Raw genomic sequence first — 57671 nt, 5'->3', positions numbered from 1 at the left:
CACGAACGGGCTGTACCACTGGAGATGCAGCGTGGTGAGCAACAGCGTGAACTGCTCGACCGTTCGAAACGAGCGGGCATCCACGACGTTCTGCCAGAAGACGATCTTGTGGCGCAGGAAGAAGTCCACCATGTAGGCCATCAGCGCCGGGTCGGAGGCCGCCGCGTTGCGTGCCGTAAAGGTCAGGCGAAAGTCCTCGACGGCCACGGCCCACCCGAAATGGAGGGTGAGCTGCGCGGCCAGCACCCCGACGCCGACCGCCGCGCCGAGCGCCTGGAGCGTCCAGCTCAGCAGCAGGAGTTTCGGCCGCCGCAGGTAGCGCCAGCCGGCGAACAGGCCGGCGAAGACCGCGACGAAACCGGCGAAGACCAGCTCGTAGTAGAAGACGGCCGCAAACAACGCCGCCAGCGCCAGGGCCGCCCGGCGCGCCCTCGCCTCGCCAAGCTCGCAGACGCAGGCCAGCACCCCGAACACGAAGACGAAGTGCCACACGCGGTACGTGACGGCGATCCATTGCGCCACGAACAGGTAGTCCGTTACCAGCACCAGGCACACGACCGTTGCGAAGAGCGGCCCAACCAGACGCCAGAAGAGGCGATACACCAACGCAAACGTCAGGCCGCCGACGAGCAGCGTCGTCAGGCCGATCTGGCTTTCGATGGTCCGCGCGCCGAGCACATAGAGCACGAACGCGAACAGCCGCGGCACGTTGCCCTGGTGGGTGTGCAGAAAGGCGTGCGCCTCCGGGTGCGGGCTGGACGCCTCGTCGGTCAGGCCGGCCGTTCCACGGATATCGAAGTGGTAGAGGTTGTAGGCGTGCCAGAGGCTGGAAAATGACTCGTTGTTGTCGGTGACATAGGGAAGGAAGTCGCTGGCGAGCAGCATCCACCCGAAGATGGCCAGGAAGGCGACGGCAACCGCCAGCGGCCCGATGGAGGCAAGCGATACGACTCGGGCTGGCGAGCGGGGGCCGCCTGGCATCAGCGGTGACCCGGCCCTGGACGCGACGACCTCAGGCACGGCCGGCGAGTATACGGGAAAGGCCAAACACCCACTGCGCGTTGCCGCCCCCGGCAGGCTACTCGGGCCGCACGGTCTTGCCCCGACAGGGATCGGCGTTCGAATCGCGTCCGAGGACGAATCGAGCGCTGTCGTAGCTCGGGCCAGCCACCGCCGCCGTGCTCGGCGTGACGACCACCCGCATGCGCCCGCGCATACTCGACGTCGGGAACAGCGTCTCTGTCGGGCCAGATTCGAGCAGCGTGCAGACGGCACCATCGCGCCGAAGACCTTCCAGCACGATCCGCGTGCCGGACTCAGGCACAGCCTCCTGGTGCATATACTGGTACCGGAGGCGCAACGTCATCTGGTCGCCGATCTCCACGCGCTCAACATCCACGAAGCGGCGGTTGGCGCCGTCACCGAGCGGAGAGAGGTACGGCGGCACGTCCCAGCGCGTTCGCACAATGGCCCAGGCGTCGCGCGGCGAGGGATCGCGGTCGATCAGCTCGAACTGGAACGGCGACGACCGCTCACCGGCGGCGATCTCCACGATCCCGGACGCACCGCAGGTGTAATTCTTCGCGACCGTGCCTTGTTCGCGCTGCAGCACGGCCGCAAGGCTCGGCAAACGCATACAGACGAACAGGTCCGGGGAGGCGTAGGCGGGGTTCGTCGCCGCGTCGCGCAGCCAGAGGTACGTCCCCGTTCCACGGGTGAACGTGTAGCCACGATCGGTCAGCTCGAAGCTGCTCGCGGCCAGCTCCTCGTCGATGTAGCCCCACTGGCCCGTATACCACGTCGCCGGCGCGATGTATGAATTGGATACCAGCGAGAGACCCTTCAGCGGCGGTTCACCGAGCTTCTTGAGGAAGAGGTAGCCCGTCGGGGGGACGAGCGCGATCTGTTCCACCTGGACGTGGATCCACGAGCCGACCAGGAAGGTCGCCCCGGCCGCCGCCATGCCTGCGCGAATCAGACGCATCTGCAGCTCGCCGTTCGGAACAAGCGCCGCCGAGCGCCTGGCAGTCTGCAAGGCCCGCACAGCCTGGATCGTCGCGCCTGCCACCAGATAGACGGCCACTGCCACCAGGACGTTCAGCACGAAGACGGGCAGCGGAGCAAGGCGGGTCAGATAGCCGCTCAACACGTACCCAGGAGAGATCACGTAGACGGCGGCATAGGCCAGCGACCCACACACCAGATACCCGACGATGCCCCGAAGCCGTGTCCCCTCGGCAAGGCCGAGCACACGCTTCGGTCCGCCGAGCGCCAGGGCGACGGCCAGTCCGATGACGAGCGCCGCGCCGGCGATATTCACCACGGCAGGCATCCTGTCCTGGAAGAAACCGTGCCAGAGCGGCTCATACTCGGCGTCGTACCAGCTCGGCTGGCCGCGGATGATCGGCAGCGCCCCGTACAGCAAGATCGCCCCCGCTACCAACCGCGTCGGGCGCACTGATCCGATGGCTGCCATCACTCCACGACGATGCCGTGCACCGGTCCAGCCGGCCAACGCCGCGCCCGCAAGTATCGGCAGCAAGAGCAGCCAGCCGAGGCCGCGCGTCCGCTCGACCAGCGACCAGCCGGTGCCGCGGAGTCCGAGGAACGCGCCGTCCCAGAACACAGCCACGCCCAGGGCCACGGCTCCGACGCCCATCACCATCGCCGTGAGCACGATCCATTCAAGTGAGCGCGCGCCGGCCCAGCGGTCTCCGTCGATGCGTGAAGCATCGGCATCAAGGTTTGGCGGGCGGTGTCCAAGCCACGATAGGAACAGGTCACCGCAGACGCCCAGTGTCCATCCGGCCATCAGCAGCACGGCCAGGAGTGTGATGAGGGGGCTGTACCACTGCAGATGCCAGGTGCTCAGCAGCGAGAAGAACTGCTCGACGGTCCGCATCCAGCGCACATCGACGATGTTCTGCCAGAAGACGATGTGGTGATCGCGGAAGAACGCCGTCATCGTGTCGCGCACGACGGGGTCCATCGCGGCGGCGTTCCGCGCGCCAAACGTCAGGCGGAAATCCTCCAGCGCCACGTCGGGCCCGAAGTGCAGCGACAGTTGAACGGCGAGCGTTCCCACGCCGAGCACCGCGCCCAGTACCTGGAGCGTCCAGGTCAGCATGAGCCGGACCGGCCGACGCCAGTGCTGCCAGAGGGCAAACAGCCCCGTGAAGACGGTCACGAAGCCCGCGAATACCAGCTCGTAGTAGAAGGTCAGGGCGCAGAGCGTGAGCAGTCCCAACGCCCATCGGAGGGGCCGGGGTCCGCCCAGCTCGTAGGCGCACAGCAGCGCGCCAAAGACGAAGACGAAATGCCAGATACGATAGGTGACGACAAGCCACTGACCGACAAAGAAGTAGTCGGTCAGCAGGACGAGGCAGGCAATCGTCGCGAAGAGCGGTCCCACCAGCCGCCAGAAGAGGCGAAAGGCCAGCGCGATCACCAGTGGCCCGATCAGCAGGGTGGTGAACGCGATCTGGGTCTCGATGCTGCGCGCGCCCAGGACGTAGAGCACGAAGGCGAACAGGCGCGGCATGTTGCCCTGGTGCGTGTGAACAAACGGGTGGGCGTCTGGATGCGGGCTGGACGCCTCGTCCGTCAGACCGGCGCTCTGGCGGACATCAAAGTGATAGAGGTTGTAGGCGTGCCAGAGGCTGGAGAACGACTCGTTGTTGTCGAAGACGTACGGGAGGAAGTCCGACGCGACGAGCATCCACCCGTACAGCACCAGGAACGCAACCAGGACAGTTGCGAACCCGGCGCGCGCGCCGCGCCACTGGCGAATTGCAGCGGATGGCGTCGGCGAGGCGGGTTCTGGCGCCGGTGCGAGACGTATCGACACGAGGCGCGAGTATACGGAGTAGCTCCTGCCATGCGCCCTGATTTCCGGCCAGATACGTGACACCGACATGACATTGAGAGCGCCACCCGACCCGACGGTCCGGCGGCGCGGGCGCCAGGCGAGGAAGCAGATGAAGGGAACACTACCGGCGGCGGAAGAACTCGCCGACCGACTCGACGATCCAGTTCTGCTGCTGCTCGGACAACTCGGGATAGAGTGGCAGCGACACGATCCGCTCGGCCTTGGCTTCGGCGATCGGGAACGCGCCGCGCTGCAAGTCCAGGTGGGCGTAGGCCGGCTGCAAGTGCAGCGGGATCGGGTAGTGAATGCCGGTGTCGATGCCGCGCCCGTCAAGCCAGGCTCGGAGGTCGTCCCGCGGCGCCGCGTCCACTTCCACCACGTACAGGTGGTACACCGCGTACACGTCGGCTCGTGGAAGAACGGGCTGCACGCCAGGAAGCGCGGCCAGCAGCCGGTCGTAGCGGGCGGCGAGCCGGCGGCGGGCTTCGGTCCAGGCCGGCAGATGGCGCAGCTTCACCGACAGGATCGCCGCCTGCAGGCCGTCCAGCCGGCTGCCGTACCCGACCACGGCATGCTCGTACTTGCCGACGCGCCCGTGGTCCGACACCAGCCGAATCCTCTGGGCCAGGACGGCATCATCGGTGGTCACAGCTCCGGCGTCGCCATAGGCCCCGAGGTTCTTACCAGGATAGAAGCTGTAGGTGGCCGCCGCGCTGCCCTCGCCGACGGGGCGGCCGTCCTCCGACGCACCGTGGGCCTGGGCAGCATCTTCGACCACGAACAGCCCGTGCCGCTGGGCGATTCGCTGGATCTGCCGCATGCGCGCAGGCTGGCCGAACAGGTGAACCGGCACGATCCCGACCGTGCGCGGACCGATGGCCGCCTCGACTGCCGAGGGATCGATCAGGTGATCGCGCGGATCGATCTCGACGAGCCGCGGGCGGGCGCCGGTCCACTCGATGGCTTCCGCCGTCGACGTGAACGTGTTCGCAACGGTGATCACCTCATCGCCGGGCCTGACTCCCAGCGCCTTGAGGGCCACGAAGATCGCCTCGGTGCCGTTGGCGGCCCCGATGGCGTGCGCGCGGCCGGTGAAGCTGGCGAACTCCCGCTCGAATGCGTCGACGTATGGCCCGTGGATGAACGCGCTCCGGCTCATCACGGCCTCGACGGCCGGCAGGACCTCATGGCGAATCGCTGCGAACTGGGCGCCAAGATCGACGAGTGGGATTCGGGTGCCAGTCGCCACGGCCATGGGCGAAGGTCTCCAAAGAGGCGTAGGGCAGAGCCCGAGGGCCGCCCTCGTTGGTGACAACGAGCAACAGCGGAACAACGGGCCGCGTGAAGGTGCATGCGTGACGCAGACGAGACACACTCACCGTGTGCCGGCACCTGCTCAGGACGGCGCGCACGAGCAGCGCGTCCCGGCCCACGGCGACGGCGCGACCAGCCGCGCAGTTGACAGGAGGAGAATACAGACCGTATCGTACTCGACCGACCGGGGCGGAGGCGAGATGGGTCGAGCGCGCTCGATTTCGGTAGTCGTGCCAGCGTACAACGAGATGGGAAACCTCGAAGGTGCTGTGCGCGATGTCGTGCACGCGTTGCGGTCGTTTGACGAATACGAAGTCATCATCGTCAACGATGGCAGCAACGACGGCACGAAAGAAGTCGCCGACCGGCTGGCTGCGAGTCTGCCGAACGTCCGCGTCATCCACCACGAGACCAACAAGGGCTTCTCGGAGTCGTATCGCGCCGGCCTGCGGAGCGCCAGCATGTCGTACGTCACGTTCGTGCCGGGCGATCACGAAGTCGCTGTTGAGTCGGTTGTCGAGATCTTCGACGCCGTTGGGAAGGCCGATATCGTCGTCCCCTACCACGGCACGCCCTGGAACCGCGCCTGGCACCGCCGCATCCTGACCTGGATCTGCACGACACAGCTCAACGTGGCGTTCGGACGGCGGCTCAAGTACTACCAGGGGCCGGCGGTCTACCCGACGAAGCTGGCGCGAGTGCTGCCGAATCAGACGAAGGGCTTCTTCTTCGCGACCGAGATGCTGGTCAATGCCCTGATGCTGGGATACTCGATCGTCGAGGTGCCGCTGATCCACCGCGAGCGGACCTACGGTCAGTCCAAGGCGGTAGGTGGGTCCAATATCGTGAACGCGCAGATGACGATCTTGCGGCTCTGGTGGAACCTGCGGGTGCGTGGCGACACGATGGCTCGGCCACAGCTTGAAGATGAGACGCCAGCGGCGCCGACGGCGAGAACGGTGCGCACTTAGAGCACCGGCAGGGCGCTCGCCCGCGGCCGAACCCGGCGGCGCACGCCTCGTGTCGGGCGGGTCGTCGGGCGCGCGCGGTCAGACACACATCATGCCCGTCTGGACTACGGACGAGACGACACGTCGGCGCTGGCGAGCCGTACCGCCGGTCGCTCATCCAGAAGCAAGCCAGCGCCAGCCTAGAGGAGTCGCTCACGCAATGCCGATCAAGTACAGCGCCAGACTCGGTGCGCTCGACACCTGGAAGAACGACCTCGCGATGAGCGTGCGGCGCAGGGTGTTTCGGCAGTTCTGGCGGATCATGCAGCCGACTCCGAACCTGCGCGTCGCCGATTTCGGCGTCTCCGGCCACCGCGACCACCCGGCTCACTACTTCTTCGAGAGCCTCTACCCCTGGAAAGACAGGCTGACGGCCATCGGGCAGGCCGCCGAAGATGCCAGCTGGTTTCCAGAGCAGTTCCCCGGCCTGACCTTCCTCGAAGCGGACCTGCGCTCGATCCCGGTGCCGGACAACCACTTTGATATCGGCATCTGCAACGCCGTGGTCGAGCACGCCGGCGTCTACGAGCAGCAGGTGGCGCTCGTGCGCGAAGTCTGCCGCGTCGCCAGGAAAGTGATGTTCACCACCCCGAACAAGGATTTCCCCGTCGAGGTGCACACGTTCGTGCCGCTGGCACACTGGCTGCCCGGCGAGCAGTTCTACGCGGTCCTCAAGGCCATCGGGCAGAACGAGCTTGCGAGCGTCGAACAGTTGAACCCGCTTGACGAGAAGACCTTCCTCAGCCTGTTCCCGAACAGTCGTGACACCACGATGGTGCAGGCCGGACTGCCCCTGCTGCGGACGAACCTCGTCTGCGTCTCGACCGCGCGCGACGCCTGACTGACGACGGCCGCGGCCGCCGGCCGCGCCGTCTCGGCGCTGCCAACCAGTTCAACGTTACGGATAGCGGCCCGCGTACACCTCAACGGATCCGATGTCGAGCCGGTCGCCCGGGCGGCCGCCGACCAGCTCGACCAGCGTTGCCACGCGCTCACCGTCGTACTGGTCGCCTTCGAGGTGGACAACCAGCCGCGCCCACTGCCCGGTGGCCGGGATCGCGGCAACGTCGTCGCCAGACGACGTGGTAACGGCGACCGAATTCCCGGATGCGGCCCCGCCGACGCGCAGTTCGATTCTGCCCAGCCCCGTCGCCCGAACCATCGCCACGACCGTTGCCGTGCCGCCGTCGTCAAGGTCGTCGCGATCGAAGCCGGCCCGCACGCCCAGTCGCCGGTCAGCCGCACGACCCGACAGTTGCAGCCAGCTTGTCACGCCACGGCCGTCGTCCGGTCCGGCGCCGCGCTCGACGACCGTCTCCGGCCGTGCGAGGACATCCCAGCCGCGAATCGAGCTGTCGTCCTGGAGACGCAGCGACGGGTTGCGGTTCATCGCTCGTGGTTGCTGGTCCAGCACCCAGCGACCATCCCGGCGGGTCAGGATCACGCCAGCCTCGCTGCGCCCGGCCGCCGACACCCGAACCGAGCGCCCATCCTCTGCGCGCAAGCGCACGAGCCGCCCGTCTGGGTCCATACGCCAGAGCTCATGGCTGTCGGCGGCGAAGGCGACCTCGCCGGCCTGCAGCGGTCGGCGTGGCTCGTTGCGCCAGTTGGCCGGCTGCCTCGCACGCAGACCGGCCGCCGAGGTGGCGAACGCGATCTGGGCAGGCGGCACGTCGAGCGGCTCGTCAGACACGCGATAGCAGGCGACCTGGACGACATCTGCAACTGGAAGCCGCAGCGGACAGTCGAAACCGGCCAGCGACACGCCGAACGTCTGCGTCAGCAACGGTTCGCCGCCCGTTGGCTGATCGGGCGGCGCAAGCAGTGTGTACAGCACCTTCTCGAATGGATCGAGATCGACGGGTAGCTGAATCGGCGTCCCACCCAGAAAGTACGCGCGGTCCGGCACGAGCGACGCCACGAACAGACTGGCGCCCCACACGCTCGACACCCCGATATCGGTGCCGCCCTTGAAGATGGCGCTGTCTCGGGTCAGCGGACGCTGCGAATTCGAGACGGTGAGAATCGCCGTGCGGCCAGGATGCGCCCGCTCGAAATCGTCCAGTGCCTGCTGCACCGCCGTCGAGCGCCGGAAGGATTCGAGCGTGACCTGCATCCCGGTGAACACCCAGAGGACGACCATCGCCAGCGCTCCCCCGCCGACGATGGCGGATGCAAGCGCAGGGCCGTGCGCGCCTGCCAGCCTTCGAGGGTCTGGTAGCCGCAGCGCGAGCCAGCGGTTGCGGCAGGCCGGCGCGCCAACACACACGGCCCAGAGCGCCAGTACCGTCCAGGCGTAGCTGAACACCTCGATAAAGGACGTCGGCCCGTCGCGTCGCCAGAGAAACAACAACGACGCCGCGCAACCGGGCAAGCAGACGAGCGCGATTGACCGAGGCCGCAGGAGCAGCGCGGAGACCGCCAGCACGACCGGCGCAACCGCGAGCCACTGTGACGTCCAGACGGCCTGCGGCCCACCCAAGCGTCCCAGGTACCAGGCCAGAAACGTCGTACGCTCTCCGCTCTCATTGGCGCCGGCAAAGCCGCGCAGCATCTCGAAGAAGCGCGGTATGGACGCGGCGTCACCGGCATTTCCTGCCCAGATCCATGCCACCATGAGCACCGGTGCGAGGAATGCGACCACGGTAACCGCCATGATGCGCTCAGGCCAGCCCCGTGCCCGCGCGAGCAGCAAGAGCAGCGGCGGTCCGATGAAGATCGCCAGCGTGACTTTGAGTCCGAGTGCTGCCCCGGCCAGCACCCCGACCAGGATGGCCCAGCCCAGCCCGCCTGGCTCGGGGCGGCGGGCGAGTCGAAGGGTCAGGCCGAGCACGACCAGCGCGAGGGCGTAGATCCACGGGTAGTAGTCCGGGAGGATCACCGAGTACCCAAACGCAAAGGAGCCATCGAAGATCGCGCAGAGCAGCGGTACGAGGATCAGCAGGCGGCCTGCCAGCGAGCGAATCGGGCGGAGCGCCCAGGCGGCGGCCAGGGCGGTCGCGAGGCCGCAGATGCCGGCCGCAAGATACGCCCAGATCTCCATCCGAGGCGTGATCTCGGTCACCGGGTGCCCGAGCGCCACAACCAGCAGCTGCACGCCCATGTGCAGCACGGTCATAACCTGACCTTGCGGCAGCCAGGGACGCTCGTCAGCGGTGAAGAGCAGCCGCAGACTGTGGAAGTAGCGGTAGCCGGTGCTCTCTTCGGTCATGCCGACCTGGGACAGTCCCAGGAGCCAGAGGGCGGTGATCGGCGTCAGGAGTACGCTGCCGGTGACGACGAAGACGCCAAGGTCTGCGAGCATGGACCTCCGACGCAGCGACCTTGCAGCGGCTCGCTCGTCTGGCGAACTCGGACGATCTTCGCGCGACGTTCCGTACAACATGTGCGTCTCGGCCAGCGCAAGTATGCACGCTCGCACGCGTCCGCCGCACCTCGATGTGCAAGCTCACCGGGGCTGCCGACCGCCGTAGCCCCCGGCGTCCTCGCCACCTGACTGGCGTGGAGACGGCCACAAACCTCGCTCCATCGCTACGTACGGAATTCGCTCAGGATCGTCGGTCAGGCGTATCGCCCCGCGCTAGCCGTGGTTGGTGGATGCCCGGAACCGGCGCAGGCGTCCATCGCGTGGCGCGCGGCGCTGGCCGGATGACGGGCGGGAGCAGGAGGTCCGCAACGGGAGGTCGACGGGCATGGTCGGGGCGGCGTCGAGCGGCACCTGATTGACACGGCGGGCCGACCAGAGGTCAGTCGCCATGACGCCGGGCACCGTGAACGGGGTCAGGTGCTCCCAATCGTCGTACTGGGCGGCAACCGTCTTGCCAGACAGACCACGGGCGGACGGCGAGAGCAGGTGGTGGACGCAGGCGACCACCTGCGCCAGCCGCGAGCCGTCGTCGTGGGCCACGTCGCGGATGACACGCTCGTACTCTGGGCCGGCGCGCTCGGGACCGGCCTCCAGTGTCTGGTCGTGGATCGGCGTCGGCACGAAGCCCGGCGCCACGCAGTTGATGGTGACCGTGGAGCCCGCCAGCTCCTCGGCCAGCGTTTCAGCCAGCCGTACCACGCCGGCCTTGGCGCAAGCGTACGCGCTGAAGCGGACGCGCGGACCGAACGCGCCGCCGCCGGCGAACAGGAGAATGCGGCCATCCGCTGACCGATGCACGAACGGCAGGAGCAGGCGAACGACGTGGTACGCGCCGACCAGCCCGATCTGAATCGCCTCGGCCCAGGCCAGGGGGTCAGTGTCTTCCAATGGGCCAATCGGGTTCTGGACGACAGCGCAGTGCACGATGCCGTCGAGGGCCGCGTCGCCAAGGGCGGCGCTGACCGTGTCGCTCAGGGCCTCGACGCTGGCGAGGTCGGCAACGTCCGTGGGAACGAAGGTGAAGCGCTCATGCGTCAGATCCGGCGCGGAGCGGGCCGCGCCAATCACGCGCGCCCCCTCTTCGAGCAGGGTCTGGGCGACGGCAAGGCCAATCCCACGCGAGCAGCCAGTGACCAGGACCGTCCGACGCACGGCGCATCTCCCGCACTCACGTCGTGGCGAGCGTCGCGCTCGCCACGCATCCCTGACCGACGACCGGAGTCGTCACGATACGGGGAGAAACGGGCAGCCCAGGCGATACGGGATCGCCCGCGCGTCGGCCATTCGTACCGGACGCGGCCGACGACAGTCCTGATGCAACCGGCGGCCGCTCCGCGACGAACTACGGTCGGGTCGGGGCTGCCTCGGCTTCGGCCGTCGGGGCTGCATGTCGCACGGCGCCAAGTGAGATGCCGAGCCGGGCCAGCCCGATCACCCCCAGGAGCGTCGAGGTCAGGTAGTAGGCCGCGTGATTCAGGATGGCGATGAGGACGGCCTGCGTGTCGTTGTAGCGCTCGGGGAACGGCGCGGCGAGGGCCTGCTGCCCGATCAAGTGGAAGACGCCGATGAACCCGGGGCTGGAGGGCAGGGCCACGCCCAGCGCCACGGCCACCAGGGCGAAGGCCGGCTCGATCGGGCCTGCGCCGGGCACGACCGCCTCGATGGCCGCCCAGAATCCGCCGACGCCCATCGCCCAGATCAGCACCGACCAGAGCACGATCTGTCCGACGACCCGAACATCGCGCAGGGGGTCGAGCGCGACGAGCAGGTGGCTCCATGAGTCCAACGCCAGCTGCTGGAAGCGGCCGGGCAGGCGATCTGCAATCGACTCGACCAGCCCGGTCAGGCGGCCGCCGAAGATCAGCAGGACGACCACGCCGATCCAGGCCACGGCCATCGCCGCGCCCAGCGCGAGGCCGGTCGCAGTAACCTGCCAGGGCACATCCATGACCAGCAGCAGCACGGTCATCAGCGTCAGGATGACGGCGAGGTCTACCGCCCGCTCCAGCACGAGGCTGGCCCCGACCTGCACCAGCGGGATGCCCACCTGCCGGCTGACGATCACCACGCGGCCGGCCTCGCCGGCCCGCAGTGGGAAGACGTTCGTCAGCAGGCTGCCGATAGACTGTGCCCAGAAGTACTCCATGCTGGTGCCGCGCCCGCCCAACAGCACCTTCCAGCGACAGCCGCGCGCCCACAGCGAGATGGCGACGGTCAGGCCGGCCACGGCAACCCAGGCCCAGTTGACCTGCGTCGCCGCCGCCGACAGCTCGGAGATCGGGGCGTTGCGGATGGCAAGCCAGAGGCAGATGGCGCTGACCACGAAGCCGAGGCCGATCTTGATACTGGTCCCCAGCCGCCCGCTCATCGGCGCGCCCCGAAGTTGGCCCAGGCCTCGCTGAGGGCGGTCCGCAGCGAGCCTTCCGGCAGGTTGACGATGTTCACGCGGCGCATCGTCCAGAGATCCGACCGGGTGATGTCGGCCAGCCGCTCGGCAAACGCCTGGGTGCGCCAGGGGTCGAAGTTGGCGCTGATCGTCTTGCCAGTCAGCCCGCGCATCCTGGCCGACAGCAGCAGCCCGACGCACTGGACGACCGTCGCCAGCGACGCGCCGCCCTCCGCCAGCACCGCCTTCGTGCGCTGGTAGTGGAGCGCCCCGGCCTTCTCTGCGCCGACCGCCAGCGTCTTGTGGTGGGCTTCGGTCGGGACGAAGCCGGGCGCCACGGCGTTGACGGTGATCCCGCGCGGGGCCAACTCCGCCGCCAGGCACTCGGTGAGCCGGACGACGGCCGCCTTGGAGCAGGCATAGGCGCTGTAGTTCGGGAACGGGCTGAACGCACCGCCGCCGGAGAAATTCAGGATGCGGGGGTCGTCGGAGCCGGCCAGCAGCGGCATCAGGTGTTTGGTGACCAGATAGGTGCCGAACAGGTTCGTCTTGATGGTATCCAGCCACTCGGCGCTGTCGGTCTGGTCGAGCGGACCGATGGGCCCGAAGGTGCCGGCGCAGTTGAGCAACACGTCAACGGTCGACGTCCGCCCCGCCAGCCATCGCGCGAACGCCTGCACCTGAGACTCGTCCGCGACGTCGCAGACGTAGCCCTGCGCCACGGTGTTGTTATCAGTCACGGCGTCGAGTCGATCCTGGCGGCGGGCGCAGACGTAGACGGCGTGGCCGGCCTTCGCCAGCGATGTCGTCAGCTCCGCGCCGATACCCGAGCTGCCGCCAGCTACCACCACCGTCAACGGCTTCTCGGCGGGCGGCAGCAGCGGCGCGTGGTGCGCGGCGTCGGCCGTACCGTTCGTGCTGAAGCCGTCGAGGCCGGTCTCGTGGGGCCGCGCGCCGGCCGGACCCAGCATCCCGAGCGTGGCGTGCGGGCCGCGCCGCGAGCGGAGCCGCAGATCGATCCACACCTTCCCGATGGTCGTGAGGATGCCCTTGACGCCGCTCAGCGTGACGGCCTTCGACCGGCCGCTTGCCCGCTCCTCGATGGCGCACGCCACCTCGATGAACGAGAGACCCTGGTGAACCGCCTTGAGCAGCGTCTCGGCCATCGACGCAAAGCCGTAGGAGCTCGGGGCGTTCGCACGGAGCCAGGCGGTCGGGTAGATCGTCAACCCGTTGTAGTAGCGCATGTTCAGCCCGAACGCCGCGTTCAGGCCGGTGGTGTAGGTGGTCGACAGCAGCCGGCGCGGCAACGACCGGATCTCGGGATTGGTGGTGTACGTCGTGACGACGTCGGCCTTGCCGAGGTTCCCGAACAGCTCGTGCAGCGAACGATACGGCCAGGTGTTGTCGCCGGGCACAAAGACCCACGACTCCTTCGTGGCGACCTGGATCGCCCGCATGAAGCCGTACCCCAGCCCCATGTTGCGCTCGTTGTGCACGACGCGCACGGTCGGGTAGCGGGCCGCGAGATCGTCGGCGACCTCGTAGGTGCCGTCGGTGCTGCCGTCGTCCACGATGATGATCTCGTAGTCTTCGATGGAGACGCGCAGCGAGCGCAAGATCGTCTCGACCGTCGGCGCGAGGTTCTCCAGCTCGTTGTAGGCCGCGACGAAGACGCTCAGCGACCGCGTGGCCCAGGGGATCGCCGTCCGCTGGCTCTGGGGGTCGCTCACACCGGCACCTCGGCGGTCGGGCTACTCGTCGGTCGATTCAACTCTGCTCCTGGGTGGCCGAGCGCGCCCGCGCATGGACGGCGTCGGATGGGTCGCCACCAGCACCTGAGCGCCGGCCTGGCAGATCGGATCCACAGGGCGCGGCGCGGGCAAAACGATCCGGGGTGCGTGCATGGTGAAAGGCCAGCGTCGGATGGTGGGCTGCCCGAGGAACCACGACCAGTGCGAACCAGGGCGGCCGGCCAGGATGATACAACCAGCCGCCAGCGTGCCGCCCGGGACGCGCGGTACAGTGTGCACACGTGGAGGGCGGTGCGGGGGACGCACGGGGCAAGGCCCACGAATGGGCGAGAACGGCGCCCACGAACGGGCGACGACCGCACCTGGATAGGCCGGGCGATTGCACGTTCGTCGGTGTTCCCATATCATCGTGAAACGCGCAGTCGGGGATTGAAACCCCCGCCTACAGTCATTCCGTCGCTGCGCGACGGACGCCGGGCAGAGCATCGACGGGCGAGACTGGAGCGTCGCGAAGCGACTGCAGGATGGTAGGCGGGGCTTTCAAGCCCCGACCACGCTGCACGGCAAGCTCAACGTGCAATCGCCCTGGCTGGATAGGCCGGGCCCTTGCTCGTGGCACGTCTCTTGCGTCATATGCAGCCCTCGCATGAGCACCGCGCTCTCGCTCATTCGACGCCAGACGGCTTTTGGGCCGGCGCGGCGTCCACTGGTGGCCGCGTGACCGAACCGCTCCGCATCCCCCGAGCAACCTATCGCCTGCAGTTCAACCATCTGTTCACCTTCCGAGACGCCCTCAAGATCGTCCCGTACCTGGACGATCTCGGCATCTCGGACGTCTACGCCTCACCGTTTCTGAAGGCCGGTCCGGACAGCCTGCACGGCTACGACGTGTCGGACCACAGCGAGATCAACCCGGCTATCGGCACGCCCGAGCAATTCGCGGCGCTCGCGGCCGCCCTGCGCGAGCGTGGCATGAGCCAGGTGCTCGACGTGGTGCCAAACCACATGGGCGTCGGGTCCAACCTCAACAGCTGGTGGAACGACGTCCTCGAAAACGGGCCGATCTCGACCTACGCCTCGTACTTCGACATCGACTGGTCGCCGCTCCAGGCCGAGCTGCGCAACAAGGTGCTGTTGCCGATCCTCGGGGATCAGTACGGGCGCGTGCTGGAGAACGGCGAGCTGCGGCTGGCGTTCCGTGACGGCGCGTTCTTCGTCGAATACTACGAGCACATCCTGCCGGTCGCGCCGACCAGCTACGCGATGATTCTCACCAGTCCGTGCGAGCGGCTGGGGCGAGTCCGGTCCATCGACGACGAGTCCCTGGTCGAGCTGCAGAGCATCCTGACCGCGATCTCGTACCTGCCCTCACACCACGACCCGACGCCCGATCAGGTTTCCGAGCACAACCGTGAGAAAGACGTGGTCAAGCGACGCCTGAACGCGCTCGCGCTGGCCGACCGTGAGGTGCAGGACGAGATCGAGCTGGAGATCGGGCGGCTGAACGGCCGCGTGGGCGACTCCCGCACCTTCGATCTGCTGCACGAGATCCTGGAAGTCCAGGCGTATCGGCTGGCCTACTGGCGCGTCGCGTCCCAGGAGATCAACTACCGGCGCTTCTTCGACGTCAACACCCTTGCGGCGCTGCGGATGGAGCAGCCGGACGTGTTCGCGGCGGCCCATCGACTGATCTTCGACATCCTGCGCCAGGGCGACGCGCACGGGCTGCGGATCGACCACCCGGACGGCCTGCGCGATCCGGCCCAGTATCTCGTCAGGCTCCAGTCAGAGTACTGCGTCCAGCGCCTGGGCGACGGCGTCGACGATGCCGAAGAAGAAGCGCTGACCTCGGCGGACCGGCCGCTGTACGTGGTGGTCGAGAAGATCCTGGCGAAGAATGAGTCGCTCCCAGCGGATTGGGCGGCGCACGGCACCACCGGCTACGAGTTCATGACCGCGGTGGGCGGCCTCTTCGTCGATCGGTCGAACCGCGCCCGCTTCGACGACCTGTACAGCCGCTTCACCGGCGACCGCGTGCGGTACTCTGACCTCATCTATCGTTCGAAGCGTCAGATCATGACGCTCAGCCTCGCCAGCGAGATCAACGTGCTGGCGTGGCAGCTCAACCGACTGTCCGAGCGCGAGCGACGCTACCGCGACTTCACCCTGTTTGCCCTGCGCGACGCCCTCCGCGAGGTGATCGCCTGCTTCCCGGTCTACAGGACGTACATCACCAGCCAGCCGATCTCCGAGACGGACCGGGCACACATCGACGTCGCCATCGCCACGGCGAAGCGGCGCAACCCGGCCAGTGAGCCGTCGATCTTCGAGTTCATTCGCGGCATCCTGCTGCTCGAAGCGATGGACCCCGAGGACTGGCCGGCCCAGGCGGAGCAGCTCGAGTTCGTCCAGAAGGTGCAGCAAACGACCGGTCCCGTCACGGCGAAGGCCGTCGAGGACACCTCGTTCTACATCTACAATCGGCTCGCCTCTCTCAACGAGGTCGGCGGCGAGCCAGACGCCTTCGGCGTCACGGTGCCAGAGTTCCACCACGAGAACGCCGAGCGACTGCGCCTCTGGCCGCATGCCATGCTGTCGACCTCAACCCACGACACCAAGCGCAGCGAGGACGTGCGGGCGCGCATCTCGGTCCTGTCCGAGCTGCCGCGCGAGTGGGGCACCGCGATCAACCGCTGGTCGAAGCTCAACCAGCGCCACAAGGGCACGGCTGACGGCAATGACGCGCCGTCCAGCAACGACGAGTATCTGCTCTACCAGATCATCCTCGGCGCGTGGCCGCTCGAGGGGCTGACCGACGACAACCGCGCAGCCTTCGTGAACCGCATCCAGGAGTACATGGCGAAGGCGACGCGCGAGGCCAAAGTCCACACCAGTTGGATCAATCCGAACGAGGCCTACGACGAGGCCATCCAGCGGTTCGTCGCGGCGATCCTCGACCCGAAGCGCAGCCGCCGTTTTCTCGACGACCTGGCGTCGCTGGCGAGAATCGTGGCGCGAAGCGGGGCCGTCAACAGCCTCGGGCAGGCGCTCCTGAAGCTGACAGTCCCAGGCGTCCCTGACACCTATCAGGGTAACGAGCTCTGGGACTTCAGCCTCGTGGACCCGGACAACCGACGCCCGGTCGACTACGCCCTCCGCAAGCGGCGTCTCGGTTCGTTGCAGCGCGCGGCGGCCAGGGCCGAAGCCGCCGATGCCAGCGAGCGCGATGGCGAGCCGCCGCTTCGGGGTCTGGCACGGCGGCTGCGTGACCACTGGGACGACGGCCGCCCCAAGCTGTACCTGACCTGGAAGGCGCTCCAGCTTCGGCGCGACCTTCCCGAGTTGTTGGCGCACGGGGAGTACCTGCCGCTGCGCGTCGATGGGCCGCTCGGCGACCACCTCTGCGCTTTCGCACGGGAGCACGACGGCGATCAGATCATCGTGGCCGTGCCGAGGATAGTGACCCGGCTGCTGGAACCAGACGATCAGTGGGACGGCAGCCGGGGCCACGCTCCGCTGACCTTCCAGCCGGGCGCCTGGGACGACACCTACTTGCTGTTGCCAGACGCTGGCGGCAAGCAGTACCGCAACCTGCTGACTGGCGAACGCATCCGCACGCGCGGCGCGGCGCGAGCCAGTGGCCGCATGGCCGAGAGTACCCGTTCAATGCTTCCAATCGGTACGCTGTTGGCGGATTTCCCCGTGATCTTGCTCCAACGGGAGACGCCATGACGTCGCCGTCTGACCTGACCATTGACCAGCCGACCACCGGGCCTGAGGCGACGGTTCGAAAGGCCGGCATCCTCCTGCATCCGACCTCGCTGCCGGGGCCGCACGGCGTCGGCGACCTCGGCGCGGCAGCGTACCGCTTCGTGGAGTTTCTGGAGGCGGCTCGGCAGTCCGTCTGGCAGATGATGCCGCTCGGACCGGTCGGCCTCGGCAACTCACCGTACGCTGCCAGCTCGGCGTTCGCCGGCTTTCCGCTGCTGATCGCGCTCGATCAGTTGATGGGGCGGGGCTGGCTCGACGAGCCGGACCTGCGCGCGCCGCACTTCCCGCCCGAGAAGGTCCAGTTCGAGGCGGCGAACAGCTTCAAGCAGGAGCGGCTGCGGAAGGCGTTCGCGCGGTTTGAACGGCAGGCTGTGGATGAGGAGCGCGCGTCGCTGGCTGAGTTCGGTCAGCGTCACGCCGCGTGGCTGGACGACTTCGCCCTGTTCATGGCCCTGAAGGACGATCACGGCGGCGCGGGCTGGATGGACTGGGAGGAGCCGCTGGCGCTTCGTGAGCCGGCCGCGCTGGCTGCTGCCCGCGAGCGGCTGGCCGAGGATGTCCGCTTCCACCAGTGGGTCCAGTGGATCTTCTTTGGACAGTGGGCCTCGGTACGTCAGTACGCCAACGAGCGCGGCATCATCATCGTCGGCGACATCCCGATCTTCGTGGCGCTCGACAGCGCGGACGTGTGGGTGCATCGGGAGCAGTTCCAGATGGCGGGGGCCGTCCCGACCGCCGTCGCCGGCGTGCCGCCGGACGCCTTCAGCAAGACCGGCCAGCGCTGGGGCAACCCGCTCTACCACTGGGAGAAGATGGCCGCGAACGGCTATCGGTGGTGGCTCGACCGCTTCCGCGCCACGCTGGAGCTGGTCGATACGGTCCGGCTCGACCACTTCAGGGGCTTCGCGGCCTACTGGCGCGTGCCGGCGGACGAGGAGACCGCCATCAACGGCGTCTGGGTGCCCGGCCCCGGCAAGGACCTCTTCGACGCCGTCGAGGCCGAGTTCGGGCACATCCCGCTGATCGTGGAAGACCTCGGCGAGATCACCCCGGACGTGATCGCCCTGCGCGAGGCGCTGGCCTTCCCGGGCATGAAGGTGCTCCAGTTCGCGTTTGGCGACGACGTGCACGGGACGCCGAAGGGCAGGAATCCGTACCTCCCGCACAACTACGACCCCAGCTACGTCGTCTATACCGGGACGCACGACAACGACACCACGGTCGGCTGGTTCCACAGTCTGAGTCACGAGGAGCAGCGGGCCGTGCTGCGGTACATCGGCACGGACGGCACGAGGATCGCGCAGGACTTGACGCGGCTGGCCTACCAGAGCGTGGCCGAGATCGCGGTGACACCGCTGCAGGATCTGCTCGAGCTGGGGTCTGAGGGGCGCATGAACGTGCCCGGGCAGCCCGAGCACAACTGGGCCTGGCGCTTCACTGACGGCATGATCCACCCCCATCACGCCGCCTGGCTGGCCGACCTTGCAGCGGCCACGGCCCGTTGGGCCGCGCCCGAGCCACCCGCCGAAGAGGATGAGGACGCGGCCGAGACAGTGGTCGAAGCCGAACCCGAGGAGACAGACGCATGAGCGCCCTGACCTCACCCCCCCTTCGCCCATCTCGAAGTCGGAGCGGGGGGCGCCAGCCCGGGTGGTCGGCATGAGTGCACCGTGGAGCCTGGATCTCGGCGCGAATGTCGAGGATGGCGGCGTCCGGTTCCGTGTCTGGGCGCCCAACGCCCGGCGGGTGGAAGTCGAGATCGGCCAGGGCGAGCGGGCGAGCCGGCAGGCCCTGACCGCCGAAGACGACGGCTACCATGCTGGTCTCGTCGCGGGCGCGCAGGCAGGGGATCGCTACCGTTACCGGCTCGACGGCGGCGACCCGTTCCCCGATCCGTGCTCGCGGTCGCAGCCGGATGGTCCGCACGGTCCGTCCCAGGTGGTCGATCCGCGACGCTTCCAGTGGCACGACGAGGGCTGGACGGGCATCGGGCCTGACGGGCTGGTCATCTACGAGCTGCACGTCGGCACGTTCACGCCGGCAGGCACGTTCGACGCCGCCATCGGCCGACTGGCCGATCTGCGCGATCTCGGCATCACGGCCATCGAGCTGATGCCGTTGGCCGAGTTCCCCGGCCGCCGCAACTGGGGCTACGACGGCGTTGACCTCTACGCGCCCTTCTCGGGCTACGGCGGCCCCGAAGGACTGCGGCGCTTCGTGGACGCCGCGCACGGGCACGGCCTGGCCGTGCTGCTGGACGCCGTCTACAACCACTTCGGACCGGACGGGAACTACCTGCGCGTCTACGCCGACGCCTACTTCACCCACCGACACACGACGCCCTGGGGCGACGCCATCAACTACGACGGGCCGTCGTCCGGGCCGGTTCGCCACTTCGTGCTGCAGAACGTGCGCTACTGGCTGCGTGAGTATCACCTGGACGGCCTGCGGCTGGACGCGACCCATGCCATCGTCGACGACTCGCCGCGCCACCTCCTGAGCGAGATCGCGGAGGCCGCCCACAGCATCCCTGGCCGCCGGGCCGTGGTCATTGCCGAAGATCACCGCAACGTCGTGCAGCAGATCCACGCGCCGGAGCGGGGCGGACTCGGGCTTGACGGGGTCTGGGCCGACGACTTCCACCATGCATTGCGAACCTACCTGACCGGCGAGCGCGAAGCCTACTACGCCAACTACACCGGCTCGCTCGCGGACCTCGCGACGACCATCGAGGGCGGCTTCCTGTTCCAGGGGCAGAAGCGCCCGGCCACCGGCGAGCTGCGGGGCACGAAGGTGACGGACGAGCCGGCCCGCGCCTTCGTCTACTGCTCGGAGAACCACGATCAGGTGGGCAACCGGGCGCTGGGAGAACGGCTGGCCCACCTGATCGACCGCGAGCGGTACCTGGTGGCGTCGGCGGTCCTGCTGCTCGTCCCTGAGACGGTGATGCTGTTCCAGGGCCAGGAGTTCGCGGCGAGCAGTCCGTTCCAGTTCTTCACCGATCACAACGCCGACCTGGGCAAGCTGGTCACGGACGGACGGCGCAAGGAGTTCGCGGCGTTCACGGCCTTCGCAGACCCGAAGCGGCGCAAGCAGATCCCCGACCCACAGGCCGAATCGACGTTCACGAGGTCGGTGCTGGACTGGTCAGAGCGTGTGGCCCACGCCGGCGTGCTCGACCTGTACCGCACCCTCCTGCGCCTGCGCCGCGACGATCCCGTGCTGCGCCGTCAGGACCGATCTGCCACCCGGGCGGCGGCGCTCACAACCGATCTGCTGGCGATTCGCCGCTTCCAGGATGACGACGAGCGTCTGCTGCTGGCGAACTTCGGCGCTGATGCGGTGGTCGTGGACGCCATCGCGATGGAGAACCTGGGACTCTTCAACCCTGAGGGCTGGCGGCTGCTCTGGTCAACTCCCAGCACAACGTCGGCAGACGAGGCCGTGCTGACGATTCCGGGACGGTCGGCGCGCATCCTGGCACGGTAACGTCTGGGGCGCGGACATCCGCGCTCCCAGGACGCCCGCTTGCCGGCCCCCTGCTTCGCGGCCTACGCTTGCCCACTGCCGACCTCGGCACGGGAGGGGTGACATGCCGTTCATCCAGGTTCGCGATCTCACCATGTACTACGAGCAGGCCGGCAGCGGCCCACGCCTGCTCTACATCAGCGGGACCGGCGGCGACCTTCGCCGCAAGCCGAGCATCTTTGAGCGGCCAGTCGCCGCGGAGTTCGAGATCCTGACCTTCGACCAGCGCGGCCTCGGCCAGACGTCGAAGCCCGAGGCTGACTACACCATGGCGGACTACGGCACCGACGCCGCTGCCCTGCTGGACGCGGCGGGCTGGGATCGCTGCCACGTGATGGGCGTGTCGTTTGGCGGCATGGTGGCCCAGGAGATGGCGATTCGCTATCCCGAGCGGGTGGACCGCCTCGTCCTGGCCTGCACCAGCACCGGCGGTGCCGGTGGGGCATCGTACCCACTCCACAAACACCTGAACGACACGCCGCGGGAGCGCGTCGAGCGGCAGTTGGCCCTGGCAGATACCCGCCGCGACGCCGCCTGGCGAGCCGCCAACCCCGACGAGTACGCCACACTGGTCGAGCAGGGCCTTGCCGGCGCAAGCGTCGGAGCCGACGAGCCCGGCCGCGCCGATGGCTACCGTCGCCAGCTCATGGCCCGCAAGGGCCTGGACACATTCGAGCGGCTCGCAGGCGTCACGGCGAAGACGTTCATCTGCGGCGGCAAGTACGACGGCATCGCGCCGATCTCCAATCAGGAGGCGTTGCTGCGGCAGCTCCCGAACGCCCGGTTGGAGCTGTTCGAGGGCGGGCACGCCTTCTTGCAGGAAGACGCGCGCGCCTTTGAGCGGGTCATCGCCTTCCTGAAGGGTGAGCTGGACGGGTAGGCCTGGCGGACCGCGCGTCAGCGATCTACCGCTCTGAACTCGGCTTTGTCCATTTGAAAGACGGAATAAGAATGGCAGGGTACCTTGGACTCACACGCCACTTGCCAGAAAGGGTGAGCCATGGAAGCCCTGCCGAGAGAGGTTGTACGCGAGCCGCGGGTGGTTGAGGAGGTGTTCAGCGAGCGTGTATGGGACTGGGTCAGGTGTTGGTGGTCGGGGCGATACTGACGCCGGGCCAGCCGCTCGAAGTCACCTTCCAAGAAGCCCGCGCTCATCTCGCGTCGAGACCCAGCGCCAATGGTCGGACCGCGCGATCCTCCGCACCACCCCGGCCCCGCTCGGGCTCTTCTCGCTGGTCGCCCTCTTCGCCCAGGCGCGCCTCGACGGCCAGCCCCTCCCGGTCCGTCAGGCCGCCTGGTACGCCAAGTCCGCCCCGACCTTCTCGGACACGCTCGCCGTCGTCCGCCAGCCCCGACTCGATGGTTGCCGACCTGCTTGCCGCGCTCCTGGGGCTGTTCGTGCTGTTCCTCAGTCGCCAACTCGACCCCGAACGGCTCAGTGGCGCACCGGACCACGGCGCAGTCATCCGCATCACCTCACGTGATCGGCCGCGATGTGCGCGGCCGATCACCTTCAACATGCCCGGTTGTCGGTCGGGCTTGTAGCCGCGGCCTGCCCGCCGCGCGAGATGGGCCGGTCAGTACAATCCGCGCGTGGTCTGGACGAGTGATTCCTTGAAGCGTGGCGCGGTCTCTTCGGCGCTCGCCGTGTTGCTGCTGAGCGTGCTGGCCGGCTGCGAGATCGTGCCCGGGCTGCCGCCAAACCCGTTCCGGACCACGCCCACGCGCGTCTCGGATATCCCGCCCACGCCGACGCCGGTGGTGGTCGAGCCGACCGAGACCCCGGAGCCGTTCCGCCCGTACTGGGTCAAGAACCATCGCCAGACGGAGATGTGGAGCGGCCAATCGGGGCAGCCGGGCGTGGTCGCCTTCGGCGTGACCTCCGACCAGTTCTGCGTCTTTCAGGTGCTGTTGCCCCAGGAGGGGCCGCGCCTGTTCGTGGTGAACCCGTTCGGGCGGGGGCAGTTCTGGATAGACGGCGACGCTATCGGGCCGGTCTCAGACGAGCCGCGCCGGGTGCGCGGCCCGCAACCGGCCGACGAGAACTGCGCGGGCGTGATCTACGACGAGTAGCCGCGTCGGCGGACATCGCCTTGGCGGGTTGGTTCTCACCAGCAACGGCGAAGGCCCGCCAACTGGCGGGCCTTCTCCATCATCTCGGGACCACGACGATCAGGTCAGACCAGACCACTTCTGGAGACCAACCAGGATGCCGAGGTTCGCCAGGATGACGAGCAGGACGATGATCAGCTCCATGCCCTCACTGACGACCACGCTGACACACTCCTCAGGGATCTGCGCCGATTGTAGGCGGCGGCGGCGTGCTCACGCCACCGTTGGCGGCAGCAGCGCAGGGCGATTGCATGTTGATGTCGTCGTGCCGCCGCGTCGGGGCTTGAAAGCCCCGCCTACCATCCTGCAGTCGCTGCGCGACGGCCGTCGGGAACGGCAGGCACTGGTGCGGCTGGAGCGTCGCGCAGCGACTGCATGCGTGTAGGCGGGGACTTCAGTCCCCGACCGCCCGTTCCCTGATGCTTCGGGGACACCAATGAACAGGCAATCGCCCTGGGCAGCAGCGGGACGAGCGCCCGCGCCGCCCGTGCGGGCTAGTCGCGCTGCGGACCGGTCATTTTCAACTGGCCCTCGAAGAACGCGCCTTCCTGAATCACCAGGGTGCCAGCAGTCACCTCGCCGGTCACCTTGCCGCTCGAAGCGATCTCCAGGCGGCCCGTGCAGTCGATGGCCCCGTTGACTTCGCCCAGGACCGTCACGTGCTCGCCTGAGATTCGCGCCTGCACCTGCGCCGACTCTTCGACGGTGACGCGCTGCTTGCTCTCGACCTCACCCTGAACGTTGCCACGGATGCGGATGGAGCGGTCGGAGCGGACCGCGCCCTCGACGCTGGCGCCCTCGCCGATGACCGTCTCGCCACGTTCGAGGTCCGGCATGCGGCTCAGCGGGGCGTTGATCGGCGCAGGCGGCGGCGTGTAGGCAGGAGCGGCCGGCTCCGGGTCGGGCGACGGCGCCTGCTGGATCGTCGGTGCAGGCGGTGCCTGCGCGACCGGCGGCTGATACACCTCTGGCGCGGTCGGCGGGATCTGCACCATCGTCTCTGGCTCGGCCGGGCCATCGGCCGGCGCGGCATCTGGCGCAGCCGGTGCGCCACCGAGCGCCCGCGAGAAGCGAGTCCACTCGGATTCTTCAGACTTCTTGCCGAACATGCTTCCCATGCTTCCTCCGGCGCGAGCCTGGGTGGCAACGGCCGCGCAGTGCTGGCGGGCCAGTATACCACCTTGGCTCGACTTCGAGTGTGGCGCTTACCAGCGCGGCTTCAGCGGTACCCAATCTGCGTATCGCTCGCGCATTGCCGATACGTCATCGCGGGCCAGGCTGCGCCGCTGCTGGTACGCCTCGGCGTACTTGGCCAGCTTGTCCTCGTCAAGCTCCACCCCGAGGCCCGGGCCAGTCGGCACCTCAAGGTAGCCGTCCTTGATCTCGAACATCGGTCCCTTGATGATGTCGTCCGGGTTCCAGGGATAGTGCGTGTCACTCGCGTACAGCATGTTCGGGACCGCGGCGCCCAGGTGGATCATCGCGGCCATCGTGATACCGAGGTGGCTGTTCGAGTGCTGTCCCACGCCCCACCCGAGCGTCTGGCAGAAGCGAGCCATCTTGACGCAGCCGGTCAGGCCGTCCCAGATGTGGTGGTCCGCCAGGATGACCGAGATCGCGCCGCACCGGAACGCCTCCGGAATGTGGTCGAATGCCGTGACGCACATGTTGGTGCTGAGCGGCGTGTGCGTCGCCTTCGCGACCTCCGACATCCCGGTGATGCCCGATGTCGGGTCTTCGAGGTACTCCAGGTCGATGTCCTTGAGCTTGTACGCCACCCGCCGCGAGGTCTCGACCGACCAGATGGCGTTCGGATCGATGCGGAGCTGCATCGACGGGCCGAAGCGCTTCCGTAGCTGGATCATGGTCTCGACTTCTTCGTCGGGCGGGAGGACGCCGCCCTTGACCTTGATGCACTGGAAGCCCCAGCGGTCGACCCACTTCTGGGCCAGCTCGACCATCGACTCGGGCGAGAGCACCTCACCCCACTCGTCGTCGCCGGCCTCCTTGTAGAACAGGTACGCCGACCACGGCACCTTCTTCCGCACGATGCCGCCGAGCAGGTTGGCCACCGGCTGGTTGGTCGCCTTGCCGAGGATGTCGAGCAGGGCCTCTTCGAGCGCCGAGTAGACCCGCGAGTTGCGGAGCGTGATCCGCAGCGGCTCAAGCTGCCACGGGTCCATGCCGATGATGTGGCTGCGCACCGACTCCAGCGACGCGGCCATCGCGCCACCGCCGGGCGCTTCGCCCAGGCCGACGAGACCGCTGTCGGTTTTGAGCTGAATGATGACGCGGAGGTAGACCGACTCGTGGATGCCCCACGAGTTCCGCAACGGCGGATCCGGCACCGCGATCGGCGTCAGCTTCATCTCAGTGATCTTCATCTGCTCGTCCTCCCGGTGGGCTGCCATGCGGCCGCTCGCGGCCCGGTGGCCCCCTGCCGTTGTTCGCCCGTCGCTGGCGACGGATTGCGAGCCGCCCGCCGGCTCGCCGAGAGATCCCCCGCGACACACGCTGGTGCGTGGGCCACGGATGGTGCGCGCCTGGCTGCATCTCTTTGCGAGCGTACTGTACCAGCACGGCAACTGCCGGAGGGCCGGTCTGGTTTCGCCGACCCTGATCCGTCTGCTCCTTCTGGCCGTATGCTGGAGGGAGTACCCTGCCGTCCGGGGCGTCGTGGCGGTGTGCCAGCATCAGGGTGAGTAGATCGAGGGGCGGAGATGAGTGGTCCGCAGCGGTTCGAGAGTCGGGGGAAGTTCGCGGCCACGCCCGAGGCGCTGTGGCCGCTGGTCGGCGACACGCCCACCCTGAACCGGGCCATCGGCCTGCCGCCCATCGAGTACGAGCTGACGCCACTGCCGACCGGTGGGTCGCGCGCCGAAGCGATGATCCGGATGTTCGGGATCACGCTGGCGCGCTGGACCGAGCATCCGTTCCTCTGGCGCGAGCCGTACGGCTGGATGGCGTTCCGCGACTTCCACGGCGGCCCGTTCGAGCGGTTCGTGGGCGGCGTGGACATGGTCCGCGAGGGCGATCGGACCGACGTGCGGGTGTTTGCCGAGATCACGCCCCGCAACCTGCTCGGGCGGTTGATCCTCAAGACGGGGTTCGGTCAGCAGAACGTCGAGAAGATCGTGAAGCAAGTCGGCCTGTTCGACGCCTATCTCTTGGGCCATGGCCGCGATCCGTTCCCGACGCTCGCGCCGAAGACGGCCCCGCCAGATCGCGTCTGGGAGGTTGCCGGCCGGTTGATGCAGGCCGGCTGTCCACAGGCGCTGGTGGATCGGCTCTGCGAGCACGTCGCCTCGGCCCGCGATGAGGAGGTCGAGCGGATGCGCCCGTTCGAGCTGGCCGACCGCTGGGGCGAGGACCGCCGGACGGCCCTGGGCGTCTTCCTCCGGGCGACCGAGGCCGGCCTGCTGACGATGACCTGGGATGTGCTCTGCCCTGGCTGTCGGGTTGGCAAGGGCGACGTGCGGACCCTCAGAGATCTGCGCGCCGAGGCCCACTGCGAGGCCTGCAACATCGTCTTCGATGCCTCGTTCGACCAGTTGGTGGAGGTCAGGTTCGCGCCAGCGCCGGCCATCCGTTCGGTGACCCTCCGCGAGTTCTGCCTGGGCGGCCCGATGCGGACGCCCCACATCGCGGCGCAGGTGCCCCTCCAGCCCGGCGAACGGCGGACCGTCCTGGCGCGGCTCGATCCGGGGCTGTACCGACTGCGGGCGGGCGGCTCGAAGGGCGCAGCCAGCTTGCAGGTGGCTGGCGAGGGTGACGCTGGCGCTGTGGCGGTCACCGTCAGTTCGGACGACCTGTCGCCGCGCCATGCGACCGTCACGTCAGGCGAGCTGATGCTCGAGGCCGTCAACACGCTCGACGTGCCGACGGCACTGGTGGTCGAGGACTCGCAGTGGCCGGACACCGTGGCGACGGCCGCCATCGTCAGCACGATGCCCGAGTTCCGCGATCTCTTCTCGTCGGAGGTGCTGGCCCCGGGCCTGCAGCTTGGCGTCTCGCGGCTGGCGTTCCTGTTCACCGACCTGACCGGCTCGACGGCGCTCTACCAGCGCGTCGGGCAGGCTCGGGCGTTCAGGATCGTGCAGGATCAGTTCGCGTTGCTGGGCGAGGCGATTGCGAGTCACAACGGGGCCATCGTCAAGACGATTGGCGACGCCGTGATGGCCACCTTCCCGAGCGGCGGTGACGCGCTGGCGGCCGGACTGGCGATCCAGCGGGCTATCCGCCAGCTCGACCTGCGCGGCGAGGCCGATCCGTCCACCCTGGTGCGCGTGGGCATCCACCAGGGTCCGTGCGTGGCCGTCACCGCCAATGAGCGGCTGGACTACTTCGGCACGACGGTCAACATCGCCTCGCGGGTGGAGCACGAGGCGCAGGGTGGGGAGGTCGCGGCGACGGCTGAGGTTTGTGAAAGCGTGGACGCCCAGGCCGTGCTGGCTGGCGAGCGCGTCCACGCCGAGATGACGACCGCCCGGCTCAAGGGCATCGACGAGCCCGTGCGGCTGTACCGGCTGCGCGTCGAGGACGTCCACCGGCGCTGACAGCGGTGCTCCGACTGCCGGTACGTGTCGATCAGGGCCGGCGGTAGTGGTCGGGCGTGTGGCGTCCTTCGACGACGCGCTGCCGCTGGTAGAACAGCCAGAAGGCCGGACAGGTCGAGACGACCGCCAGCCCGATCAGGGCTGGATCGTTGAACAGGCGGCCGGCGATTGCCAGTACGACGGTGATGAACGCCAGCGACATCAGCGCGAGCGCGAACAGGAACGGATCCCGCATCCAGGCACGAGGGTGTCGGGAGTCACGGTTCGGCATCACGCAATCTCCAGGTGAGGCTGTCATCCACCGACGTTGGCGGGGCACCACGACTGTACTGTCAAGCAGTGTGCCAGCGCACCGTATCACACAACAGTACGAGCAGGTTGCATGTTGATGTCGTCGTGCCGCCGCGTCGGGGCTTGAAAGCCCCGCCTACGATCCTGCAGTCGCTGCGCGACGCTCCAGTCGCACCAGTGCCTGCCGTGCCCGACGGCGTGACTGTAGGCGGGGACTTCAGTCCCCGACCGCCCGTTCCATGATGCTTCGGGGACACCAATGAACATGCAATCGCCCTGATGCTGCTACCAGTGCAATCGTATGTTGAGCGCGTCGTGCGGCGGCGTCGGGGCTTGAAAGCCCCGCCTACACGCATGCAGTCGCTGCGCGACGCTCCAGTCGCACCAGTGCCTGCCGTTCCCGACGGCCGTCGCGCAGCGACGGCGTGACGGTAGGCGGGGACTTCAGTCCCCGACCGCCCGTTCCATGATGCTTCGGGGACACCAATGAACATGCAATCGCCCTGGCGGGCACCGTGCGGGAGTCCTGGCAGCCCGACCTCAGGGAGCAGGGATCTTCTGTCGCCCGAGCGTCAGCACCCGCTCGCCCAGCGACCCGAGATAGGCCGATGGCGAGACAGCCGCCTGAAACGCCGCGCGGCTCTCCTCGGTCGAGTCGATGGGCCAGGGCACGATCCAGCCGCCCTCGTTGGTCGGCTCGTCGAACCAGAGGATCGCCTTGACCTCGGGCAGGGCCGCTGGCAGCGCCCGACCGAAGGCGTCGCAGATCCAGGCCGCCTTCTTGCCGGGGTCGTCGCCGCGCTCGTTGGTCGCTGTCTCGGCGATCATCCTCGGCTTGTCTGCCGGCACGAAACCGTTGATGTCGTCGAAGGACGGGCGGAAGACCTGGTCGAGCAGTCGCCAGGTGTTACCACCCTGCTGCCAGTATTGCGGCGCGTCCCAGTTGTAGCCGTCCACGGCCACCCAATCGACCACGTCGTCGCCGGGATACCAGAGCCGCAATGACTCCGGGTGGTTCTTCTCGCTCGGGTTCCAGACCCAGGTGACGTGCCCCGCGCCGCCCGCGTCGAAGAGCTGACGGACGTGCCGCCAGGCCGCGATGTACTCCTCGGGAGCGTTCTGATGCTTGCCCCACGGGTACCACGTGCCGTTCATCTCCTGGGCGAACCTGATGAACAGCGGGCCGTCCCAGGATGCTGCCTCGGAGGCAAGGTCACGGATGTAGCCGTCGTGCGCGCCGCCGGCGACATCGCGCATCAGGAAGCCGGTCTGGCCGGCCGGCTCGGGGATCGTCGGATCCCACGGCACCCAGGTGATCATCGGGTACGCCCCGTGCTCGGCGGCGCGTCGCAGCCACTTGGTGTCGATGCGGCCCCCTGGGCCGAGTCCCCAGTGCTCCCAGCGCTGCAGAACGCTGACGCCCTTGCCGGCCTTCTCCGCGAACTGGCCGAGCGGGTCGGAGGACGTGCCGATGCGCGGATCGTCCAGCGCGGCCGGTATCCACGCACCGAGATAGACCGGTGCCGCCGGCTCGCCGCCGCCGCAACCGGCCGGCTGAGCCGAAGGCGCAGCGCTGGCGTAGCGCAGCAAGCCGAGACCGATGCCCGCGCCGACCGCGCCAGCCGCCAGCTTCACTGCGCGCCGACGCTGCATCGAGCTCCCCTTTCCTTGCCCACGTCCGGTGAGGGGACGCACGATCCGCACCAGTCGATTCGCACGAGTTGGCTATGCGCCGTTCGCGCCCAGCGACGCCCGGATCGCTTCCAGCGCGCGAGCGGCCACGCCGAACAGCTCGGGGCCGGAGAAGCCGCCGGCCTTGCCGGCGACCGCCAGGTGCGGCTCGAGCGACAGATAGCCGGTGTACCCATCGGTCAGCGCCAGCCGCAGCAGTTCGCGGATCTGGCCGTCGCCCTGGCCGGCCGGCACGACGCTCCTGGTGGCCGTCACCACGTCCTTGATCTGGATGTGCGCGAGCCACGACTTGAGCAACGGATAGGCGTCGTCGGCCGGCCGGACGCCGAGTCCCGCGAAGTTGCCCGCGTCCAGTGTCAGCCGGAGGGCTGGTGAGTCGACGCTCGTCAGCAGGTCGCGGCAGCGTTCGGGAGTATCGCCCCAGAGGTCGGCCTCGTTCTCCAGCAGCAGCGTGATGCCCACGCGCTCGGCCGTTCGCGCCCAGCCGGCCAGCCGCCTGACCACCTCGTCGCGGCAGGCGGCGTGCTCGACGCCATCGTGGTAGAAGGAGAACAGGCGAATCAGCGGGGTCTCGAACGCCTGGGCCAGCTCAATGGCGCGGGCCAGTCGCGCGGCCTCGTAGGCAGGTTCCTGGCCGATTGCGCTCTTGCCGATCGGCGAGGCGATCGTGGCGACGCGCGCCCCGTGCTCGGAGAGCGCGCGCCGCATCGCCTGGACGTCGCCGTCGGTGAAGTCCAGGATGTTGCGCTCCCACGCGCCTCGCAGGTCGAGGTGGTGGATGCCGAGGTCCGCGAGCACGCGAAGCTGCTCGGATGGCTCGGCGGCGATCTCGTCGCCAAAGCCCGACACCGTGATTCGACGCTCGGACATCGCGGGTGCTCCCTTCTGACGCATCGAACAGGACACAAAGGGTGTACAGTTTCGCGGGATACGGGCAGACCCGGTTGACCGTCTGCCCTCTCTTCCACTAGGGTACGTCGAAGCAACGGACGGCCGGCGCGAAGCCGTCTGTTGGGGAGGTCGCCGTGTTTGCGCTGTGGGTCTCGGTGAAGGTCAAGCCGGAGATGCGAGAGCGCTTCCTGGAGGTCATCGAGGACGACTCGATCTGCTCCGTCCGGGACGAGCCGGCCTGCGTTCGCTTCGACGTGCTCCAGGATCAGAAGGATCCTGACCGCTACTACTTCTACGAGATCTATCACGACGAGGCCGGCTTCCAGGCCCACCTGCAGACGCCGCACCTGGCGCGCTGGTCCGAGGCCGCGAAGGAATGCCTTGCCGAGCCATCCGTGGCGATCCGGGCCGACACGGTCTTCCCGCGATCGTACTCCTGAGTCTGGGCGGGTCGACGAGTGGAGCAGAATCCGGCAGGCTTCGCCAGCGAGGACGAGGAGGCAACATACTGCCTCAGCTTGCTTCGTGATGGTGACCGTCAGCAGAAGATCGTTGCCCGCGAGCGGCTGAGCCAGATCTTCGAACAGCGCGGCCTGCTCGACGAGGCGGCGCAATGTCTTGAGAGCAACATTCGCGAGGGCATCCGCGATCCGCGCGTCTACCAGCGGCTCGCGGGGGTGTACCGTCGGCAGGGTCGGCACGAGCTGGCGGACGAGGTCTTGCTGGAGGCCCGGCGGCTCGCGGAGCGGCTTCAGCGCGGCCAGCAGCAGGGCGGCAGGCGCGGCCCTGGCGGCCGGCCTGTACGCGGGGGTCCGCCGCCCGCTCCGGGCGTGCAGGATGTCACGACGCGCCAGTTGCCGTCTCAGAGTGGTGTGCCTGCCACGCCCGGGGCTGCACCGGCTGCCGGAGTTCCTTTTGCCAGTCCGGAGGTGGCCGCGGCGCGAGCGCCCCGATCGCCGGCCGTCGGCCCCGGTCCGGGGAACGAATTCGACTTCGATGGCCCGGACGCCTTTGGCGGCCCACAGCGCGGCCCTGGCGTCCAGGCTCCGGCGGAGCCGCCGCCGGATCGCCCGTGGTGGCTCTCGCCGGCCATGGTGGTGCTGCTGATCCTCCTCTGCGGGCCGTACGGTCTGGCGATGATGTGGGTCCGTGGGAACTACCCCTTGAAGGCCCGCAAGACGGCCATTGGCGTGTGGGCCGGGCTGGTGGTGCTGTTCGCGGCCGCCGCTGCCGTGTTTGGCCAGCAGATGATTCGCCAGCAATTGTCGATGGCGACCCCGGGCGGCCTGCCCGGCGTCGGCGGCGTGACGGGCCTTCCAGCCGCCCCGACGCCGATCGTCTTTCCGCCGGTCCCAGGCGGTCAGCCCGGCGTCCAGATCGGCACGCCAGCGGCTGGCAAGCCCGTCTTGCCCCCTGGTGGGGCTGGGGCAGTCCCGTCTCCGCCGGCGGTGGCTGGCGGCTCGTTGGGCACGCCGTCCGGCGTGACGATCTCGCCGCCCGGCGCTCCCGGCCCGTCCGCCTCTCCCGCCACGGCAGCGCCCGCCGAGCAACCCTCGGCAGGCGGGCAGCCAGCGTCAAAGCCCACCAACGGCGAGAAGGTCAAGGTCGTCAACACGGGCGAGACCGGCGCGAACATGCGTGAGCGTCCAGGCGCGACGGCCCCCGTCGTCAAGACCGTCCCTGAGGGCACGGTCCTCCAGGTGATTGGGGCGGATCAGCAGATGGACGGTCGTGGCTGGCGCAACGTCCGCGACGACGAGGGCAAGCAGGGCTGGATCGTCGGGGAGTTCCTCGAAACGGCGCCCTGACGGCGGTCGGAGACACAAACGAGGGCGGTCGGCTGACGCAGCCGACCGCCCTTCTTGTTGCTGTGCGCATCAGGCACAAAGGCTGTGCGCGAATGTCGCCGGGAGGCCGCTGGGTGCCGTCAGGTGATCCGACGCCGCAGTCGCTCCGGCTCCAGAATCGCGATCCTGCGCCCGCGCCGCTGCACGGCTCCGCGATCCTCGTAGAACCCGAGCAGCTTGTTGACGCTGGCACGGGTCGCGCCGATCATCGCGGCGAGGTCTTCCTGGGTGATCGGCAGCTCGATCTCAATCGCGCCGTCGATGTCCCGGCCGTGGGCATCGGCCAGTTCGAGCAGCTTCTTGACGAGGCGGCCTTCCAGGTCGAGGAAGACGAGGTCGGCCATGCTCTCGTCGGCCCGCCGGACCATGCCGGCCAGCGCGATCATCATCCGTTCGGCCGTCTGGGGGTTGGCCCGCACGAACGCCATAAAGTCGTTGCGCGAGAGGCTGAGCGTCTGGACGGCTTCGAGCGTCTCAACGGTGGCGGAGCGCGGCTCGCCGTCGATCAGCGACAGCTCGCCGAAGCAGTCTCCAGGGCCGAGAATGGCGATCACCGCTTCGTCGCCGGACTCGGCGTCGAGCACAACCTTGACGCGACCGTCGATCAAGAAGTGCAGTGAGTCGCCGGGGTCGCCCTGGTGGAAAATCACCTCGCCGCGACGATACGAACGCCGGCGGGCAGCGGCCCCGAGCCGGTTGAGCTCCTCAGCGGGCAGATTGGCGAGCAGCGGCGAGTGGGCCAGGACAGACGGTGACTGCATGTCGAGGCAACTCCTCCGTGCCGTCAGTGGCACACCAGGATGCGGATGTGTCGCCTAGTGTACACCGTCCGACCCATCTGCCTCGTGAGATTCGACGTTGGCAGCAGTTTCTCATGACGACGGACGGCGTTGCCGATGGTTCCGTGCCCGGAAGCCCCCACATCTGGGTGCGGACGCTGGCGTCGCGTAGTCCCGTCGGCGGACCCAGGTCAGCGAGCACAAGAAAGACCCCGCCGTTGCCGGCGGGGTCGATGCGTTCCGTGTCCACATGGCGTTCGGCACGATCCTCTGCGATCCTGTGCCGCTGCGATGCTTTCGGTCGACGGGGGGTGCTTTCAAGACGGGGCGGCTCGTGTGGCTCGCCCGGGTGCCCCTGGCTTCTTCCTACTCGCTGGTGCAGCGGTAGGCGAGCCTGTCCACTTGCAGCACCATGAGAAGGAGGTAGCGGGACGGAACCCTTCGTGTGACGGCCATCATCGCACTGGTTCCTCTCTGCTGATTCGCGATCCAGGAGCCGCTGCGTTCCTGGTGACATCATCGTACCGCGCCCCGGCACCGGAAACACGAGTCGGATGTCCCGACATCTCGGGACAGTCAACCCTGCTCGTTTCGGGGTCGCCATCCGTTGACTGGGTGGTCGCCAATCGGAGCCCGACGTCACGACGGGCGCTATACTCTCCGAGTCGGGGCCCGTAGCTCAGCGGTTAGAGCGGGGAGCTCATAACTCTTAGGTCGCCGGTTCGAACCCGGCCGGGCCCACCACCGCACATCACACACTGCGAGGACTACTCGACCAGGGCAGCGACCGCCGCGCCGACACGGTCCAGGTGAGCCTGCATCAGTTGCCGTGCCTGCTTCCCGTCTCGAAGCGCCAATGCATCGACAATCGCCGCGTGCTCCTCGTAGGACGCCTTTCGATACCCGCTGCCCAGGCTGTGCTCGATGTGAAGCAGCCGCGAACGGTGATACTGGACCGAGTCCATCAGGGCGTTCAGGAACGGCAGCGGGCACTGCTGCCGAATAAAATCGTGCAGGCCCAGGTCCGGCCCGAACATCTCGTGATAGTCGCCTTCGGGTTCCAGATCGGGCGGCAGGGCGACGGCGCGCAGCGTTTTCACGTCGGCGTCGGTCAGCCGAGGCGCCACGACCTCCACGGCCAGACTCTCGATGGCGCTGCGGACGGCATACACCTCCCAGGCGTACGTCTTGTCCATCGGCGCGACCTGGAAGCTGCCGTTGTCCGCCTGGATCACCAGACCGAGCTGCTGCAGGGCCGGCAACGCTTCGCGGATCGGCGTGCGGCTGACGCCGAGCCGCGCCGCCAACTGCTCGATGCTGAACGGCTGCCCAGGCGCCAGCACATTGCTGACGATGGCGTCCCGCAGTTGCCGAAACACCCGTTCGGTGAGGCTTGGCTGCCGTTCAAGGCGTACCAGTGCCGAGGCATCTGCACCAGCCGCTGCCATCTTGGAGCGGCTGGCCACTGCCATACCGTCGAGCATGGCCGGGTCCGTCTGCGTCGGCGGAACCGACTTCTCAGCACCAGTCATTGTGTGCGGACCTCCGATGTCTGCCGGATAGGTGGGCGGCGCGTCGGCTCGGGCAGCGGGGCGAGTGCGGAGTGTACGCGATCAGCCCGGGCGCACAACGCAGATCTCCGAGGGGAACGTTGTCAAACGCTCCCCGCCACCTCTGGTGACGCGAAAGATGTCTCCGAGCGCGCCCAGCCCCACACCGGGCGGGCAGATGTTCGGGTGCAGCTCGATCGTCATGTCAGCTTGCATCGGCAGATCGACGAGCGCGCTCGACAGGCCGCCAAGGTAGCTGGCCGTGTCCGGCTGAGCAATGGTCTTCGAGGTCGGGTACTCGGAGTAGTCCAGGCCGATGAAGTGCGACGACCGAAATCGGACCCTGTCGGTCTCGCGCGCCTCCGGGAAGTGCCGAAACAGCTCGGCGTCCGCAGCCAATCCCGGCGCCCTGGCGCTGGACCCAGGCGTCAGGAGGGCCGCGGCCGCGCTCTGCGCGTCGAAGACGGCCTGCCAGGTCCGCTGATGGGACTCGTCGGGTTCGCCGACGGTGAACATCCGCAGCGCGTGCCCGTAGTAGCCGCCGTAGATCAAGTACAGACCGGTGATGACGCAATCGCCCGGCTGGACGACGCGGGTGTTCTCCTCGGGCCGCCGGCGCGTCCGGTCTGGCCTCGGCGCGCCGACCATCCAGTTCCAGACGAACTCCGCGCCCTCAAGCTGGCCCACGGCGTTCGCGATGGCCTGGAGCTGCCAGACCGGCCGGGCCTGACCGGCCAGCGCCGCCGCAAGCTGATCGAAGATCACATCGCAGATGGCGGCCGCGCGCCGCATCCGGGCCAGCCCGATCTCGTCCTTCACCATTCGCTGCTCGTCCAGCAGGACGTCCACCCGCGAGAACGACCAGCGGTCGTCGGGCGTCGGCGCGGTCAGCTCGGCGTAGACCCCGTGCATCAGCTCACCGGCCCCGATCAGCCCGACCTGTCCCCGAATCCCGCGCTCGTCCAGGGCCACCCGCACCAGCCGCCCGTGGTTCCCCGACGGCTCGCAGCGCTGATCCACGATCCACGGCGCACGCTCGCGCATGTCGCCCACGTCGCTCGGCCCCGGGACCACGACGACCGGCTCGCCGTCCATCGGCACGATCATCGTGGCCGTGCCGCCGCCGCTGAACCAGTCCAGCAGGTAACGCAGGTTGCCGTGCGTGCTGGTCCCGGATAGCTGCCGCGCGCCCTGCGCGAAGACCACCAGCGCCGCGTGGCCAGCCTGCGCGCCAGCCGCGCGCAGCCGCTCGATGCGGGCCTGGAGGATCGACGGATCGACGGGGATCTGGTCGGGACCGGGCTGCTGCTGGCGTGGGAAGGCGGCGGGATCGATGAGGAATGCCACGAAGCCTCCTGACTGGGTGGGGACGGGGCCGGCCGGCCGGACAGTGGATTCTACATGTTGCATCCAGCCCCCATTCCGGACCAGCGCGAGCCCGACGAGCGCCGTCGCCTGAGGAGGGGCATCGCTCTCGAAAGGGCGACTCGGAAGGGGTATGCAGAACGCTGCAAGATCCGACCTGCGGATTGTGCGTATCGCACACATGATGTAATGTGCTACATGTAGTATGCTCGGTCCAGACCCGTTGAGGGCGGTTTCGCCGGGAGTCTGGGGATGCGCCTCCTGCTCGTCAACCCGAACACCAGCCGCGACATGACCGCTGCCATCCTTGAGGTCGGGCGGCTGGCCGTCGCGGCGACCCCGGCCGTCGTCGTGGACGCCCTCCAGCCGGAGCGCGGCCCGGCCTCCATCGAGGGCCAGGCCGATCAGGTGGTCAGCGCCCACTGGGCCCTGGATGCCGTCCTGCCCCTGGTCGACCGCTACGACGCCGTCGTCGTGGCCTGCTACAGCCATCATCCGCTGACCGCCGCCCTGCGCGAGCTGCTGGTCCAGCCGGTCCTCGGGATCATGGAAGCGTCGATCCTCTACGGGTTGATGCTGGGCGACCGCTTCAGCATCGTGACGACCTCGCCGCGCTGGGAGCCGCTGCTCAGCGAAGGCGTCCGCGCGCTCGGGTACGACCGGCGCTGTGCGTCCGTCAGGAGCAGCGGGCTCTCGGTCCTGGAGCTGGGGATGCTGCCGCCGGCGCGGGTTCGCCAGCGTCTGTGCGAGGTGGCCGTCGAGGCCGTCCAGCGCGATGGCGCATCGGTGATCTGCCTCGGCTGCGCCGGCATGGCCGGCCTGGAATCCGACGTCAGCGCCGCGACAGGCGTCCCGGTGGTGGATGGGGTCGCGGCGGCCATCAAGCTCACGCGGAGCCTCGTCGAGAGCGGCCTGACGACCAGCAAGCGCGGTCTGTACGGACCGGTGCAGCGGCAGCCTGCCGTCGGGCTGCCGCCCGGAATCGCCTCGATCTACGCCGCCGCGGCGCTCGCGTCCGGCCCGGCGACGAACCGCACCACCGACCTGTGACGCACGCCTGACATCCGACGCGACATCCGACCCGACATCCGAAAGGAGCGACCAGATGTTGACCCGACGCCAGTTCGTGTCTCAGGCCCTGTTGCTGGCCGGCGCCCTCGGTGCGGCAGCCTGCACGCCGGCCGCGTCGCCAGCGCCGGCCAAACCCGCCGACGCCAAGCCAGCCGCCGACGCCAAGCCGGCCGCCGACGCCAAGCCAGCCACCGACGCCAAGCCAGCCGCCGCCGATGCCAAACCGGCGTCCGCTGCGCCGGCCGCCGCGCCCAACGCCGCCGGCAAGCCCCAGTACAAGCTCGATCTTGGCGGCTACAAGGGGCCGGCGCCCACGGGCCAGAACATCAAGCTCCGCTTCATGCGCCAGTCGTTCAACCCGGTCACCGAGGCCGCCATCAAGGCCTGGAACGCCGAGTGGGCGGCCGCCTACCCCAACATCGCCATCGAAGAGGAGCCTGTGCCGTACGGCGACCTCAACCAGAAGCTCCAGACATACGTCGCGGCCGGCGATGCACCGGACGCCATGATGGGGAAGGGCGACTTCATCCAGGCCTACGTCTTCAACGGGATCGTCCTCAACCTGAGCGAGTTCCTCACCGACGAGTACATCAACGACATCCCGCCGGCCATGCGCGATCAGCAGAGCGTGAATGGCAAGCTGTACGGCATGCCCTGGGAACAGGGCCAGGTCATGCTCTACTTCAACAAGGATCTCTTCGAGAAGGCCGGCGTCGCGACCCCGCCTGAGACTGACGACCTGACCAGGGGCTGGACCTGGGACCAGATCGCGGACGCCTGGACGAAGCTGAACGCGTCGATCAACCCCGGTGGAGACGGACCGACCTACACGCTGGCCTCGTCGGCGTACGGCAACGGCGGTCCCGGCTCGAGCTACTGGTACGAGGGGATCTACACCCGCTCGCTGGGCGACCCGAACGCCCCGAAGGACAGTTCGGCGTACAAGACGTTCGCGGGCGTCAGCTCCGACGGCCTCACCGCGACTGGCTACGTGAACACGCCAGAGGCCGTCAAGGGGATGCTGCTCTATCAGCGCATCTTCAAGGAGAAGTTCTCGCCCTCCGTCGCCACGCCGAACCAGTTCGAGGACGGGAAGGCCGCGACACGGTTCTCCTCGATCAACCTCGCCAACCGATTCGCCAATCCGGACTCTGCCCCGAAGTTCAAGTGGGGCGCCACGCCGGTGCCACGCGGAAACGTCGTCTTCAACCACATCAGCGGCGACTCGCCGATCATCTACGCCAGGACGAAGTACCCGGCCGAGACGGCGGCCTACCTCGGCTTCATTCACAACGACAAGAACCGGATGGCGTTCCACACCAACTGGGGGTCGATGCCGGCCAGAACGTCGCTGTTTGACAAGATGGCCGGGTACAAGGAGTTCCCGCGGAGCCTGGCTGTCGCGCTGACGAAGGTGGGATACGCGCCGCCGGTGACTCCGGGCTACCTGGAGTACTTCAGCGTGATGAACACGGCCATCAAGGACATCGCGCTGGGTGCTGCCGTCGAGGCTCGCCTCAACAAGGCGGCCAAGGAGATCGACGATCTCCTCGTGCAGTACAAGAAGTAGCCTCGCATCGCCGAGACGAGAGGTCGGAGTATGCAGGCGACACTGCCGCGCGTTCGCAGGTCACCACGAGTCAGGGCCGATGTCCTGCTCGTGGCAACCCTGTTTCTGTTCCCCACGTTCGTCGGACTGATCGTCTTTCACTGGCTGCCGCTCGCAGCCGCCGTTCAGAACAGCCTGCTGCGGTTCAGCCCGTTGAACCCGAGTGCCGCCACGTTCGTGGGGCTGAGCAACTACGCCAACTTGCTCGAGAACGAGCGGTTCATCCGCGCCACGGTCAACTCGCTGATCTACATCGGCGGGAAGCTGGCCCTGCAAATCCCGCTCGGGCTCGGCATCGCGCTGCTCCTGAACCGGTCATTGCCGGGGACGCGGATCGTGCGGGGGGCCGTCTTTGCCGCGCTGGTCGCCTCCGAGGCCGTGGTTGCGCTGATCTGGAACATCCTCTACACCCCGGACAACGGCCTGTTCAACGCCTTCCTCGGAGCGGTCGGGATTCCCGGCCAGCCGTTCCTGACCAGCGTGGCGCAGGCGTTGCCCTCGGTCCTGGTGATGATCGTCTGGAAGGACATCGGCTTCACCACGCTGATCCTGCTGGCCGGCCTCCAGACGATCCCACATGAGTACCAGGAGGCAGCCGAGATCGACGGAGCGGGCGCATGGGCGCGGCTCGTCCACATCACGCTGCCGTTGCTGCGCCGGATGCTCCTGCTCGCCACCTTCATGGCGACCATCTCCGGCAGCCGGATCTTCATCCCCATCGCACTCATGACTGACGGAGGCCCGGAGGACGCCACCATCAACGCCGTCTACTTCATGTACGAGCAGGCGTTCAAGTTCCAGCGCATGGGCGACGCGTCAGCTGTGGCGATGCTGGTCATCCTGCTGCTGGTGGCGATCACGCTGGTGCAGGCGCGGCTGCTGCGAACCGACCATGAGTACTAGGGCGAGGGGACGATGATGCAAAACAGCTCGCTCGCCCCGCCGCCGGCGACGGCCGGGGCTGCCCCGCTGCCCGGTCAGCGGCCAACCTGGTTGGACCGGTCGCTGGCAGACGTGCCGTCCTACGTCGCGATGGTCGCCGTTGCTTTCATCTTCCTGACGCCGTTCATCTGGATGTTCCTGACCTCGTTCAAGCCCACCGTCGACGTCTTTCGCTACACCACGCCGTTGAGCGTCTGGACGTTCATCCCGCCAGCGCCAACGCTGGAGAACTACGTCTCGATCTTCACCACCTGGAGCTTTCACCGCGACCTGCTGAACACGCTGATCGCGGCCGGCGGACAGGTCACCGGCGCGCTGCTGACCTCGACGCTGGCGGCGTTCGTGTTCTCGCGGATGCGCTTCCCCGGCCGCGATGTGCTGTTCGCCTTCACCATGCTGACGGCGTTCGTGCCGTTCGACGTGGTGGTGGTGCCGCTGTACATCGTGATGCGGAGCCTGGGACTGGTGTCGTCGTACTGGGCGCTGTTCCTGCCGTTCAGCTTCAGCCCGTTCGGCATCTTCCTGATGCGGCAGTCGTTTCTGGAGATCCCGCGCGAGCTTGACGAGGCCGCCACCATCGAAGGCGCGTCGCTGGTCCAGGTGTTCTGGCACATCATCCTGCCGAACACCCGCCCGGCCCTGGTGACCCTGGCGCTGATCCAGTTCATGTGGTCGTGGAACAGCTACCTCTGGCCGCTGGTCATCATGCAGGATCCGAACAAGCAGGTGGTCCAGGTCACCATCGCCAAGTTCCGCACCATCGCCAACTTCCCGCTGTTTGGCGAGCTGTTCGCGGCTGCCACTGCCGCCACGATCCCGCTGCTGATCCTGTTCTTCCTGCTCCAGCGCTACTACGTGCGCGGGATGCTGGTATCGGGAATGAAGTAGCCTGCAAGCAGTATGTCGCACCCGCACCAGGCACACAGCCGATTGCCGAATCCGGTCCGCTCGCCGTGCCGCACCGGCCGAGCGGACGCCCACAGGGAGGGGAGACCATGCGCGTTGGTGTTGACGGTCGCAAGATCCCGAAGGCTGTCGAGTACGGTCCGCTCAAGAGCTTCACGCACGCCCGTGAGCTGGGGCTGGAGGGGCTGTTCTTCCGCACGGTGCTGGAGATGAGCCCGACGCTCGATCACGGCGAGATGCGCGAGATCAAGGCCCACGCCGATTCGCTCGGGATGTACTGCGAGAGCGGGCTGGGGAAGGTGAACCCGTACGCCTCGCCGGAAGCGCCCGAGCTGCGCGCAGCCGGCGACGGCGACATCCTCCTGGGATTCCGCCGAATGCTGGAGGCCTGTCGTGCCGCCGACATCACCGAGGTCTGGATCGGGACCGCCAACTACAAGGGCGTCTACAAAGGCTACTGGGCCTATGACCGCTTCCGCACCGATGTCACCTGGGCCGAGCAGCTCGAAGCCACCGGGCGGTTCCTGAAGAAGCTCGCCCCGATGGTGCGCGATCTCGGCATGCACATGAACATGGAGACGCACGAGGAGATCAGCTCGTTTGAGGTGGTGCGCCTGGTCGAGGCCACCGGGCCTGACGTGATGGGCATCACCTTCGACATCCCGAACGTCACCCAGCGCGGCGAAGCGCCGGTCGAGGCGGCAAAGCGGGTGGCGCCCTACGTCCGCCAGACGCATCTGAAGGACATCGTCCACGTCCTGACGCCGGAGGGCACCCTCCGACAGGTGCGCCCGTGCGGCCAGGGGATGGTCGACTTCGAGTTCATCCTGCCGCTGCTGTACCAGCACAACCCGTCGCTGCACCTGACCATCGAGAACCCGAACACGGCCGGCCACACGCTGACCCAGGTCTTCGATCCGGTCTGGAACGCCTCCCACCCCGACCTGAGCGTCTCGGAGTACGCCGAGTTCATCCGGCTGGCCCAGCTGTGCACCTCGAAGATCGCGGCCGGCGAGTGGGTCAGCATCGACGAGTACGACTCGCACCCGTTCGACTACGCTCGCGAGGTCTGGTACATCCAGGAGAGCGCGGCCTACCTGCGCGCGGTCTGCGAGAAGTACGGCCTGGGCCAGACGCTCGCGGCGGCAGGGGCAGCACGGTGAACGTTTCGATCTACTCGCGGACCCTCGACGCGACGCCCCAGCCAATCAGCACCACCCTTGATGTCGTCAAGGGGCACGGGCTCGGCGGCTGCATGGTCGCGTCCGTCTTCGACGTGAGCAAGACCCTGGACCCCTCCGAGCTGCGTGACGTCCGCGCGTACGCTGAGTCGCTCGGCCTGTTCCTGGATGTCGCCGGCGGCCAGATCAACCCGTACCACTTCGGCAAGCGCGAGGATATCGTGGCGGCCGGCGACGGCGACTTCCGGACCGGCCTGGAGCGCGTCCTCCTGGCCGCCCAGATCCTTGGCTGCTCGGCGACGTTCTTCACCGTCGGCGCACTGGTGGACCGGTTCAGCCGGTCAGTTCCCTGGGCCAATCAGGTCGCGGCCACGACATCGTTCCTGAAGTCGCTGCGGCCGTTCCTGCTCGACCACGACCTGCGCCTCGACGTGAAGACGCACGAGGAGATCACCTCCGACGAGTGCGTGCGGATCGTCGAGCAGGTCGGGCCAGACGTGATGGGCATCGGGTTCGACCCGGTCAACGTGCTGGTCCGACTCGAAGCGCCCGTGGAGTCGGCCCGGCGCGTCGGGCCGTACTGCACCCGCGCCTTCCTGAGCGACGCCGACCTCTTCTTTACGGCGAGCGGCATCGACCGCAAGCTGCGGGCCGTGGGCGATGGCATCCTGGACTGGCCCGGCATGCTGGCCGTGTTGGCCGAGGCCGGCGCCGAGCCGAGCCTGACCATCGAGCTGCATCGCGGTCAGTTCGGGATGCCGATCTTCGACCGGGCGTGGATCGCCGCGCAGACCGACCTGCGGCTGCCCGAGCTTGCCGAGGTCGTGCGGCTGACCGTCGTCTCCGAGGAGAAGCTGAAGGACCCCGCCCGGCCGCCCCGCGAGGCGTTCCAGGTGAACGTGCTGGAGCGGCTGCCGGCCACCCTGGCCTACCTGCCGACGCTCCTGGGCAGCGAGCTGCCGGTCGGGGCGGGAGTGAGCGGATGAAGACCCGCATCACCGGCCGCTTCGTCGCTGGCTACGACGCAGCCCACAACGGCGGTGACCACGTCGTCTACTGTGACGGCGAGGTCGTCTACGACGATGACCGGGTCGTGTTCGTCGGGCACGGCTATCCGGGCGACGTAGATCGGGAGATCGCGGCTGGCGACGCCCTCGTCAGCCCCGGCTTCCTGGACATGAACGCCCTGGCCGACATCGACCACGGCATCCTTGACACCTGGCCCACCGCCGACCTGATGACCGGCCACGTCTGGTCCGAGGACTACTTCAACCATCGCCGCCATGAGCTGTTCGGCGCCGACGACGAGCGGTTCAATCGCCGGTACGCGCTCACGCAACTGCTGCTGAACGGGATCACCACGGCCTTGCCCATCGCCGCCGAGACGTACCGCGAGTGGTGCGAGACCGAAGACCAGATCGCCGACATGGCCGAGATCGCCGGCGATCTCGGCCTGCGCCTCTACGTCGGGCAGGCCTACCGCGGCGGCATCAATATCATCCGCGCGGATGGCTCGCGCGATGTGGCCTGGGACGAGGCCTGCGGCGAGCAGGGGCTGGAGCAGGCCGCCAGCATCGTGCGGCGCTTCGACGGGGCGTACAACGGTCGGATTCGCGGCGCGTTCCTGCCCTGCCGCATCGAGACGGTGACGCTCGACATCCTTCGCAAGACGAAGCAGTACGCCGATGAGCTGGGCGTCCCGATCAAGCTGCACGCGGCCCAGGGGCTGCCGGAGCTTGCCCTGATCCAGCAGTGGCACGGCAAGCGGTCCATCGAGCTGCTGGGCGAGATCGGGTTTCTCGGGCCGAACGTCGGCATCCCGCACGTCTTCTTCATCGGCGGCCGGAACGGCGTACCCGACGACGGCGCGGACGAGCTGGCGCTGCTCCGGGACACCGGCACGACCGTCATCCACTGCCCGATCCCAGCCGCTCGCCACGCGCGCTCGCTGGACACGTTCGACGGCTACCGCGAGGCCGGCGTCAACGTCGCGCTGGGCACCGACATGTTCCCGCCGGACATCATCCGAGCGATGGACTACGCCTCGAACATGGCGAAGCAGCGGGTCCGCGACCAGTCGGCCGGCTCGGCGGCAGACATGTTCCGGGCGGCGACGCTCGGCGGCGCGAAGCTGCTCGGGCGAGACGACCTCGGGCGGCTGGCCCCGGGTTCCAAAGCCGACATCACCATCGTAGACTTGAGCCAGCTGCGGACCGGCCCGATTGACGATCCGATCCGCACGATGGTGATGAACGCGAACGGCGCACAGGTCAAGACGGTCATCGTGGACGGCGTGACGGTCGTCGAAGACGGCCAGATCCCCGGCCAGGATGTCGAGGCGATGCGGGCGCGTGCCCAACGGTACTTCGAGACCTATAAGGCCGCCTACTCGGAGCGGGACTACCTGCGCCGGCCGACCGATGTCCTGTTCCCTCCATCCTTCAAGACGGTTGAGCGAGGCCCGGCATGAGCACGTCAACGGCCGACCTTCTCCTGACCGGCGGCACGGTGGTAACCGTGGACGCCGACCGCCGCATCCTCGAAGACGGGGCAGTCGCAATAGAAGGCGGGCGGATCGTGGCCGTCGGCCCAACTGCCGCGCTGACGGCGACCTACACCGCCCGCAAGACCGTCGACTGCAAGGGCAAGGCGATCCTGCCTGGGCTGGTCGACGCGCACGGCCACGGCGGCCACTCCCTCATCAAGACGATTGGCGCGGACACGCCGACCTTCTGGATGCGCATCGTCACGCCGACCTACTTCCATTTCACGACGCCTGCGTACTGGTACGCCGATGGTCTCGTCTCGGCGCTGGAGCGGCTGCGGTTCGGCGTGACGACGGGCGTCAGCGTGATGGGCTCGATGCCGCGCGCGGACGACCCGCGCATCGGCAACAACCACGCGAAGGCGTACAGCGAGGTCGGCGTCCGCGAGGTCGTGTGCGTCGGTCCGTGCGCACCGCCCTGGCCGCATGCCGTCAGCCGGTGGGACAGCGGAGTCCGCGAGGAGTTGACCTTCACCTTTGACGAGGCGATGGCCGGTACCGAGGCGGTCGTCCAGACCTGGCACCACGGCGCAAACGACCGTATCCGGGTCTTCGTGACGCCGTTCACGATGATCGCCTCGCTGGACCCATCCAACCCGACGACCGCCGACGCCGCCACCACCCTCACCGACTTCGACCGCCAGCAGGCTCGCCGCGTCCGCGAGTTGACGGCGAAGTACCACACCCGCATCCACACCGACGCCTTCGCCGGCATGGTGCGGCTGGCGGCCAAGGACGAGTGGGCGCTGCTGGGGCCAGACGTGCACATCCAGCACCTGCGCGGCATCTCGCTGCAGGAGGTGCAGATCCTGGCCGACACGGGAACCCATGCCACGCACTCGGCCAGCAGCAATCAGGCGAGCGGTCGCTGCCCGGTCCCGGAGCTGATGCAGGCCGGCGTGAACGTGGCCATCACCACCGACGGCACCGCCCCGAAGGTCAGCTTCGACCTGTTCCAGGCGGTGCGCCGCGCCCAGACGGTCCACCAGATGATGTCCCGCGACATGTTCCTGCTGCCGCCGGGCAAGCTCCTGGAGATGATCACCATCGACGCCGCGAAGGCGCTCGGCTGGGATGACGAGATCGGCTCGCTGGAGGTCGGCAAGAAGGCCGATGTGACGGTCGTCAACCTCCGACAGCCGCATCTGACGCCCAACGTCATGGTCGTGCATCGCCTGATCTACGAGGCGGTCGGCAACGACGTGGACACGGTCATCGTGGACGGGCAGATCCTGATGGAGGATCGCAAGGTGCTCTCGATTGACGAGGGTGGGGCGCTCGATCTCGGGCAGGAAGAGAGCCTGAAGCTGATCGAACGGGCCGGTCTCCAGTCCCATCTGCACGAGCCGGGCTGGGGCAAGATCCGCCTGGAGTTCGACGAGCCGGTGCGGCTGCCTGGCTGAAGCAGACCCCCGCCGACGGCCACCGCCTGCCTCTCGCGCCGGAGTGAGCGGACCACATCCCTGCCGGGTTCGCTCGCCCAGGCGGATCGTGCCGCGGGGCAGACTCGCGGGCAGTTCGGGATGGGCTACTTGCCCATCAGCACGAGCGCCAGTACTACCAGTCCTGCTGCCACCCGGTACCAGACGAAGACGTCCACAGGCTGCCGCTGGAGGTAGCGCAGCAGGAAGCCGATCGCCAGTGCGCCCACGACCGCTGCTGTGACGACGCCCACCGCGAACGCCAGAAGCTCCCCACCGACCGGCGGCGCTTTGACCAGCCCACGCAGCTTGTAGAGCGCCGCCGCCACCGTGATCGGGGCGGAGAGCAGGAACGAGAAACGGGCCGCCGACGCCCGGTCCAGGCCACGGAAGAGGCCGGCGGTCAGTGTGATCCCCGACCGCGAGACCCCGGGCATCAAGGCCAGCACCTGCGCGAAGCCAATCGTCAGCGCGTCCGCCAGGGTGATCTGATTCAGGCGTCGCTGCTGGCTGCCGAGGCGGTCTGCTGCCAGCATGATCAGGCCGAACACGATCAGCAGCACGGCGATCTGGAGGGGCGAGCGCAGCAGCTCCTCGATCTTGTCCTCGAAGAGCACCCCGACGACGCCAGCCGGGATGCAGCCCAGCACGATCAGCCACGCCAGCCGCCATTCGTGGCTGGCGCGCGCCTGGGCGCTCGTCAGGCCCGAGAGCACCGCCTGCGCCAGCCGAAGCCAGTCCCGCCAGAAGTAGCCGAGCAGCGCGGCGGACGTTCCCAGGTGCAACGCCAGGTCGAAGGTCAGGCCGTGTTCCTTCCACCCCAGCAGCCAGGGCGTCAGAATCAGGTGGCCGGAGCTGGAGATCGGCAGGAACTCGGCGAGACCCTGGACGATGCCCAGCACGATGGCCTCGATCAGCGACACGTTCACCATGCACTCCTCGCCCGGAGCGCAGGCGTCCGGTTCGTGTGGCGCTCCGCCGGCCGGCAGCGCCGGTGACCGGACGAACAGCAGCCCGCCGATTGTATCCGAGAGGATCGGCGGGCCGCGTAGCGTATCCTGGGTCGTGACGGGGGCGTCAGACGGCTGCGACAGGCGTCGGCGGGACCATCACCTTTCCAAGCTCGTCGGCCGGCAGGATCGGGCTGCCCTCGTAGAGGTAGCACGACGCGGCGCGGAACTCGTCGATCTGGTAGAGCGGCGGGCGCTTCTCGCGGCAGATCGCCATGGCGGCCGGACACCGCGCGGCGAACGCGCAGCCGTCATGGGGAGCGGCAGCCGCCTTGCGGGCCTCGTCGTTGGGCGGCGGCTCGGCGTGCCAGGCCGTGTCGGGATCGGGCAGCGGCACCGAGCCAACCAGCAGCTGGGTGTACGGATGCTTCGGGTCGCCCACGACCTTCTCGACATCCCCGACCTCGGCCACCGAGCCTCGGTACAGCACCACGATGTTCTCGCTGATCTGGTACGCCGTGGTCAGGTCGTGCGTGATGTAGATCAGCGAGATGCCGAACGCCCGGTTCAGCTCGCGCAGGCTCCCAAGAATCGTCGCGCGGAGCGACGCGTCCACCATCGAGACCGGCTCGTCGGCGATGATGATGCGGGGACGGATCAGCAGTGCCCGCGCCACCATGATGCGCTGACGCTGACCGCCGCTCAACTGGTGGGGGTACCGCCCGAGCGTCTCGTCGGGGCGGAGGCCGACCGCCCGCAGCGTCTCCTCGATCTTGTCGCGCGCCTCGGACTTCGAGTTCGCCAGCTTGAACTTGGCGACGGGTGTCTCCAGCACGTGATCGACGTAGTAGAACGGGTTGTAGACCTCGTACGGATCCTGGAAGATCACCTGCACGTCGCGCAGAAACTGCTTACGCTGGGCGGCGTTGAGCTTCCGCAGGTCGGTCCCGTTGTAGAGCACCTCGCCGGTGCTGGGCGTCACCAGCCCGAGCAGCAGCCGCGCGAGCGTCGTCTTCCCGGAGCCGGACTCGCCGACGACGGCCAGGATCGATGCTGGCTCCGTCTCGATGCCGAGCGAGAAGTCGCGCAGGGCGACGGTCTTCGTCTTGTCGAAGAGGCCGCCGCCAAAGACCTTGCCAGCGTTGCGGGCTTCCAGCAACACGCTCACGGTGCATCCTCATACAGGTGGCAGGAGACCCACCGCCCGGGTTTCACTTCGGTCAGCTTCGGCTCGACATCCTCGCACTTCGCGAAGGCGGACGGGCAGCGGAAGCGGAACGGACAGCCCTTCGGCTTGTTGAGCAGCGACGGCGGCAGCCCGGGGATGCCCTGGAAGACGCCCTTCTCCTTCAGCGACGGCAGGCTGGCGATGAGCAGCTTGCTGTAGGGGTGGAGCGGGTCCTCGAAGATCGCCCGCACGTCGCACAGCTCGGCCAGGTTGCCAGCGTACATCACGCCGAGCCGGTCCACGGCCTGCGCCATCAGCCCCATGTCGTGCCCGACCAGGATGATCGCCGCGCCGAGGTCAAGCTGGACGTTTCGGAGCGTCTCCATCACCTGCCGCTGCACGACCACGTCAAGGGCGCTCGTCGGCTCGTCGGCGATGATGACCTTCGGCGACATGCTGATGGCGATGGCGATGCAGACGCGCTGCTTCATGCCGCCGCTCAGCTCGTGCGGATACATGTCCGCGACCTTCGGTGAGAGGCCGACGCGCGTCAGCAGGTCCGCGATCTTCTCCTGCATCTCGGCCTTGCCGAGCCGAATCCCATGATCCTTCAGCGCGTCGAGGATCTGATCTCGCACGCGGATGACCGGGTTGAGCGAGTTCATCGCGCCCTGCGCCACCATCGCGATGACCGCGAGCCGCCGCTGGCGCATCTCCTCGTCGGACAGGCCGATCAGATCCTGCCCGTCGACGAAGACGTGCCCGCCTTCGATCCGGCCCGGCGGACGGATCAGCTGCATCAGGGCCAGGGCGATGGTCGTCTTGCCCGAGCCGGACTCGCCGACAAGGCCCAGCCGCTCGCCGGCTTTGACGGTAAACGTCACGCCGTCCACTGCGCGAACCGCGCCGCGTGGCGTGTGATAGTAGACGCGGAGATCCTCCACCTCGAGGACATCCGCCCGGACGCGGGGCCACTCCTCAGTCGGAGCCTGAATTGCCATGACGCCTCACACCGACCGTCGTAGACGTGGATTTGCGACCTCGTCCAGGCCAATCGCGACCAGGAAGAGGCCAATGAAGACCGTGCCGATCACCACGATCGGCGGAACCCACCACCACCACCAGCCATTGATGATCGCGGCGTTGTAGTTGACCCAGTACAGCGTCATGCCGATGGTCGGCGCCTCGAATGGACCGAGTCCGAGTACCTCCAGGCCGATGGACGCCAGGATCGCCGCGGACGTCGAGTTGACCAGCGCGGCGACCAGGTACGGGAGCAGGTTCGGGAGCATCTCCTTGACGATGATCTCCGGGCCGCTCATGCCGGACATCTGCGCGATCTGGATATAGCCGCGCTCGCGCAGCGTCAGCAACTGTGAGCGGATCGTCCGGGTCGGGTACAGCCACGCCAACGATGCGACCACCAGCGCCATCTGCGTCACGCCGAGGCCGCCGCGCACGTTCATCGCCACCGTGATCAGGATCATCAGGCCGGGGATCGTCAGGCCAGTGTCCACCAACCCCTTGATAAGGTTGTCCACCTTGCCGCCGTAGTAGGCGGCCACGAATGCCAGCGCCGCGCCAAACCCGACGCCCAGCAGCCCGGCCGTCAGGCCGATTTGCAGGGTCATCGGCGTGCCGGCCACCGCGACGGCGAACATGTTACGGCCCTGGCGGTCGCTGCCGAACGGCAGCTCGGCTGACGGCGGCCGGAGCGGCGCGACCGACACGGCCCGCGCCTCGTCCAGATCGACGAACAGCCGCCCGACGATCAGGAACAATGCCAGAATCAGCAGCATCGTGAGGCCGACCGGCAGGGACGGGTTCCGCCGCATGTATCGCAAGACGGCGCCCGCCCGCTCGCCGGCCCCGGCTCGCGTGGCCTCAGCCCGGTCCGCGGCCTGAGGGAGCGAGGTCAGTCCAGCGCCGGGCGCGCCGGAGGCTGGTGATACAGCGCTCATCTCATCCCCTCTGATACGTGATGCGCGGGTCGAGCAGCGGGTAGACCAGGTCCAGCACGAACGTCGCCACGCCAATCGAGATGATCACGATAAAGACGATGCCCTGGACCAGGAAGAAGTCGGACCCGCGAATCGCCTGGAACAGCACGGTGCCGATGCCCGGGTAGCCGAAGATCACCTCGACCAGGACGGCCCCAGAGAGAATCTGTCCGAGCACCAGCGCCAGCGCCGTGACCTGGGGCAGCATGGCGTTCCGAATGGCGTAGTGGAAGAAGATCGTCTTCGGGCGGAGGCCCTTCGCATCCGCGAAGTTGGTGTAGTCCTCGCCCTGCGTCGTCACCATCATCGCGCGCATGCCCAGCGCCCAGCCGCCAATCGACACGAGCACAATCGAGGCGGCCGGCAAGATGGCGTGCCGCAGGATATCGAGGGCGAAGCTCAACGACAGGTGCGGGATCGTGCCCGTCGTGAAGCCGCCGTAAAGCGGAAGGATTTGCAGCGAGAAGGCAAAAATGTAGACCAGGATCAGGCCGAGCAAGAAGAACGGCAGCGCGTGCAGCGCCAGGAGCGGCGGCATCAGAAAGTGCAACCACCTCGGTGCGCGCGGCCAGCCCAGAAACGCGCCCAGCAGGTTGCCGACGGCGAACGAGATCAGCGTCGTCATCGTCAGCAGCCCCATCGTCCAGGGCAGCCCTTCCAGCAGGATATCGACGACACGTCGCGGGTAGTTGGAGATCGAGTAGTTGAAATCGAAACGCACGACGTCGGACAGATAGACGAGGTACTGCTGCCAGAGCGGCTTGTCCAGACCGAACTTGGCCTCGTACTCGCGGACCATCTCCGCGACGCCCTGCTGCAGATAGCCGCCGGTGGCCGCCTGCGTCATCAACTTGTCCTCGATCGGACTCCGACTCCCCAGTCGAGGGATCAGGAAGTTGAGGGTGGCGGCAACCCACATGATGAGGAAGAAAATGCCAATGCGTTTGATCACGTAGTCTGGGCGCATGGTGGTCTCCAGGTCGTGGGCCGCAGGTCATGGGTCGAGGGGTGACTTCCCCACGATCCGCGACCTGCGGCCCACGACCGTACGCTACTGCGTCGGCTGAAGCTTGTGGTAGACCAGCGGCCCGGTCGAGTGGAAGAAGGCCGGGTTGATGTACGAGTCCTCCTGCGTCGGATACCCCGTCCAGTACGTCGTGTTGAGGGGCAGCCGATGGTAGAACTGCATCAGCGGGATGTCCGGCAGCTCTGGCAGCCAGATCTCCATCGCCTTGAGGAACAGCTCGGTGACCTTCGCCTTGTCAGACGGCGGCGTCACGTAGACCTCGTCCACCACCTTGTCGTACTCCGGGTTGCTCCACTTCGCAAGGTTCACGAGGTGGCCGCCCGGCACGTTCACGGAGGAGGACTGGTACAGCCGCAGCGTCTCGAACGGATCCTTGATGCTGCCGCCGTGCCCAAACATCGCCGCCTGGTGCTCGCCCTTCTGGAAGATCGGGCCGAAGTCCGGCGGGATGGCGAAGGTCGCGGCGATGCCCTGCCGCTTGAGCAGCTCCACCAGCACCGGCCCCGGCGAGGGGAAGTCCGGGTTGGCGATGATGTCCATCTGGAACTTCGCGCCGCTCGGGTCCACGTACATGTTGTCGGAGCCGCGCTTCCAGCCCAGCTTCGACATCATCGCGTGGCCCTTCTCGGGGTTGAACTCGTTCGTCGGCCACTTCTGCAGCAGCGGCTTCGCGGCGTCGAAGAACGGCCGCAGCGCCGGGAAGTTCGGCATCGGGAGCTCGGTCTTCTCAGACGAGCCGCCCCAGCCCACCTTGATCAACTGATCGCGGTCGATGAGGTAGCTGAGCGCCCAGCGGAACTCCGGGTTGTTGTACGGCGGCTTCTGGGTCTGGACGTACAGGGAGGTCGGCCACCAGTCCATGTTGCCGTACGGCAGCTTCTGGCCGCTGTAGGTGGTGATCTTCGCGTTGCCCTTGAAGACCGTCCCGAACGAGTCCACCTCGATGCCGGTGGTGAAGTCCAGGTCGTTCGTGATCAGCCCCTGGACGAGCTGCTGCTCGCCCTGGACCGGCAGCCAGACCAGCCGCTCGACCTTCGGCAACTGCCCGAAGTCCTTGACCACGCCCGTGCCCCACCACTCGGGGCGTCGATCCATGATCATCTGATTCGGCGACACCGCCACGACCTGCCACGGGCTCGTGGTGACCGGCCAGCCCTTCGCCACGTCGAAGTGCGTGAAGGTGGTCCAGTCCTGCCCGTCGAAGATGTGCTTCGGGACGATGTGCAGACCGATGTCGTACTTGTACGACAGCATGTGATAGAAGAAGCGCGGCGATGGACGCTGGAACGTGATCACACAGGTGTTCGGGTCCGCCGTCTTTGCCTCGGTGACCGAGTCCTGAACGTCCTTGCCCCACTTCACCTTGGGGCCGAGATCCCGCAGCATGTTGAGGGTGTACGTCACGTCCTCGGCGCTGAACGGCTTGCCGTCGCTCCACTTGACGTTCTGCCGGGTCTTGACGGTCAGCGTCTTGAAGTCGGGGCTGAACTGGTAGCTCTCGGCCAGCCACATCGTCTCCTTGTCAGCGTAGGCGCTGTAGAAGGCGAGCGGCTCGTAGATCGCGTTGAGGCCGATCTGCGGCGTCGATCCGATGGCGTACGGGCTCCACAGCTCATGCGCGATGAACTTGCCCTGGGTGCCGCCGCGCACCTGGATCAGCGTCCGGTTGCGCGCCACCTGCTTGACGCCCGACGGCGTATCGGCCGGCTTCTGCGCGGCGGCCGGGGCCTGCGCCGCCGGACCTGCGTTCGGATTGCCTGCTGGCGGACCGGCGTTCGGATTCCCGGCCGGGGGGCCGGCGTTCGGGTTGCCAGCGGGGGCCGCGGGCTTGGCCGCCTCGGCCGGCTTCGCGGCTTCCGCGGGCTTCGCCGGCTCCGCGGGCTTGGCGGGCGCGGCCGGTGCTGGCTGGCCGCAGGCGGCAAGCAGCGATGTACCGCTGGCCGCCGCGCCCACCAGCACGGCAAGGCTCAGGAATCGCCGGCGACTCACCGCTCGCTTCTGGACTGGCTGATCCATCATCGGATCCTCCTCCATGCGCTTCTGGGCGGCGCACATGCGCGCCGCCCCGAGCATCAATGCTCCGGATGGCAGCGGACCTCGGTCTGTCGCGACCGGCCGCTACCTCATGACAGGCGAAAGGGTAGCCGCGAGCAGGCGCTCGCGGCTAGCCCCACGTGGGCCATCCACGCTCGCACAGATTTAGACGGTCTTTCGCAGGCGCGGGTTGGCGATCTCATCCAGCCCGACCGAAACGGCGAACAGGCCTACGAACAGGATGAACAGGATCACGATGGGCGGCGCCCACCACCACCACCAGCCGTTGATCAGCGCGGCGTTGAAGAGCACCCAGTAGACCGTCATGCCGAGCGTCGGCGAGTCGATGGGGCCGAGGCCGAGCGCCTCCAGGCCGACCGACGCCAGGATCGCCGACGAGATGCTGTTCACCAGCGCCGCCGCGAGGTACGGGAACAGGTTGGGCAGCATCTCTTTGACGATGATCTCCGGCCCGCTCATGCCGGACAGCTTCGCAACCTGCACCCACGAGCGTTCGCGCATCGTGAGCACCTGGGCGCGAATCGTTCTGGTCGGCCAAAGCCAGGCTAAGCTCGCCACCACCAGCGCCATGATCTCGACGGAGAGCGCCTGCCGCACCGTGATCGCCACGATGATCAGCACCAGCAGGCCCGGGACCGTCAGCCCCACGTCGACGATGCCGCGAATGATGGTGTCGGTCCAGCCGCCGTAGTAGGCCGCCACGAACGCCAGCGCCGTCCCGATGCCAACGCCGAGAATGCCGGCGATCAGTCCGATACGCAGCGTCATCGGCGTGCCGGCGATCATGACGGCGAACAGGTCGCGCCCCTGACGGTCACTGCCGAACGGCAGATCCCAGGAGGGCGCTTGCAGCGCCCGCACCGACAACGGCCGGTACCGCTCCACGTCCCAGGCGAACGTCCCGATCAGCGAGAACAGCAGCAGGCCCAGGACCATGAGCGTGCCAACCATCAGGCTCTGATTGCGGCGGAAGTAGTGCAGGACGGCGATGCTCTTGTCGCGCGCCGAGTCCTGCCGCTGGGCTGCCGCATCTCCTGACGACGGACGTGGCCCTACTGCCACCGAGTCGGAGCCGGTGGCCCCCTGAACGACGCTCATGTCAGGCCCTCCGGTAGGTGATGCGCGGGTCGAGCAACGGATAGACGAGGTCGAGGATCAACGTCGCCAGGCCGAGCGTGACGATCAAGGCGAAGATCATACCCTGCAGCAGGAACCAGTCGGACTGCCGGATCGCCGTGAAGAGGACCGTCCCGATGCCGGGATACCCGAAGACCACTTCCACCAGCACGGCGCCCGAGACGACCTGTCCCAGCGCCAGCGCCAGCGAGGTCACCTGGGGCAGCAGCGTGTTCCGGATAGCGTACTTGAGGAAGATGGTTCGCCCCGAGAGACCCTTGGCGTCCGCGAAGTTGATGTAGTCCTCACCCTGGACCGTCACCACCATCGCCCGCATCGCCAGCGCCCAGCCGCCGACGGCCGCCAGGATGATCGACAGGGCTGGCAGCACCGCGTGCGACGCCACGTCCAGCCAGAAGCTCAGGCTGTACACATCTGGGAACGTGCCAGCCGTGTACCCGCCGATGTTGGGCAAGAGCTGGAAGCGGAACGTCAGGAAGTACATCAGCACCAGCCCGAGCAGGTAGTACGGGATAGCGTGCAACGCCAGCAGCGGCGGCAGGACGTACTTCAGAAAGGCCGGCGAGCGCGGCCACCCCATGAATGCGCCGAGCAGTGTGCCGAGCACGAACGACAGGAGGGTCGTCATGCCGAGCAGGCCGATGGTCCAGGGCAGCGCCTCGATCATCATCTCAGAGACGGTCCGCGGATAGTTCGCAATCGAGTAGTTGAAGTCCAGGCGCGAGACGTCCCCGAGGTACCTGATGTACTGGACCCAGAGCGGCTGATCCAGCCCGAACTTCGCCTCGTACTCCGCCACCATGTCGTTCATGCCAGCATGAACGTAGCCGCCGACCAGCGCCTGTTCGAGGAGCCGCTCGCGAATCGGGTTCTGCCCCGACAGCCGGGGAATGAAGAAGTTGAGCGTCGCTGCCAGCCAGGTGATGAGCAGGAAGAACCCGACTCGCTTCAGCACGTAATCGGCGCGCATGGCTTACTCCGAAGCACAAAGAAGCGGGGTCGGCAGACCGCACAGGCGTCCCACCGACCCCGCCGCCCGGGCCCTACTGCACGGGTTCGAGGTTGTTGAGGATGAGCTGGTGGGTGAGGTGCCAGAACGCCCCGTTGATGTACGGGTTCTGCGCCGTCGGCCAGTTCTTCCAGTACGTCTCGTTCATCGGGATCCGGTGGTGGAACTCGGTGAGCTGAACGTCCGGCAGCTCCGGCAGCCAGATCTCCATCGCCTGGTGGAACAGGCTCTGCAGCTTGGCCGTGTCGTTCATCGGCGTGACGAACACCTGGTCGACGATGGCATCGTACTTCTCGTTCTTCCACTTCGGGAAGTTGACGAGGTGCGCGCCCGGCACCGCCTGCGTCGCGCCCTGGTAGAGCCGCAGGGTGTAGTACGGATCGCGCACGCTGCCGCCGTGACCGTACAGGAAGCCGACGTACTCGCCCTTCTCGAACCGGCTGCTGGCATCAGGCGGCTGGCTGTAGGTCGCCTCGACGCCCTGCCGCTTGAGCAGCTCCTGCACCACCGGGCCGATGGCCGCGAAGGTGCCCGTGCCAGGACCCATGAAGTCGAGCTTGAAGGGCTGGCCGTCCGCCATCAGCCACTTGCCGCCCTCCTTCTTGAAGCCGTTCTTCATCAGAAGCTCGTCGCCCTTCTTGGCGTTGAACTCGATGGTGTTGTACTTCGCCAGCAGGTCCTTGACGGCCTCGAAGTACGGCTTCAGCGGCGGGTACGTCGGCATCGGCAGCTGCGACGGCGTGCTCGCGCCGCCCCAGCCCACGTCGATGATCTGGTCCCGATCCATGTAGTAGGAGATGGCCCAGCGGATGTCCGGATTGTCGAACGGCTTGGCGGTGTTGTTCAGGTAGAGCGAGGCCGGCCACCAGTCCGTATAGCCGTACGGCTTGTCGCGGCCAGAGTGGGTGATGATCTTCGGGTTCTGCTGCAGCACCGTGGGGAAGGTGGACGGCTGCAGGCTGGTGGAGAAGTCGCACTGGTTCGTGATGAGGGCCTGCGCCAGCTGCTGCTCGCCAGGGGTCGGCAGCATCACCAGCCGCTGCATCTGCGGCATCTGCTTGACGAGGCCGGCCTTGACGGCCCACCAGTCAGCCCGCCGGTCAAAGATCTTCTGCTCGGGCGCAGCGTAGCTGACCTTCCACGGACCCGTGGTGACCGGCCACTCCTTGGCGAGGTCGAACGCGCGGAACTGCGTCCAGTCCTGACCATCGTAGATGTGCTTGGGGACGATGTAGACGCCGATGTCGTACTTGTAGGTGACGAACTCGAAGAAGCGCGGGGCTGGCACCTTGAAGTTCAGGACGACGGTGTTCGCGTCCGTCGCCTTGGCCTCCTGCAGCACCTGCTGGACGTCCACGCCCCAGCGGACCTTGCCGCCGATGTCCTTCAACGAGTTGAACGTGAAGGCCACGTCCTCGGCGCTGAACGGCTTGCCGTCGCTCCAGGTGATCCCGGAACGGGTCTTGATGGTGAGCGTCTTGCTGTCCGGGCTGTACTGGTAGCTCTCGGCCAGCCAGAGGTGCTCCTTATCCGCGAACGCGCTGTAGAAGGCCAGCGGCTCGTAGAGCAGGTTCGGGCCGGACTGGTGGTTGGAACCGACCGCGTACGGGTTCCACAGCTCGGCGTCAGTAAACTTGCCCTGCTGCACCGAGCTGCCGGTGATGGCGATCAGGGTTCGGTTGCGCGGCACGTCGCCCGGCTTCGCAGCACCAGCCGGCGCAGCAGCCGCCGGCTTGGCAGCTTCGGCGGGCTTCGCCGCTTCGGCGGGCTTGGCGGCCTCAGCCGGCTTGGCCGGCGCGGCGGCAGCCGGAGCCGTGGTAGCGGCAGGGGCAGCCGGCTTCGCGGCCTCGGCGGGCTTGGCCGGCTCCGCTGGCTTGGCCGGGGCGGCTGGCGCCGGAGCACAGGCAGCCGTCAGCCCGATCGCCGCTGCGAACAGCGACGTCGTCCGCAAGAATGCACGACGGCCGATTCCTCGCTTCGGAGCGTCTTCGCTCATCGTAGAGTCTCCCAACAGACATGTGGGCATCGTGCCCAGATCAGAGTGCGCCTCGTCACCGTCACGCGACGCCATGTTCTACCCCGCCCGACTGCGCTCCAGCGACATCGCCAGGAACGCGCAACCGTTCGGGAGACGCGGAGAAGAAAAGTAAGCTGCCCGATTCTATGGCCGGCAGACCGGCGTGTCAAGGATCGGTAGAAAGCGGTCAGGGCGATTGCATGTTGATGTCGTCGTGCCGCCGCGTCGGGGCTTGAAAGCCCCGCCTACCATCCTGCAGTCGCTGCGCGACGCCCCGGTCTCACCAGACGACGCCGTTTCCGGTGTCCGTCGCGCAGCGACTGCATGCGTGTAGGCGGGGACTTCAGTCCCCGACCGCCCGTTCCATGATGCTTCGGGTACCAATGAACATGTAATCGCCCTGAGAAAGCGGTTGCTGCGCGACGTCGGCGTCGGAATCGGCATCTGCACGGTGAGTGGGGTTCCTGTGCGGCTGGCGGTCAGTTTCCGATCCGCCGGCACAGCCGCCAGGGCCTGAGTCTGTCACCATGCCAGAAGGGCCGCCGGCGACGC

General features: G+C 67.7%; 42 protein-coding genes and 1 tRNA gene (1 of these 43 only partly in view). 19 read left to right on the top strand and 24 right to left on the bottom strand.

What is annotated here, in order from left to right; all coding sequences use genetic code 11:
- From IT306_17070 to IT306_17060, 3 genes are all read right to left on the bottom strand, one after another.
- Positions 1 to 1047, bottom strand: partial view of a hypothetical protein gene (locus IT306_17070; protein ID MCC7370140.1) — the beginning only. The gene continues 1746 nt to the left of window position 1, outside the view; the window shows 1047 of its 2793 coding nt (coding positions 1-1047); its start codon is at positions 1045 to 1047; its stop codon lies off the left edge, out of view.
- Positions 1048 to 1078: 31 nt separating this feature from the next.
- Positions 1079 to 3718 carry a hypothetical protein gene (locus IT306_17065; protein ID MCC7370139.1) on the bottom strand — a complete coding sequence of 880 codons (2640 nt, stop codon included), beginning with the start codon at positions 3716 to 3718 and terminating at the stop codon, positions 1079 to 1081.
- A gap of 271 nt (positions 3719 to 3989) precedes the next feature.
- Entirely contained in the window at positions 3990 to 5123 is a 1134-nt protein-coding gene (locus tag IT306_17060) for a DegT/DnrJ/EryC1/StrS family aminotransferase (protein ID MCC7370138.1), read from the bottom strand.
- Positions 5124 to 5382: 259 nt separating this feature from the next.
- Between IT306_17060 and IT306_17055 the strand changes: the two genes are divergently transcribed.
- Together IT306_17055 and IT306_17050 are read left to right on the top strand one after the other, a co-directional pair.
- On the top strand, positions 5383 to 6153 hold the full coding sequence (locus IT306_17055; protein MCC7370137.1) for a glycosyltransferase family 2 protein: 771 nt from the start codon (positions 5383 to 5385) through the stop codon (positions 6151 to 6153).
- A 199-nt stretch (positions 6154 to 6352) separates the two neighbouring features.
- Positions 6353 to 7033 carry a class I SAM-dependent methyltransferase gene (locus tag IT306_17050; protein ID MCC7370136.1) on the top strand — a complete coding sequence of 227 codons (681 nt, stop codon included), beginning with the start codon at positions 6353 to 6355 and terminating at the stop codon, positions 7031 to 7033.
- A 57-nt stretch (positions 7034 to 7090) separates the two neighbouring features.
- On the opposite strand, the gene IT306_17045 is transcribed toward IT306_17050, so the two are convergent.
- The 4 genes from IT306_17045 to IT306_17030 form a co-directional block, all read right to left on the bottom strand.
- Complete coding sequence (locus IT306_17045; protein MCC7370135.1) at positions 7091 to 9496, bottom strand: hypothetical protein; 2406 nt, start codon at positions 9494 to 9496, stop codon at positions 7091 to 7093.
- A gap of 276 nt (positions 9497 to 9772) precedes the next feature.
- Positions 9773 to 10711 (bottom strand): SDR family oxidoreductase, encoded by a 939-nt coding sequence (locus tag IT306_17040; protein ID MCC7370134.1) that lies wholly within the window; start codon positions 10709 to 10711, stop codon positions 9773 to 9775.
- 190 nt (positions 10712 to 10901) lie between these two features.
- Complete coding sequence (locus tag IT306_17035) at positions 10902 to 11927, bottom strand: flippase-like domain-containing protein (protein ID MCC7370133.1); 1026 nt, start codon at positions 11925 to 11927, stop codon at positions 10902 to 10904.
- Positions 11924 to 13678 (bottom strand): SDR family NAD(P)-dependent oxidoreductase, encoded by a 1755-nt coding sequence (locus tag IT306_17030; protein ID MCC7370132.1) that lies wholly within the window; start codon positions 13676 to 13678, stop codon positions 11924 to 11926. The genes IT306_17035 and IT306_17030 overlap by 4 nt, the downstream gene beginning before the upstream one ends.
- A gap of 654 nt (positions 13679 to 14332) precedes the next feature.
- Between IT306_17030 and treY the strand changes: the two genes are divergently transcribed.
- The 5 genes from treY (at position 14333) to IT306_17005 (ending at position 23071) form a co-directional block, all read left to right on the top strand.
- Positions 14333 to 17431 carry a malto-oligosyltrehalose synthase gene (gene treY, locus IT306_17025; GenBank protein ID MCC7370131.1) on the top strand — a complete coding sequence of 1033 codons (3099 nt, stop codon included), beginning with the start codon at positions 14333 to 14335 and terminating at the stop codon, positions 17429 to 17431.
- Positions 17428 to 19059, top strand: a complete 1632-nt coding sequence (gene malQ, locus IT306_17020; protein MCC7370130.1) for a 4-alpha-glucanotransferase — start codon at positions 17428 to 17430, stop codon at positions 19057 to 19059. The genes treY and malQ overlap by 4 nt, the downstream gene beginning before the upstream one ends.
- A 70-nt stretch (positions 19060 to 19129) precedes the next feature.
- A complete protein-coding gene (gene treZ / locus IT306_17015; GenBank protein MCC7370129.1) occupies positions 19130 to 20959 on the top strand; it encodes a malto-oligosyltrehalose trehalohydrolase in 1830 nt (609 codons plus the stop codon).
- Between the two features lie 103 nt (positions 20960 to 21062).
- Positions 21063 to 21878 carry an alpha/beta hydrolase gene (locus IT306_17010; GenBank protein ID MCC7370128.1) on the top strand — a complete coding sequence of 272 codons (816 nt, stop codon included), beginning with the start codon at positions 21063 to 21065 and terminating at the stop codon, positions 21876 to 21878.
- A gap of 734 nt (positions 21879 to 22612) precedes the next feature.
- Positions 22613 to 23071 carry a hypothetical protein gene (locus tag IT306_17005; protein MCC7370127.1) on the top strand — a complete coding sequence of 153 codons (459 nt, stop codon included), beginning with the start codon at positions 22613 to 22615 and terminating at the stop codon, positions 23069 to 23071.
- A 533-nt stretch (positions 23072 to 23604) separates the two neighbouring features.
- On the opposite strand, the gene IT306_17000 is transcribed toward IT306_17005, so the two are convergent.
- Positions 23605 to 24228: a polymer-forming cytoskeletal protein gene (locus tag IT306_17000; GenBank protein ID MCC7370126.1), complete on the bottom strand. Its 624-nt coding sequence runs from the start codon at positions 24226 to 24228 to the stop codon at positions 23605 to 23607.
- 87 nt (positions 24229 to 24315) lie between these two features.
- Positions 24316 to 25494: a glucarate dehydratase gene (locus IT306_16995; GenBank protein ID MCC7370125.1), complete on the bottom strand. Its 1179-nt coding sequence runs from the start codon at positions 25492 to 25494 to the stop codon at positions 24316 to 24318.
- Between the two features lie 336 nt (positions 25495 to 25830).
- Here IT306_16995 and IT306_16990 point away from each other — a divergent pair, with 336 nt between their 5' ends.
- Positions 25831 to 27666 (top strand): adenylate/guanylate cyclase domain-containing protein, encoded by a 1836-nt coding sequence (locus IT306_16990; GenBank protein ID MCC7370124.1) that lies wholly within the window; start codon positions 25831 to 25833, stop codon positions 27664 to 27666.
- Positions 27667 to 27697: 31 nt separating this feature from the next.
- On the opposite strand, the gene IT306_16985 is transcribed toward IT306_16990, so the two are convergent.
- The 3 genes from IT306_16985 to IT306_16975 all read right to left on the bottom strand — a co-directional run bounded on the left by IT306_16985 (position 27698) and on the right by IT306_16975 (position 30519).
- Positions 27698 to 27937 carry a hypothetical protein gene (locus IT306_16985; protein ID MCC7370123.1) on the bottom strand — a complete coding sequence of 80 codons (240 nt, stop codon included), beginning with the start codon at positions 27935 to 27937 and terminating at the stop codon, positions 27698 to 27700.
- 560 nt (positions 27938 to 28497) lie between these two features.
- Positions 28498 to 29610: a hypothetical protein gene (locus IT306_16980; GenBank protein MCC7370122.1), complete on the bottom strand. Its 1113-nt coding sequence runs from the start codon at positions 29608 to 29610 to the stop codon at positions 28498 to 28500.
- Positions 29611 to 29682: 72 nt separating this feature from the next.
- On the bottom strand, positions 29683 to 30519 hold the full coding sequence (locus IT306_16975; protein MCC7370121.1) for a sugar phosphate isomerase/epimerase: 837 nt from the start codon (positions 30517 to 30519) through the stop codon (positions 29683 to 29685).
- A 155-nt stretch (positions 30520 to 30674) separates the two neighbouring features.
- On the opposite strand from IT306_16975, the gene IT306_16970 reads away from it, so the two are divergent.
- Both IT306_16970 and IT306_16965 read left to right on the top strand, forming a co-directional pair.
- Positions 30675 to 30980, top strand: a complete 306-nt coding sequence (locus tag IT306_16970; GenBank protein ID MCC7370120.1) for an antibiotic biosynthesis monooxygenase — start codon at positions 30675 to 30677, stop codon at positions 30978 to 30980.
- A gap of 18 nt (positions 30981 to 30998) precedes the next feature.
- Positions 30999 to 32348, top strand: a complete 1350-nt coding sequence (locus IT306_16965; GenBank protein ID MCC7370119.1) for an SH3 domain-containing protein — start codon at positions 30999 to 31001, stop codon at positions 32346 to 32348.
- Between the two features lie 119 nt (positions 32349 to 32467).
- On the opposite strand, the gene IT306_16960 is transcribed toward IT306_16965, so the two are convergent.
- Positions 32468 to 33148 (bottom strand): Crp/Fnr family transcriptional regulator, encoded by a 681-nt coding sequence (locus tag IT306_16960; protein MCC7370118.1) that lies wholly within the window; start codon positions 33146 to 33148, stop codon positions 32468 to 32470.
- 686 nt (positions 33149 to 33834) lie between these two features.
- Here IT306_16960 and IT306_16955 point away from each other — a divergent pair.
- Positions 33835 to 33910 (top strand) — tRNA-Ile (locus tag IT306_16955).
- Between the two features lie 23 nt (positions 33911 to 33933).
- Here IT306_16955 and IT306_16950 read toward each other — a convergent pair.
- Positions 33934 to 34698, bottom strand: a complete 765-nt coding sequence (locus IT306_16950; protein MCC7370117.1) for a GntR family transcriptional regulator — start codon at positions 34696 to 34698, stop codon at positions 33934 to 33936.
- A gap of 81 nt (positions 34699 to 34779) precedes the next feature.
- Positions 34780 to 36063, bottom strand: coding sequence for a M24 family metallopeptidase (locus IT306_16945; GenBank protein ID MCC7370116.1), 1284 nt, complete (start codon positions 36061 to 36063; stop codon positions 34780 to 34782).
- Positions 36064 to 36333: 270 nt separating this feature from the next.
- Here IT306_16945 and IT306_16940 point away from each other — a divergent pair, with 270 nt between their 5' ends.
- The 8 genes from IT306_16940 to IT306_16905 all read left to right on the top strand — a co-directional run bounded on the left by IT306_16940 (position 36334) and on the right by IT306_16905 (position 45738).
- A complete protein-coding gene (locus IT306_16940; GenBank protein MCC7370115.1) occupies positions 36334 to 37131 on the top strand; it encodes an aspartate/glutamate racemase family protein in 798 nt (265 codons plus the stop codon).
- 55 nt (positions 37132 to 37186) lie between these two features.
- Positions 37187 to 38722, top strand: a complete 1536-nt coding sequence (locus IT306_16935; GenBank protein MCC7370114.1) for an extracellular solute-binding protein — start codon at positions 37187 to 37189, stop codon at positions 38720 to 38722.
- 90 nt (positions 38723 to 38812) lie between these two features.
- Complete coding sequence (locus IT306_16930) at positions 38813 to 39664, top strand: sugar ABC transporter permease (GenBank protein ID MCC7370113.1); 852 nt, start codon at positions 38813 to 38815, stop codon at positions 39662 to 39664.
- A gap of 12 nt (positions 39665 to 39676) precedes the next feature.
- On the top strand, positions 39677 to 40591 hold the full coding sequence (locus IT306_16925) for a carbohydrate ABC transporter permease (protein MCC7370112.1): 915 nt from the start codon (positions 39677 to 39679) through the stop codon (positions 40589 to 40591).
- A 107-nt stretch (positions 40592 to 40698) separates the two neighbouring features.
- Positions 40699 to 41772, top strand: coding sequence for a sugar phosphate isomerase/epimerase (locus tag IT306_16920; GenBank protein MCC7370111.1), 1074 nt, complete (start codon positions 40699 to 40701; stop codon positions 41770 to 41772).
- The gene (locus tag IT306_16915) at positions 41769 to 42776 is read left to right on the top strand and encodes a sugar phosphate isomerase/epimerase (GenBank protein MCC7370110.1); all 1008 of its coding nucleotides are present in this window, start codon (positions 41769 to 41771) and stop codon (positions 42774 to 42776) included. Before IT306_16920 ends, IT306_16915 begins: the two co-directional genes overlap by 4 nt.
- A complete protein-coding gene (locus tag IT306_16910) occupies positions 42773 to 44260 on the top strand; it encodes an amidohydrolase family protein (protein ID MCC7370109.1) in 1488 nt (495 codons plus the stop codon). Before IT306_16915 ends, IT306_16910 begins: the two co-directional genes overlap by 4 nt.
- Complete coding sequence (locus tag IT306_16905; protein ID MCC7370108.1) at positions 44257 to 45738, top strand: amidohydrolase family protein; 1482 nt, start codon at positions 44257 to 44259, stop codon at positions 45736 to 45738. The genes IT306_16910 and IT306_16905 overlap by 4 nt, the downstream gene beginning before the upstream one ends.
- 125 nt (positions 45739 to 45863) lie before the next feature.
- On the opposite strand, the gene uppP is transcribed toward IT306_16905, so the two are convergent.
- From uppP to IT306_16860, 9 genes are all read right to left on the bottom strand, one after another.
- Positions 45864 to 46679: an undecaprenyl-diphosphatase UppP gene (uppP, locus tag IT306_16900; protein MCC7370107.1), complete on the bottom strand. Its 816-nt coding sequence runs from the start codon at positions 46677 to 46679 to the stop codon at positions 45864 to 45866.
- A 154-nt stretch (positions 46680 to 46833) separates the two neighbouring features.
- Positions 46834 to 47868, bottom strand: a complete 1035-nt coding sequence (locus IT306_16895; protein ID MCC7370106.1) for an ABC transporter ATP-binding protein — start codon at positions 47866 to 47868, stop codon at positions 46834 to 46836.
- Between the two features lie 2 nt (positions 47869 to 47870).
- Complete coding sequence (locus IT306_16890) at positions 47871 to 48875, bottom strand: ABC transporter ATP-binding protein (protein ID MCC7370105.1); 1005 nt, start codon at positions 48873 to 48875, stop codon at positions 47871 to 47873.
- Between the two features lie 6 nt (positions 48876 to 48881).
- Entirely contained in the window at positions 48882 to 49709 is an 828-nt protein-coding gene (locus IT306_16885; GenBank protein MCC7370104.1) for an ABC transporter permease, read from the bottom strand.
- Between the two features lie 127 nt (positions 49710 to 49836).
- Entirely contained in the window at positions 49837 to 50841 is a 1005-nt protein-coding gene (locus IT306_16880; GenBank protein ID MCC7370103.1) for an ABC transporter permease, read from the bottom strand.
- An 84-nt stretch (positions 50842 to 50925) separates the two neighbouring features.
- Positions 50926 to 52920 carry an ABC transporter substrate-binding protein gene (locus IT306_16875; protein MCC7370102.1) on the bottom strand — a complete coding sequence of 665 codons (1995 nt, stop codon included), beginning with the start codon at positions 52918 to 52920 and terminating at the stop codon, positions 50926 to 50928.
- A gap of 180 nt (positions 52921 to 53100) precedes the next feature.
- Positions 53101 to 54054: an ABC transporter permease gene (locus IT306_16870; GenBank protein MCC7370101.1), complete on the bottom strand. Its 954-nt coding sequence runs from the start codon at positions 54052 to 54054 to the stop codon at positions 53101 to 53103.
- 1 nt (position 54055) lies between these two features.
- Entirely contained in the window at positions 54056 to 55063 is a 1008-nt protein-coding gene (locus IT306_16865; protein MCC7370100.1) for an ABC transporter permease, read from the bottom strand.
- A 73-nt stretch (positions 55064 to 55136) separates the two neighbouring features.
- On the bottom strand, positions 55137 to 57098 hold the full coding sequence (locus IT306_16860; GenBank protein ID MCC7370099.1) for an ABC transporter substrate-binding protein: 1962 nt from the start codon (positions 57096 to 57098) through the stop codon (positions 55137 to 55139).
- Positions 57099 to 57671 lie beyond the last annotated feature (573 nt).

The organism is Chloroflexota bacterium (genome assembly GCA_020850535.1).
Taxonomy (GTDB): domain Bacteria; phylum Chloroflexota; class UBA6077; order UBA6077; family JACCZL01; genus JADZEM01.
The sequence above is the reverse complement of the archived record's forward strand: the minus strand, read 5'-3'. Positions and strand labels throughout refer to the sequence as shown.

Excerpts from the sequence above, each read along its gene's own strand:
- IT306_16920 (MCC7370111.1), top strand. The coding sequence starts at position 40,699 with ATGCGCGTTGGTGTTGACGGTCGCAAGATCCCGAAGGCTGTCGAGTAC.
- IT306_16870 (MCC7370101.1), bottom strand. The coding sequence starts at position 54,054 with ATGAGCGTCGTTCAGGGGGCCACCGGCTCCGACTCGGTGGCAGTAGGG.
- IT306_16975 (MCC7370121.1), bottom strand. The coding sequence starts at position 30,519 with ATGTCCGAGCGTCGAATCACGGTGTCGGGCTTTGGCGACGAGATCGCC.
- IT306_17045 (MCC7370135.1), bottom strand. The coding sequence starts at position 9,496 with ATGCTCGCAGACCTTGGCGTCTTCGTCGTCACCGGCAGCGTACTCCTG.
- IT306_16950 (MCC7370117.1), bottom strand. The coding sequence starts at position 34,698 with ATGACTGGTGCTGAGAAGTCGGTTCCGCCGACGCAGACGGACCCGGCC.
- IT306_16925 (MCC7370112.1), top strand. The coding sequence starts at position 39,677 with ATGATGCAAAACAGCTCGCTCGCCCCGCCGCCGGCGACGGCCGGGGCT.
- IT306_17065 (MCC7370139.1), bottom strand. The coding sequence starts at position 3,718 with ATGCTCGTCGCGTCGGACTTCCTCCCGTACGTCTTCGACAACAACGAG.
- IT306_17050 (MCC7370136.1), top strand. The coding sequence starts at position 6,353 with ATGCCGATCAAGTACAGCGCCAGACTCGGTGCGCTCGACACCTGGAAG.
- IT306_16985 (MCC7370123.1), bottom strand. The coding sequence starts at position 27,937 with ATGCCGAACCGTGACTCCCGACACCCTCGTGCCTGGATGCGGGATCCG.
- IT306_16990 (MCC7370124.1), top strand. The coding sequence starts at position 25,831 with ATGAGTGGTCCGCAGCGGTTCGAGAGTCGGGGGAAGTTCGCGGCCACG.
- IT306_16860 (MCC7370099.1), bottom strand. The coding sequence starts at position 57,098 with ATGAGCGAAGACGCTCCGAAGCGAGGAATCGGCCGTCGTGCATTCTTG.
- IT306_17055 (MCC7370137.1), top strand. The coding sequence starts at position 5,383 with ATGGGTCGAGCGCGCTCGATTTCGGTAGTCGTGCCAGCGTACAACGAG.
- IT306_16875 (MCC7370102.1), bottom strand. The coding sequence starts at position 52,920 with ATGATGGATCAGCCAGTCCAGAAGCGAGCGGTGAGTCGCCGGCGATTC.
- IT306_16980 (MCC7370122.1), bottom strand. The coding sequence starts at position 29,610 with ATGCAGCGTCGGCGCGCAGTGAAGCTGGCGGCTGGCGCGGTCGGCGCG.
- treY (MCC7370131.1), top strand. The coding sequence starts at position 14,333 with ATGCAGCCCTCGCATGAGCACCGCGCTCTCGCTCATTCGACGCCAGAC.
- IT306_16935 (MCC7370114.1), top strand. The coding sequence starts at position 37,187 with ATGTTGACCCGACGCCAGTTCGTGTCTCAGGCCCTGTTGCTGGCCGGC.
- IT306_17035 (MCC7370133.1), bottom strand. The coding sequence starts at position 11,927 with ATGAGCGGGCGGCTGGGGACCAGTATCAAGATCGGCCTCGGCTTCGTG.
- IT306_16880 (MCC7370103.1), bottom strand. The coding sequence starts at position 50,841 with ATGCGCCCAGACTACGTGATCAAACGCATTGGCATTTTCTTCCTCATC.
- IT306_17010 (MCC7370128.1), top strand. The coding sequence starts at position 21,063 with ATGCCGTTCATCCAGGTTCGCGATCTCACCATGTACTACGAGCAGGCC.
- IT306_16940 (MCC7370115.1), top strand. The coding sequence starts at position 36,334 with ATGCGCCTCCTGCTCGTCAACCCGAACACCAGCCGCGACATGACCGCT.
- IT306_16995 (MCC7370125.1), bottom strand. The coding sequence starts at position 25,494 with ATGAAGATCACTGAGATGAAGCTGACGCCGATCGCGGTGCCGGATCCG.
- IT306_16960 (MCC7370118.1), bottom strand. The coding sequence starts at position 33,148 with ATGCAGTCACCGTCTGTCCTGGCCCACTCGCCGCTGCTCGCCAATCTG.
- IT306_16890 (MCC7370105.1), bottom strand. The coding sequence starts at position 48,875 with ATGGCAATTCAGGCTCCGACTGAGGAGTGGCCCCGCGTCCGGGCGGAT.
- IT306_16905 (MCC7370108.1), top strand. The coding sequence starts at position 44,257 with ATGAGCACGTCAACGGCCGACCTTCTCCTGACCGGCGGCACGGTGGTA.
- malQ (MCC7370130.1), top strand. The coding sequence starts at position 17,428 with ATGACGTCGCCGTCTGACCTGACCATTGACCAGCCGACCACCGGGCCT.
- IT306_16910 (MCC7370109.1), top strand. The coding sequence starts at position 42,773 with ATGAAGACCCGCATCACCGGCCGCTTCGTCGCTGGCTACGACGCAGCC.
- IT306_16865 (MCC7370100.1), bottom strand. The coding sequence starts at position 55,063 with ATGCGCGCCGATTACGTGCTGAAGCGAGTCGGGTTCTTCCTGCTCATC.
- IT306_17060 (MCC7370138.1), bottom strand. The coding sequence starts at position 5,123 with ATGGCCGTGGCGACTGGCACCCGAATCCCACTCGTCGATCTTGGCGCC.
- treZ (MCC7370129.1), top strand. The coding sequence starts at position 19,130 with ATGAGTGCACCGTGGAGCCTGGATCTCGGCGCGAATGTCGAGGATGGC.
- IT306_16885 (MCC7370104.1), bottom strand. The coding sequence starts at position 49,709 with ATGCGGCGGAACCCGTCCCTGCCGGTCGGCCTCACGATGCTGCTGATT.
- IT306_17000 (MCC7370126.1), bottom strand. The coding sequence starts at position 24,228 with ATGGGAAGCATGTTCGGCAAGAAGTCTGAAGAATCCGAGTGGACTCGC.